This is a genomic window from Bradyrhizobium sp. UFLA01-814 (assembly GCF_046718885.1).
In the GTDB taxonomy this organism is placed as follows: Bacteria; Pseudomonadota; Alphaproteobacteria; order Rhizobiales; family Xanthobacteraceae; genus Bradyrhizobium; species Bradyrhizobium elkanii.
This window is the reverse complement of record NZ_JAQOSR010000057.1, coordinates 1-46,156: the sequence shown is the minus strand read 5'-3', so window position 1 is coordinate 46,156 and position 46,156 is coordinate 1. Positions and strand designations below refer to the sequence as shown.

Below are 46,156 nucleotides of genomic sequence, written 5' to 3'. Positions count from 1 at the left end.
CCTATGGCGGCGCCATTCTCACCGCCCACGCGAACGAGACGACGCTCGAGCAGCGCCTCGCGGTTCAGGGCAAACAGAAGCAGGCGATCGCGCGCGCCGCGATCGATCTGATCGAGGATGGCGACACGCTGATTCTCGATGCCGGCTCGACGGTCGCAGCCTTCGGCCGACTGCTGCAGCATCGGCGGCTGCGCATCATCACCAACAATCTTGCGCTGCTGCCCTGCTTCGCCAAGGCTCCGAGCATAGAGCTTGTGGTGCTGGGCGGCGCGCTGCGCACCACCAGCATGAGCACCATGGGGCCGCTCGCCAATGAGGCGCTGCGGCGCATGACCGCGGACCGCGCCGTCATGAGCGCCGACGGCGTGGTGAATGGCCGTGGCCTGTGCGAAGCGGATCTCGAACAGGTCGCACTGAAGTCGCTGATGATGCAGCAGTCGAAGGAAGTCATCGTTCTCGCCGACGCCAGCAAGCTCGGCCGCGCCGAACAGATGGCCTGGGCGCCGCTGCCGCCGCGCTGGACTCTGGTGACTGATGTCGGCGCATCTGAGGAGCAGTGCAAGCGTCTCGCCGATGCGGGAGCGCGCGTGATCGTTGCCGGCGTTCGCTGAGCCGGCATCGCAATTTTTCGCGTGATCGGAGAAAAATATCGACCGAGGCGGGGTTGCGGTAAGGAATCGCTGAACTGGGGCGCAATGCCGTCAACTTGAATCGCCATATGCTAGGTGGCGATTCACCAGATTTGTGAGTACTCGCCCTAGGCAACGGAGTTCGCGTCGGCAGACAGCAGCTGTAGCTCCTTGGATTTGCACGCGATGAGGCGGCCGAGATCGCCCTGCTTGTAGCTCTCGACGAACTTGATGGCGAAGCCGTTCGGCAGATGCCGGACCACGCGGCCGACGCAGGCGCCGATCGCCAGCGGCATGCCGACCGGCGGCTGCGCCTCGGAGGAGACCGCCGCGCCGGACAGCGACATGTCGATGATGAAGCAGCTCTGCATGGTGCCATCCGCCAGCGTCAACATGGCATGCGGCGCGACCGGAACGAAACGCGGGTTGTTGCGCGCCTCGCGAATGCTCGGATCCTTTTTCTTCTTCTCGATCCAGGTCAGCTTGTCGGCGAACTTCTCACGCATGGCATGCGTCATCTCGAGCTCGAGCAGGAAGCTGCCGCTCATGGTTTCGGTGATGCAGCCGTCGAACTTGCCGAACTCCTCGAAATACGAAGTCAGCCGGTCGCCGACCTTGCCGACGACGGGCACGTCCACGATCATCCGGAACGGCGAGACGCGCGTGGTGCGGCAAGCGAAGGTGCGCAATTTACCCTGCGCATCGTACCAGTTCGGCAACGTGTAGCTGCCGTTGACGGTGATCCTGACCGCGCGTTGCTTGAGAAACTTTTCGACGGACACGACTGAACCTCGCCCGAGGCGATGTGAGTGCACGGAGGGCTGGATTGACTGGCTTCACTGCCGGTCTGGTGGTGGGGACGTTCGCTACCGACGCGGTGGCAGCGGGGAGCTGCGGCACGTATCCCAGCGCGTGGCGGATTGGTCCTGGCGCGCAGGTGCGTACAGCCATACCGTCGAAAAACTAGGAAAAAGTTAAACCGGGACGGAGCGCGGCGGCGCACTCTATAGCGCAACCGTTTCGCGGCGGTTTATTTTGCGAGCCGTACAACTACCGGGAGAGTTGTCGCCCGGCAATGCAATCGCGCCGTGCTCCAAACCGCCTGCCTCGGCTGTCGGCCGGGTGCTAGCCTTCGCCCGAAATCAGACCGGACCCCTCATATGCCAAACATGTCGAACAAATCGCTTGCCGACGGCAAGATCCTGCAAGACGTCGTTGACGGCGTCGGCGTCGTCACCTTCAACAATCCCGACAAGCGCAATGCGATGTCGCTGGAGATGTGGGAGGGGCTCGGCGAGGCGCTGACGGCGTTGCGCGACGATCCGGCCGTCCGCGTCGTGATCCTGGTCGGCGCCGGCGACAAGGCGTTCGTATCGGGCGCAGATATCAGCCAGTTCGAGAAGACCAGGCACAACGCCGAGGCCTCCGAGGAATATTCACGGCGCAGCGCCGCCCAGCGCGCCCTGCTCGCCGACTATCCGAAGCCGACCATCGCCTGCATCCGCGGCTTCTGTCTCGGCGGCGGCATGCAGGTCGCAATGCTGACCGATATCCGCATCTCCGGCTCGAGCGGCCAGTTCGGTATTCCCGCCGCCAAGCTCGGCATCGCCTATGGCTATGACGGGCTGCGCCACCTGGTGTCGCTGGTCGGCCCGTCCTGGGCGCGGCTGATCATGTATACGGGCATGCGGATCGACTCCACCGAGGCGCTGCGGATCGGCCTCGTCGATCGCGTGCTGCCGGACGCCGAGCTCTGGGACGCGACCATGGAGATCGCGCGCACCATTTCGGGCAACGCGCCGCTGGCGATCAAGGCCGCCAAGATCACCATCGCGCAGGTGCTGAAGGATCCCGCCGATCGCGACATGGCCGCGATCAAGCAGATCGGCATCGAATGCATGGACAGCGCGGACTTCCGCGAAGGCCGCAGCGCCTTCATGGAAAAACGCAAGCCGCAGTTCAAGGGCCGTTAGCGGCGTCCTCACCCGCACCTGTCATCGCCCGGTTCAACCGGGCGATCCAGTACGCCGCGGCCCATCGGCTCAAGCACGACCGCCTCTGGAATACTGGATCACCCGCATGCGCGGGTGACGACACCGGGTGGCTATTGCCATATTTCTGTATAATCGAATAATATCGCCGATTTGCCCGACCTGTCAAGGTGCCCGGTCGAACGCCGGCCGCCGCCGGCTACTTTGCATGGGGTTGTTTTCGATATTTTGGCAGTGTGCCCGCGATTGAACCCCTACTTCTTGTCGCTGACCGGCACCGTGTAGTTCAGGATCAACCGACCGCCGTCGGGATAGATGGTCTGGCCGGTGATGTAGGAGGCATCGTCGCTGGCCAGGAATGCCACGACGGCGGCGACCTCGCTCGGCTCGCCGCAGCGGCCGGCCGGCGTGCGCGACAGCACGCTGCGCCGCGCATCCTCGGACGAGAAGATCGCCGTCGCCACCATCTCGGTCAGGATCGTGCCGGGCCCGACCGCCACGACCCGAATGCCGTGCGGCGCCAGCGCCACGGCGGCGACCGATGTGAGCTGCTTCATCGCGCCCTTCGACATCGCGTAGGTCGCGAGCGAGGGGATCGCGAGCAGCGCGTTGACCGAGGACATGTTGACGACGACGCCGCCACCGCCCTGCGCGATCATCTGGCGCGCGGCAGCCTGAACCCCGAAGAACGCGCCCTTGAGGTTGATTCCCATGACGTCGTCGAATTCGGCCTCGCTGATGTCGAGCAAGTCGCGATTGCGCGCGACGCCGGCATTGTTGACCATGACGTCGAGCCGGCCGAACTCCTTCACCGCGGTCGCGACGATGCGGTCGACATCGGCGCGCTTGCTGACGTCGGCCTCGACCGCCCGCAACTGATCGATATGTCCGAGTTCCTGGGCGGTGTGGACAAGCCCCGCAGCGTCGACATCCGAGATGACAACCCTGGCGCCGTCGGACAGGAAGCGCGCCGCGCAGGCCTTGCCGATGCCGCGTGCCGCGCCGGTGATGGCGACGACCTTGCCGGAATTCTTCATGGGAGTGCCTCCAGAACAAACTGTTCATGGAGCAATAGCGCATTGCGCGTCGGCAGGGAACGCGGCGGATTCTCCGGGCGAGACCTCAGGACTTGATGCGCGCGAGAATCCGGTCGGCCTCGGTACGCCAGTCGGCGCTGCGGGCGAAATCCGGCGTTCCCCTGGGGCCGAACACGCCCTCATCGGCAAGATCGGCGATCCAGCCCTGCCGCTCGGCGGTGCCGGAGGCGGACCATGGCGCGAGCCCGGCCTCGCGCACGGTCTCCGCCACCTCGCGCACCTCCTCGGCACGGCGCCGGCCGTGCTCGATCACCCGCTGAAAGAAATAGGCGCCCTGCTTCTCCCAATCGATGCTTGGGAAGGTCTCCTTGAGCGAGGCGAGCACCGCATCCTCGACGCCATAGGCGCGTGCGGTGGTGAAGCTCTCGATCACCATGGCCTCCAGCCCCTTGATCATGATGCTGCGGCACATCTTGACTGCCGAGGAGACGCCAAGCTCGTCGCTTGCGACCTTCGCCGCAAAACCGAGCGCGACCAGCTGCGGCGCGAGCTCCCGCGCGCCCTGCCCGCCGAGCAGCAGCGGCACCTTGATCCGGTACGGCGGCAGCGAGGTCATCACCGCGCCCTCAACATAGCGGCCGCCGGCGTCGTCGATATGCGCCGCCGCACGCTGCTTGGCCCCGGGCGAGGCCGAGTTGAAATCGAGAAACCAGACGTCCTTCCGGATTGCGGGTGCGCAGGCCGCGGCCACCGGCACCGCCTGGCTCGCCGTCACCGCCGAGATGATGAAATCGGCCCGCGCCGCGAGATCGGCATGGGATTGCGCGAGCTCGACGCCAATCTCCGCCGCGTGTGCGCGCAGTGGCACGCCCTGCTCGCGGTCAAGCTTGATATCGTAGGCCGAAACCCTCACGCCCTGCTGGCGCAGATCCTCGGCAAGGATGCGACCGACCTCGCCATAGCCGAGCATGCCGACCTGCCAATGCCGCGGATCGCCGGAGATTGTCATCAGTTCAGGTCCCGTGTTGTGTCGTCGAACAGCTCATCGACCGTGACGCGCCGGGGGATCAACGCCTGCTGCACGCAATAGTCGATCATCAGTTCGAGCGGCTTGCGGTTTGCCTCGACGCCGAACGGCACCAGGTCCGGCATGCCGGGCGGGCCAGCCTCTGCCTTGCCGCGTTTGAGCAATTCATACAGGCTCCGCACCACGTCCGGCCGCGACGTCGCAAGCTGCGATGTCACCACCACCAGATGATTGACCGGCACGACGCCGTGCCGCTGGTACCAAAGGGACGCCTCTCGGGCTGGATCGGCGAACAATGGCTTGAATGCCGGATCGCTGGAGGTCTCGCCCAGCACGGCATCGAGCTCGCCGTCCCTCAGCATCTGGACGATGGTCCTGCCCTTCGGCGCGCGCTCGGTGCCGTCGACATATTCCGCGACATGCGGATCCTCGAACGTAACCCAGTTGATGCTGTCGAGGTTCACGCCATGGTCATTGGCAAGGATGCCGCGCATCCATGCCCCGGTCGTGGTCGTGAACGAGCGGATGCCGACCCGCTTGCCTTCAAGTTCGGCGGGCACGAGCGTGCCGCGGTCGGCGCGATAGAGCGCGTGGCCGTGCTGGAAGCGACCGACCATCGCCGCCGGCAGCAGCACCAACGGCTTGCCGTGCGCCCTTGCCATCAGATAGGTCACGATCGCCATCTCGCAGACGTCGAATGCCTGCTCGCGCACCATCGGCTTGAACGCGGCGTTGGTCGGCGTGAAATCGGTGAAGTCGAGATCGAACAGGTCGGAGCGAAGCTCACCGTTCTTCACCGCCCGGATGTGCGGATGATTGCCGAGCACGGCGCGCAGCCGAAGTTTCTCCATCGCGACAAACTCCGGACGTTCAGGTCAACGCTCGGCCCGGATTTGTGCCCGGGGCCGTGCGCGGCGCGGGCGCCCCTCCGTCGAGCGGCGCGGCCTGCAACGCGGCGACGGTGGCGCGCACCAGTTGCTCGATGGCGTGGCCGGCATCGGTGCCGTCGGCGCTGCCGCGCGACAGGCGCGAGACGCGCTCCGGCGTCACCAGCGTGTAGTAGAGCGCGCCGAGCAGGAAGTGGCTGCGCCAGACCAGATCGGTACGCGGAATATGCGGCAGGCTTTCATGAATCGCGTCGATGAAGGCATGACTGGTGTCGTCGAAGGTCTGCGCGATGATCTTGCGCACGACCTCATTGCCCTCGGCCGACATGATCGCACGCAATCGCGTGAACCGCGTTCCGCCGCCGGCAAGATCGCTGCCGGACGTAAAGGCCGGCAACACATAGGCGCGCACGATCGCCTCCAACCGGTCCTGCAGATCGCGCACCCGCCGCGCCGCCGCCAAGAGCTCGGAGCGCCGCCGGTTCATCGGGCCGCAATGGCGCCGATAGATTTCCAGCAGCAGGCCGTCCTTGGTCCTGAAATGATAGGTCACACTGCCCGGATTGGCGCCGGCGGCCTGCGCGATGTCGCGCACCGAGACGGCGTTGAAGCCGTAGGTCGAGAACAATTCCTCCGCCGCGGCGAGGATCGCCTCGCGCATGTTCGGCTTGCGGGTGCCGGCGGCGGCCTTCACGTCAGACCTGGCGGGTTTGCGGACCATATTTGTACTATCGTCCAAATAATCCGGTCGCGTCAACGACGCCGCGCGGCACCCAACCGTCAGGATAACTTGACGTCAGGCTCGGCCCGACCGCGCGCGGCGGCCTCGAGCAGGAACGTCCTGCCATGCTCGGGATCGGCCGAACGCTGCGCCTCATCCATGTCCTGCCAGGCCGAGGTGACCAGCACGCGAGAGAAGTCGCGGCCGACGAATGCCGGGCAGCTCGATTGCCTCGCCGGTACGCGCAGCGAACGCAGATGCCGGCCGGTCGGATCGTAAACGTCGACGCAACCGCCGCCCCAGCGCGCGTTCCAGATCATCCCGTCGGCATCGACGATCGCGCCGTCGAGCCCGCCGCTGCCTCGATGCCTGATCAATTCGGTGGCTTCGCCGACCGGCAGTCCTGTTGATGGATCGAGCGGCACGCGATGCAGCACGTTGGTCGCGGTATCGGCGAAATAGCCGATGTCGCCCGCGGGCGAAAAGCAGATCGCATTCGGGATGGTAATCCCGGGATACAGCCGCACGATGCGGCCCCGGTGCAGCGCATAGATCGCGCCGGCACCCTGCTCGGCATGGCGTCCCATGGTGCCGAGCCAGAACGTGCCCGACGGATGCACACGCGCATCGTTGGAGCGCGTCAGCGGATTGTCGGCCTCCAGCGCGGCGAACAGCTGCAGGCGGCCGTCGGCAACGTGCCGTACATAAAGTCCATCTTCGGCAAGGATCAGCTGCCGCTCGCCGTCGATCCGCGCCAATGCACTCGCCATTTTCGGCAGTTCGTGAATGACGGTGCGGCCACCTGCAAATCGATGCTCGAACAGCCGGCGCTCGCGGATATCGAACCACCAGGCGGTGTCGGTCGCCGCATCATAGGTCGGACCTTCGCCGAGATGGCAACGCTCTGCCGACAGCACCGATGTCGGCACCTCTTCCATCAGCGGCTCGGCGGCACGGTCGGTCATGGTGTCACTCACACGGTTGAGAAGCGGTAGACGATGCTGCGCCGATAGAGCTGCCCCGGATCGAGCCGCGCCGACGGAAAGTCGGGCCGGTTCGGCGTATCCGGCCAGGCATGCGGCTCGAGACAGAGCGCGTCGGATTGCCGGTACAGACGACCGCCCTTGCCGGCGGTCGAGCCGTCGAGGAAATTGCCGGAATAGAACTGCAGTCCCGGCTGATCGGTGAACAGCTCCATCACGCGGCCGCCGTGCGGCGCCTCGAGGCGCGCAGCCAGACGAAGACCCGTCCCCTTGGCCAGGCAGAAATTGTGGTCATAGCCGCGCCCGAGCCGCAGCTGCTCGTCATTCATCCTGATCCGCGCGCCGATCGCCGTGGGCTTGCGGAAGTCGAACGGCGTGCCGTCGACCGGCCGCGGCGGGCCCTGTAACGGGATCGCGGTGGCGTCCACAGCGAGGAAATGGTCGGAGGCGATCGTCAGCCGGTGATCGAGGATCTGCATGCCCGAGCGCGCGCCCTCGAGATTGAAGAAACTGTGATTGGTGAGGTTGAGGCAGGTCGGCCGGTCGGTCGTCGCCTCGTAGGTGACCGAGAGCTCCATCGGACTGCACACGCTGTAGGTCACCCGCGTCTGAAGGTTGCCGGGATAGCCCTCCTCGCCATGCGAGCTCTCGCGCGCCAGCACCAGCGTCGGCTCCGGATCATCCGATAGTTCGGCGATCCGCCACAGCTTGCGATCAAAGCCCTGCAGGCCGCCATGCAGCGCGTTGGGGCAATTGTTGGCCTCAAGCTGCATGGTCTCCCCGTCGAGCACGAAGCGCGCGCCGGCGATCCGGTTGGCGTAACGGCCGATCGTCGCACCGAAGAATTTGCGCTGTGCGAGATAGCCGTCGAGTTCGTCGTGGCCGAGCACGATGTCGTCGCAATGCCCGTCACGATCCGGCGCGAGCAGCGCCTGCAGCGTGGCGCCGAAGGGAAGGATGGCGGCCTCAAAGCCGTGTTCGCCGCGCAGCGTCACGCGCTCGACCACGGTACCGTCGGGCAATTTGCCGAAGGGCGCGCAACCGATTTTGGCTGATGTCATTGTCAGTCCTCGAACGCCTCGACGAGGCGCCGTCGCCCCAGCATGAAGCTATCGGCAACAAGCCGCAAGGGCGCGAGGTCGACATCGGATTTTCCTTCCGAGGTCAGCGCGACGAAACGGCGGTACAGCGCGGGATATTCCTCATCTGGCGCATCGACCACCAGCCTGCTGCCATCGCGCAGCTGCCTTCCACCTTTCGACAGCGTCACAGGCCCGGCCTCGGTCTCGCACAGGATGTCCCAGCTCGGCGATCCGGTCTGGCGGAAATCGAATTCGGCGTGGATCGGCAAGCCGCTCGCGTCGGAGAGTTCGATCTCTGCCGCAATCGGCGCCTCCCGATTGGAGGGAAAGTCCAACGTCGCGCTCCTGACAAAGACCGCACGCGGCAGGATCTCGGTCAGGATCGACAGCGCGTTGATGCCGGGATCGAACACGCCGAAGCCACCCGCCTCGAAGATCCAGGCCTGGCCCGGGTGCCAGACGCGCACGTCTTCCTTCCAGATGATGGTCACCTTGTTGATGGTGCGTCTCGCGAGCAATTGCCGCGCAGGACCGACCGCGGCCGCATAGCGTGAATGCCATGCGGCAAACAATGTCCGGCCCGCCTCCTGCGCGGCCGCGATCAGCGGCGTGAGTTCGCTCAACGTCGCGCCCGGCGGCTTCTCCAGCAGCACATGCTTGCCCGACGCGAGCGCGGCGGCGGCCTGCGCATGGCGCAGCTGCGGTGGCGTACACAGCGCGACCGCGTCGATCTCCGGCCCGTCGCGCAACAACTCCTGCAAATCGCGGAAATGCGGCAGGCCGGGCGGGGTCTTGACGGGATCGGCCACCGCAACGAGAGCCACGCCTGACGTCTTCGCGATCGCAGGCACGTGCTGCCGGCACGCGATCTCGCCAAAGCCGACGATGGCGATGCGAAGCAGGTCACTCATGGCCGTCCTCGCGTTGCTGTCCACCTGGCCGGCTGACGCCGCCAGGCAGAATCATAAGCCAGCGCAGAATACCAACGGCATGATGTGATTTTGGTTGCGGACACGCAAGTCCACGACGCTCTGTTGCGCGCCTCGCGGCCGAGGCATCGGCTTTGATCAATCAAGGTCGATGCTCCAGATTCCTGTTTTGACGGGCTTTGTTCGCGCGGACCGGTCACCGCCTCGCCCGAAATTGCGCTACCGTGCGGCCTCAAACCCGCCGAGCACCGCCGTCAGATTGGCGCCGAGGATGTCGGAGAGATAGCCGCCCTCCTGCACCAGCACCGTCGGCAACCCGAATCGGGCCAGCCCCTCGCCGATGCGGCGGAAGCCGTCGGTGGTGACGGCGAGGCCGGCAAGCGGGTCCTTCTCGGAGGCGTCGAGACCGAGCGCGACCACGAGCGCGGTCGGGGCGAAGGAGCGGATCGCCTTCTCCGCCGCTGCAAGCGCCTTCATGTAGTCGTCGTCACCGGTGCCCTTGGCGAGGGGAATGTTGAGATTGGTGCCGAGGCCGCCTCCGGCGCCGCGCTCATGCGCATAGCCCCAGACGAAGGGATAGAAGAACGACGGATCGGCGTGGATCGAGACGGTGAAGACATCCGGCCGCTCATAGAAGATGCCCTGCGTGCCGTTGCCGTGATGCACGTCGACGTCGAGGATCGCGACGCGCTCATGCTTCTGGCGCAGATGCTCGGCCGCAATCGCGCTGTTGTTGAGGAAGCAGAAGCCGCCGGCGAGGTCGCGATAGGCGTGATGGCCGGGCGGGCGGCACAGCGCGTAGACGGCATCCTCGCCGTCGAGCACCATCTGCGCGGCGGTGACCGCGACGTCGCTCGAGGCGCAGGCGCCGGCCCAGGTGCCGGGACCGATCGGGGCCGCGGTGTCCATCGTGTGCCAGCCGAGCTTGCCGACGATATGAGCGGGGTACGTGCCGGCATTGCGCACCGGGTGGATGTTCGCGATCATCTCCGGTCCGGCATTGCCGAGCGCCGACCATTCGTCCCACGCGTCCGCGAGAAAGCTCAGATATTCCGGACTGTGCACGCGCGCCCGCGGCCCCTGCCCGAACCTGGTCGGCTCGATCAGCGTGTGCTTGCCGGCCTTCAGGCCAGCCAGCAGGCGGTCGGCGCGCTCGGGCTGTTCGGTGGTACGCTGGACCACACCGCGGACCAGGAAGAATTGCGGATCATGGCTGCGGTGCAGATCACTGTAGACGGCCTTCACGGGGACACTCCTGTTCGATCGGCGGCTGAGCTGGACAGAGCGAGGGCAATGTGCCGCACGTAAGCTTTGGCTTGCGCGTTGTACACTATCAGCGACGGCGACGATCTGAAACCGAGCGCGATTTCATGCTATGCCCGCATGTAACGCAATGATTGAAAGACGCAGGACGCGAAGTCCGGCCATGGCCAGCGGCAAGACGGAGACGGAGGAAGCGGCAACGGGGCGGCGCGGGCGGCCGCGCTCCGCCGCGACCACGGCCGCGATCCTGGAAGGCGCCTATCAGCTGATGGCGACGACCGGCCTCGCCGCGACCACCATCGACGCGATCGCCAGACATTCCAACGTCTCGAAGATGACGATCTACAAATGGTGGCCGTCGCGCGAAGCCTTGCTAATCGATGCCTTCCTCGACCAGGCCTCGCGGGCCGTGCCGCTGCCTGAGGCGGGCAATCCGGTGGCCCGCATCCGTCGCCACGTTGCGACCTATGTCGAGGCGTTGCAGGGCGAGTTCGGCCGTGTACAACTCGCCGTGATCTCGGAATGCATCTCGAAGACCGGCACGGCGGAACTGTTCTACGAGCGTTACCTCGGCCTGCGCCGCAGCAGGATGCTGGAGATCATCGCCGCCGGCCAGAAGGACGGCAGCATCGGCGCGCCGGGCGTCCCCGGCGATATCTATGACGCGATCTATGGCAGCCTGTTCTACCGCTACGTCTTCGGCATCAGGCCGCTGACGCCGGCCTACGCCCGCAATCTCGTCAATCTGGTGCTGCGGCCCCGCGCGGACGCTTGACTATCAAGCAGAGCGCTGGCGCTGACGGCGGAACCAGGCCCAGGTCTCGCGCGTGACGGCCCTGTAGTTGCTGCCGCGATACACGATGTGGCCATCGACGATGGCGTTCAGCTTCGGCAGCGCATGGAACGGCACCGTGGGATAGGCGTGGTGCTCGACATGGTAAGGCATGTTCCAGGCGAACCATTTCATGATCCTGCCGGTCATCGTCGTGCGCGTGTTCTCGAACGCGCTCCGCGTCCGCTCGCAACCGGTGTGCTCGGCATAGAGATAGGGGCGCAAGATGAGCTGACCGGCCAGGAGCGGCACGATCCACACCCAGAGCAGGATCGCACTGTGCAGCGCGAACGACGCCGCGAGCAACAGCAGATAGCCCGCGAGATAGAGCCTCGCCTCCAGGACGATCGAGGCGCGCTTGTGCTCCGGAATCCACGGCACAACCACCTTTCCGGTGAATGCATGCCAAAACATCAGGCGGATGCGAACCAACACCTGCAGCAGTCCCGAATAGGCGATCGCCAGCTGGGTGTCCGACGCAGGCTTGGGGCCGACGATCAGCTCCGGGTCTTTCTCCGGATCCTGCGTGTAGCGGTGATGATCCCAGTGAAACAGGCAGTAGTACTGGTAGGGCAGTCCGATCATGAAGGCGGACAGATTGCCGACGACAAGATTGAGCGCCGGACTGCGGAACGCGGTCTTGTGCGCGGTCTCATGCACCACCATGAACAGGAACGCGACGAAGTAGCCCTGCACGGCAATCAGCGGCAGCGCCCATGGCAGGCCATGGCGCGACGAGACCAGGAAGATCAGCGCGCCGACGGTGACGATCATCCCGTAATGGCTTGCCGCGCGCACCGCGCCGGCAAGGTTCGACTTGGTCGACAAATCGCGCAAGGTCAGCGGGCTGAGCGGCTTCAGGCGGGGTCCGGCGTCACTGGTCTCGGCGGTGCTCATGGTCGTCTCACCTGTCAGCGTTGCAGCAGCGCCGAGATTTCGGCGTTGATGAAGGCGCGGTCTTTGGCGTTGTTGGCGGGATTGCCGGCCCGGTGCCCGTGGATCGACGGAATCGCGTGCAGCGCGGCCGAGCGCGCGTTGACCAGGCGGCCGAGTTCATCCTCGTTGTCGCGCGGATCGAAATAGCGATCGGTACGACCCGGCATCAGCAGGATATGCGCCTTGATCGCGGCCAGCGCCCGGTCGAAGTCGCCGCCGAATTGATCGCAGCGGCTGATATCGCCGGCCTGCCAGATCGCGATCTGCGCCAGCAGATCATTCGCATCGCGCCGCGCGAAGGCACCGTCCCACGATCCCGCCAGATAGTCTTCCAACGAGTTGAAGCCAGCCTCGCGCCAGACTTCCTCGCGATAGAACTCATGCGACATCGCCCAGCCGGCGTAGACGCGCCCCATCGCGCGCAGGCCCGCCGCGGGCTTGGTGACGAAGCGGCCGTCCCGGTAGGCCGGGTCGGCGGTCAGCGCGGCCTTCACACCTTCGAGGAACACATGATTATACGGCGAGCACCGCGCGCTGCCGCAAACCACGGCTGCGCGCTCGACCATGTCGGGATACCGCGCGGCCCAGTGATAGGCCTGCATGCCGCCCATCGACCAGCCATAGACCAGCGCGAGCCTGGTCACGCCGAACCGCTCGACCAGCAGCCGCCTCTGGATCGCGACCGCGTCATGATAGGTGAAGGCAGGAAACGGCGCGCCACCGAGCACCTCGGCCGAATTCGACGGCGAGGAGGACAGGCCATTGCCGAACAGATTCGCGATGACGATGAAGTAGCGCCCGGGATCGAGCGCGCCGCCCGGCTGCACCAGCCATTCGATGTCGGCGTGCTGTGCGGCAAACGACGTCGGATAGAGGATGACGTTGTCCCGCGCCGCGCTCGGCGTGCCATAGGTCTTGTAGGCGAGCCTCAGTTGCGGAAACACGGCACCGCCCTGCAGCGTCACATCACCTGCCTCGAACACCTCATAGTCGCGCGGCGTGGTCATCAGCATTCGACCTCGAGCAGCCGGGCGCAACGCTGCGCCCTCAATAACTGTACAAAACGTACATTAATTTGTCGATCTTGGCAAGGCGTCATCGTGCGAGGATGTGACGCACTTGCATTGTCGTCATTGCGAGGAGCGATAGCGACGAAGCAATCCATATCTCCGCTTGCGGCAGGCTGGATTGCTTCGCTTCGCTCGCAATGACGTGGATGGAGCGGTGCGCATTGTCTCCGTCATCCCGCGCGCAACGGTGGCATCGCACCGGGCCGATCCATTCAAAATCGGTATGGATCAATACCCGTTTCGGCTTGGACCCATTGTCGTCATCTCTCTAGGACAGACCCCGAGGAAATTTTCGAGGAGGCGCTAATGAGCGCAATTGTGTCCGCCGCAGACACGCGGCGATCCCGCGTCCGGCTCTTGATCGTGACGATGCTGTTTCTCGTCACCACCGTGAACTATGCCGATCGCGCCACGCTCTCGATCGCCGGCCCCGCACTTTCCAAGGAACTGCATCTCGATCCCGTCGCGATGGGCTACGTGTTCTCGGCGTTCGGCTGGTCCTATGTGGTCGCCCAGGTGCCGTGCGGCTGGCTGCTCGACCGCTTCGGCTCCAAATGGGTCTATGCGATCAGCATCATCGTCTGGTCGATCTTCACCGCGATGCAGGGCCTGGTCGGGTTCCTGTCCGCGGGCACGGCCGTGGTCCTGCTGTTCGGCCTGCGCTTCCTGGTCGGCATCGCCGAGGCGCCGTCATTCCCGGCCAATGCCCGCATCGTCGCCTCCTGGTTCCCCGGCAATGAACGCGGCACCGCGTCGGCCTTTTTCAATTCGGGGCAGTATTTCGCCACCGTGATCTTCGCGCCGCTGATGGGCTGGATCGCCCATGAGCATGGCTGGCGCCATGTGTTCTACGTGATGGGTGCGCTCGGCATCGTCATCGGCATTGCCTGGATCAAGACCATCTACGAGCCCAAGGAACACCCGGCGATCAACGAGGCCGAGTTCGACTACATCAAGCAGGGCGGCGCGCTGGTCGACATGGATGCGGCGAAGGCCGGCAAGACGCAGGACAGCGGCCCCAGCTGGGACCACATCCGTCAGTTGCTCGCCAACCGCATGATGCTCGGCGTCTATATCGGCCAATACTGCATCAACACCCTGACCTATTTCTTCCTGACCTGGTTCCCGGTCTATCTGGTGAAGGAGCGCGGGCTATCGATCCTGCAGGCCGGCTTCGTCGCGACCTTGCCGGCGCTGTGCGGCTTCATCGGCGGCGTGCTCGGCGGCGTGATCTCGGACTACATCCTGCGCCGCACCGGCTCGCTGACCATGGCGCGCAAGATCCCGATCGTCGGCGGCATGCTGCTGTCGATGTCGATCATCGCCTGCAACTACGTCGACGGCCAGGCGCTGGTGGTCGGCTTCATGGCGCTCGCCTTCTTCGGCAAGGGCATCGGCGCGCTCGGCTGGGCGGTCGTCTCCGACACCTCGCCGAAGGAAGCCGGCGGCGTCTCCGGCGGCTTGTTCAACACCTTCGGCAATTTGTCCTCGATCACGACGCCGATCATCATCGGCTACATCCTGGCCGCCACCGGTTCGTTCAACGGCGCGCTGGTGTTCGTCGGCGCCAACGCGCTGGTCGCGGCGATCGCCTATCTGTTCATCGTCGGCGAGATCAAGCGGGTGCAGCTGAAGGCGGCCTGAGGGCGATGCGCTTTGCTCCGTCATATCACCTCATCCCCGCGCAAAGGCTTCGCCTTTGTCGCTGGAGGAGCCCGCGCAGCGGGCGTCTCGAAGGATGCAGGCCACAGGTGGGGCCTCATGGTTCGAGACGCGCGGAGCCTGTCATCGGGCCGCACTTCGCGCGGACCCGTTGGCGCTCCTCACCATGAGGGACTGACAGTTCGAAACTGAAACGGCGGCTTCGGCCGCCGTCTTTGTCTGCTTTTTGTCTTCTTGGCCAGTGGGAGGCATCGATGCTAGAACGCACAAATCCCCGTTCGATCCATTCCGGGTTAGCATCGATGTTCGACCTGAGCCAGCTCCGCTGCTTTGTCACGGTGGCCGAGGAATTGCACTTCGGCCGCGCCGCGGCGCGGCTCAACATGACCCAGCCGCCGCTGAGCCGGCAGATCCAGGTGCTCGAGCACATCATCGACGCGCCGCTGTTGGAACGCACCAGCCGCTCGGTGCGGTTGACGCCGGCCGGACGCAGCTTCCTGCCCGAGGCGCGGCGCATCCTCAAGCTCGCGGAATCCGCCTCGCAGGTTGCCCGCCGCATCGCGCTCGGCAAGACCGGCTCGCTCAAGATCGGTTTCACGGCGGCGGCCGCCTACGGCTTCCTGCCCGACCTGATCGCGGCCTGTCGCTCGCGCCTGCCCGAGGTCGATTTTTCGCTGAAAGAGATGGTCTCCGGCGATCAGTTCGAGGCGCTCACCACCGGGCAGATCGATGCCGGCCTGCTGCGCCCGCCGATCGCGCGGCCGGAATTCGCCAGCCGGCGCGTCGTGGCCGAACCGTTGCTCGCCGCGATCCCGAAGAAGCATCCGCTGGCCGCGGCCGAGACCGTCAGCATCAAGGATTTCGACGACCAGCCCTTCGTGATGTATTCGCCCTATGAGGCGCGCTACTTCCATGATCTCTTGGTGTCGATGTTCACGCGCGCCGACGTGCTGCCGCGCTATGTGCAGCATCTCAGCCAGATCCATTCGATCCTCGCCATGGTGCGCGCCGGGCTCGGCGTCGCGATCGTGCCGGAAGCGGCCGCCAGCCTGAAGATCGCGGAGGTCAAGCTGAAGCCGCTGAAGCTGCGATCACCCGTGCCGGTCGAGCTGTTCATGGTGTGGCGGCGCGATCATGAGAACCAGTTGCTGCCTTCATTGATCGAGATCGCAACCGAAATCGCAGGGCCGCACCTGCGCGGCGATTGATGCAGATTGTGCATCGCTCGATACCGCGTTTGGCTTGGACGCGCATCGAAGCATTCCCTAGAAATTCCGCCATGGACGCGCGCTGCTCGCGCATCCCGTTCCCAGAAACATTCAAGGAGTGGCGCCATGAGCAAGATGACCCCTCAGGAAATGGCCGCTAGAATCGGTGGCGGCCTCCTGTCGTTTCCCGTGACTCCGTTCAACGCGGACTATTCGTTCGACGAGGCGACCTATCGCGCCAACATGGACTGGCTGTGCGGCTATGACGTTGCCGGCCTGTTCGCCGCCGGCGGCACCGGCGAGTTCTTCTCGCTGACGCCGAGTGAAGTTCCGCACGTCGTGAAGATCGCGGTCGACGAGACCAAGGGTCGCGTTCCCGTGCTGGCCGGCACCGGCTACGGCACCGCGATCGCGCGCGAGATCGCGGTTGGCGCCGAGAAAGCCGGCGCCGATGGTCTGCTGCTGCTGCCGCCCTATCTCACGCATGCCGAGCAGGACGGCCTCGCCGCGCATGTCGAGGCGGTGTGCGCATCGGTCAAGATCGGCGTCATCGTCTACAACCGCGACAATGCGATCCTGCAGCCCGATACGCTGGCGCGCCTCTGCGAGCGCTGCCCGAACCTCGTCGGCTACAAGGACGGCATCGGCGACATCGAGCTGATGACCCGCGTCTACACCCGGCTCGGCGATCGCCTGACCTATATCGGCGGCCTGCCGACCGCGGAGACCTTTGCCCTTCCCTATCTCGACATGGGCGTGACCACCTATTCGTCGGCGGTGTTCAACTTCGTGCCGGAATTCGCCACCAAATTCTACGCCGCGGTGCGCCGGCGCGATCATCAAACCATCCATGCAGGGTTGAAGGATTTCATCCTGCCGCTGATCGCGATACGCAACCGCAAGAAGGGTTATGCGGTGTCGATCATCAAGGCCGGCATGAAGGTGATCGGTCGCGATTCCGGCCCGGTGCGGCCGCCGCTCACCGATCTCACCGCGCAGGAGACCGCCGAGCTCGCCGCGCTGGTGGCCAAGCTGCCGCAGGCCGCCGCGCAGCAGGCGGCAGAATAAGCCGAACGGCCAACAACGAAGGGAGGAGCAGATGATCCAGGACACGATCCGCACCGGCTTTGCCGGCGCACCTGTTGTCACGGCGATGGAGGTGATCCCGGTCGCCGGCCGCGACGGCATGCTCCTCAATCTGAGCGGCGCGCATGCGCCGTTCTTCACCCGCAACCTCGTCATCCTCACCGACAACTCCGGCCACACCGGCGTCGGCGAGGTGCCGGGCGGCGAGAAGATCAAGAAGACGCTCGAGGACGCCCGCGACCTCGTCGTCGGCCAGAGCATCGGCGCCTGCAACAACATCCTGGCCTCGATGCGCCAGGCCTTCGCCGATCGCGACGCCGGCGGCCGCGGCAAGCAGACCTTTGACCTCCGCGTCACCATCCATGCGGTCACCGCGGTCGAATCCGCCCTGCTCGATCTGCTCGGCCAGCATCTCAATCTCCCGGTCGCCGCGCTGCTCGGCGAAGGCCAGCAGCGCGCCAGCGTCGAGACGCTCGGCTATCTGTTCTTTGTCGGCGATCGCAAGAAGACCAGTTTGCCGTATGTCGAGGGCGAGACCGGCAAGCCCGACTGGTTCGATCTGCGCCATCAGGCGGCAATGACGCCGGAGGCGATCGTACGCCTCGCCGAAGCGACGCAAGCGCATTACGGCTTTGCCGATTTCAAGCTCAAGGGCGGTGTGCTCGCGGGCGAAGCGGAGATCGAGGCCGTCACCGCAATTGCAAAACGCTTTCCGAAGGCGCGCGTCACGCTCGACCCGAACGGCGCCTGGTCGCTCGACGAGGCGATCCGCCTGTGCAGCAACATGCATGGCGTGCTGGCCTATGCCGAGGATCCCTGCGGCGCCGAAGCCGGCTTCTCCGGCCGCGAGATCATGGCCGAGTTCCGCCGCGCCACCGGGCTGCCGACCGCAACCAACATGATCGCGACCGACTGGCGCCAGCTCTCGCACGCATTGCGGCTTGGCGCAGTCGACATTCCGCTCGCCGATCCGCATTTCTGGACTATGCAGGGCTCGGTGCGGGTGGCGCAGACCTGCCGCGACAACGGCCTGACCTGGGGCTCGCACTCCAACAACCATTTCGACATTTCGCTGGCGATGTTCACCCATGTCGGCGCCGCCGCGCCCGGCAAGGTGACCGCGATCGACACCCACTGGATCTGGCAGGACGGCCAGGCGTTGACGCGCCAGCCGCTGCAGATCAAGGGCGGCAAGATCGCGATCCCGGATCGGCCGGGCCTCGGCATCGAGCTCGATCGCGGTGCCATCGAGGCCGCGAACGCGCTATACAAGCAGCATGGTCTCGGCGCCCGCGACGACGCGCTGGCCATGCAGTTCCTGATCCAGGGGTGGACCTTCGACGACAAGCGTCCCTGCCTCGTGCGCTAAACAAGAAAGGTTGGAAACATGGCCGCTCACCAGAAGAACTTCATCGCCGGCGAATGGGTCGACGGAACAGGCATCACGCGGGACATCAACCCCTCCAACACCGGCGATGTCGTCGGCGAATACGCCAAGGCCGACAAGGCGCAGACCGAAAAGGCGATCGCTGCCGCGAAGGCCGCATTCCCGGCCTGGGCGCGCTCGACCCCGCAGGAGCGCTTCGACGCGCTGACCAAGATCTCGGTGGAAATCCTCTCCCGCAAGGAAGAGCTCGGCCGCCTGCTCGCCCGCGAGGAGGGCAAGACGCTGCCGGAAGGCATCGGCGAGGTGGCGCGCGCCGGACAGATCTTTGCGTTCTTCGCCGGCGAAGCGCTGCGGCTGATGGGCGAGAAGGGCGCATCGGTGCGCCCCGGCCTCGACGTCGAGATCACCCGTGAGCCGGTCGGCGTCGTCGGCATGATCACGCCGTGGAATTTCCCGATCGCGATCCCGGCCTGGAAGATCGCGCCGGCGCTCTGCTACGGCAATTCAGTGGTGTTCAAGCCGGCCGAGCTGGTGCCGGGCTCCGCCCATGCGCTCTCCGAGATCATCGCGCGCTCCGGGATTCCGGCGGGCGTCTTCAACCTCGTGGTCGGCTCGGGCTCGGTGGTCGGCCAGACCTTGCTCGATCATCCCGATGTCGCCGCGATCTCCTTCACCGGCTCGGTTCAGACCGGCCGCAAGATCGCGCAGGCCTGCGTGCTCTCCAATCCGATGAAGAAGTTCCAGCTCGAGATGGGCGGCAAGAACCCGCTGGTCGTGCTCGACGACGCCGACGTGAAGGTCGCGGTCGAGGTTGCGGTCAACGGCGCCTATTTCTCGACCGGCCAGCGCTGCACGGCGTCCTCGCGCCTGATCGTCACCGCCGGAATTCACGATCGCTTCGTCGCCGCGATGACCGAGCGCATGAAGGGGCTCTCGGTGGATGACGCGCTGAAGAGCGGCGTACATGTCGGCCCGGTCGTCGACCAGAGCCAGCTCGACCAGGACCTGCGCTACATCAAGATCGGCCAGGATGAAGGCGCCCGCTTGCACTGGGGCGGCGAGCTGTTGAACCGCGAGACGCCCGGCTTCTATCTGCAGCCGGCGCTGTTCACCGAGGCGACCAACCAGATGCGCATCGCGCGCGAGGAGATCTTCGGCCCGGTGGCCTGCGTGATCCGCGCCAAGGATTATGAAGAGGCGCTGGCGATCTCTAACGACACCGAGTTCGGCCTCGCCTCGGGCATCTGCACGTCAAGCCTGAAATACGCCTCGCACTACAAGCGCAACAGCGAGGCCGGCATGGTGATGGTCAACCTGCCGACCGCCGGCGTCGACTACCATGTCCCGTTCGGCGGCCGCAAAGGCTCGAGCTACGGCGCACGCGAACAAGGCGCCTATGCCCGCGAGTTCTACACCACGGTGAAGACGGCTTACACGTTCCCGGGTTGACCTCGTGAGATGAGATCGCGCGGCACCGTCGCTGCGCCCCCTCTCCCGCTTGCGGGGAGGGTCGGGGTGGGAGCTCTCTCCACGAGTCATACTGTGGAGAGAGCCCCCACCCGGATCGCATTATTCGATGCGATCCGATCTCCCCCGCAAGCGGGAGAGGTGAAGCAACGTCAGGAGGAGTCCACGATGGACCAGTCGATCGGCGCGCAGGAGCAGCCCCGCTACATCAAGCTCAACGAGCGCGACAATGTCGCGATCGTCGTGAATGATTTCGGGCTGCCCGCCGGCTCCCGCTTCGCCTGCGGCCTGACCTTGCGCGCCTTCGTGCCGCAGGGCCACAAGACCGCGCTGGTAGACATCGCCGAGGGCGCACCCATCATCCGCTACGGCGAGGTGATCGGCACGGCGCTGTCGCCGATCCTGGCCGGCGAATGGGTCGACGAGGCACGCATCCGCATGCCTGAGGCCCCGCCGCTCGATCAGCTCGAGATCGCGACCGCGGTGCCGCCGGCGCTGCCGCCGCTCGAGGGCTTCACTTTCGAGGGCTACCGCAACCCCGACGGCTCGGTCGGCACCAAGAATATCCTCGGCATCTCCTCCTCCGTGCAATGCGTCAAGGGCACGATGGAATACGCGGTGAAGCGCATCCGCGCCGAGCTCTTGCCGAAATATCCCAATGTCGACGACGTCGTGCCGCTGACCCACGCCTATGGCTGCGGCGTCGCGATCACGGCGCCCGACGCCGTGGTGCCGATCCGCACCCTGCAGAATCTCGCGCTCAATCCGAATTTCGGCGGCGAGATCCTCGTCGTCGGCCTCGGCTGCGAGAAGCTCGCGCCGGAACGGCTGGTGCCGGAGGGCGTCGGCGATGCCATCGTGCGGATGCAGGACGAGGCCTTTGACGGCTTCGGCGCCATCGTCGACGCCATCATGACCCAGGCCGAGGCCCGGCTGAAGGTGCTCAACGCCCGCAAGCGCGAGACCTGCCCGGCCGCCGACCTTGTGATCGGCCTGCAATGCGGCGGCAGCGACGCGTTCTCCGGCGTGACCGCGAACCCCGCGGTGGGCTTTGCCGCCGACTTGCTGGTTCGCGCCGGCGCGACCGTGATGTTCTCGGAAGTGACCGAGGTGCGCGACGCGATCCAGCTGCTGACCCGCCGCGCGGTCAACGAGGATGTCGGCCGCGCGCTGATCCGCGAGATGGAATGGTACGACGCCTATCTCGCCCGCGGCGGCGCCGACCGCAGCGCCAACACCACGCCGGGCAACAAGAAGGGCGGTCTCGCCAACATCGTCGAAAAGTCGCTCGGCTCGATCGTCAAGTCCGGCTCCGGCCCGATCGCGGGCGTGCTGTCGCCGGGCGAGAAGGCGCGGCAGAAGGGCATGCTGTTTGCGGCGACGCCCGCCAGCGACTTCATCTGCGGCACGCTGCAGCTCGCCTCCGGCATGACCTTGCAGGTGTTCACCACCGGCCGCGGCACGCCCTATGGCCTGGCCGCAGCCCCGGTCATCAAGGTCGCGACCCGCAGCGAGCTGGCACGGCGCTGGAAGGACCTGATCGATTTCGACGCCGGCTGCATCGCCACCGGCGAGAAGACAATCGAGGAAACCGGCTGGGACCTGTTCCGCCTGATCCTTGACGTCGCGAGCGGGCGCACCAAGCCGTGGTCGGACCGCTGGGGCATCCACAACGATCTGACGCTTTTCAACCCGGCGCCGGTGACCTGAGCATCGCGGCTCCTTAACCACCCGTTAGCCACGTCCTGATCGGCCGGGGAACGTGGCAATTCGATTCAAATTGTCTGGGCATGGAGGCGCACATGACCCGGACCATCAATGATCTCAGAGATCAGGCCGACCGCGCCGAACGGCTGGCACGCACCGGCATGGACTCGTTGACGGTCGAGTGCCTGCGTGCCTACGCGGAGGAATGTCGCAGCCAGATCGCAGCCGCCGAGCGGGAAAGGCAATCGGGGGCATCACCAGCGGCATAGATGTCCGGGGGTTCGCCGCCACACGCTTGTCAGAATTTCTCGAGTCCTCGCACTTCCCTGGCCGCAACCTTGATCAGCGGCTTGACCGCCTGTTCCTCTCGGCCGAGCACAACGCCCGAAGCGAAGGCGCTGGCGCGCTCCTTCCGATGCGGGGCCTTCAGCGCCGCATCGACCGCCAGCTTGCGGTGCGCGACAAAATCGTTCAGCGAGCCGAGCGCATCCTGGACCCGCTTCAGGTGCCTGGAGAGCCGCGCGAGTTGCCTGTGCTCACCCTTGCGCGAAAACAGGCTTTCGAAGAAATCGATCGCGTATCTGAGCGTCTTGGCCTTGATGCGCACCTTGTGCCGCTCCCGGGCCGACAGCTCGTCGAGACGCCGGCCATCCTTGCGCAGCTTCCTGACGCGGCGATGCAGCAGCGCGGCGGCGAATTTCTCGATCGGACCGCCCTCGTCCTCCGCGGATATGGTCCTCTTTGTCTCGATCCATTGCAACGTGTCGATCAGCATGGACCGATAGCGCCGCGAATTGACCGCCTGCCGAGCGCCGGCAAATGCGCGGTCGCGGCGGTCGGAGAAATCCTGCCGGATCGCTTTGCCGCCTCGCCGCAGCAGCGCGTCATGCGATGCAGGCTCGATATCTTCCTTGACGAATACATCAAGCTCGCGCGCCGGTGCGAGCGCGCTGGTGAGCCACTTCAGCTGCGTCTTGATGTCTTCCGTCGGGGCTACGAGGAGGATCTTCGAGAACAGCGAGATCGCGGCGCGCAGCCGCCGCAACCCGACCCGCATCTGGTGACTGCCTTCCGCCTCGCCCTCGCGGACGGCGTCGGCATTCGACGAGAAGTGACGAAGCGCGGCGCGCGCGATCACCCGAAACGCCGCGCCGGCGGTAAGCCCGGCGTCGAGCACGATGGCCCCGGCGGAGACGACGACATGCTCCTCGCCATCGGCAAGTTCATAGCCATGTTCGGCTTTCGAGCGCAGATCGAGCTCCGCCGCCGCCTTCCGCTCCAGCGCCCTGGCGACCCGGAACAGGTCGAGCGGGCGGCCGCTCTTGAGTTCGAGTTCGACCTCGTCGATTCGGCGCGAACGATGCCCGGCCGTGGTGTAGCCGCGGTCGATCGCGAGCTCGATCGCGCTGCGTTTCGTCCGCAGCGGCACGGTAATACGCCGGACCGACGTCGCGAACATCGGCTTCAGCTTCTGACGCAGTCTGTCGGACGCGAGCTTTTCGAGCGGTGTACCTTCGGCCTTGTCGAGGTCGAGGTGTCCATCCGCAAGGTCGGTCTCCCATTCGCCCCGTTCAAACTGTGGACCCGCGCCGGACTTGATCGTCTGAACATAGCTGCCGCCATCCCGCCGCGCGCGCAATGTCAGTCCATGCCGCTTCAGCTTGTGCTTCGCGGTGTCGAAATAGGTCGAGACGAGATCGCTCTCGGATGGTGCGCCGCTTTTGCTGCCGGCGATCCGCGGTTTCTTCAGTCCCTTGAGCTTGCGCGCAGGAACGCGGAATTTGAGCTCCGTCTCGGCCGCCATCGTCGCTCCGTGGCCTGAGCACCAAGCAAACGTCCGCCGTGACGAGGTCAGCGACGGACGTTCATGCTCACACAAGATCGCCTGAAGTTGGCGTCAATCGTCGTCGTTGTGGATGACGGTTTTGCTGCGATTGCCGAATTCGTCCCGCTTCTTTATGACCGTGGTCCGGTCACGGCGCGGCTCACGCTCCCTGATCACGGTGGTGCGATCACGATCGCGGTCGCGATACTCGGGTGCCCGACCAACCGTTACACCCGCGCCGACGGGACCTGCGCGGACACCGATATCATCGGCGAACACAGGCGATGCGATCGCGGTCACTATGGCCGCGGCTAGCAGATACGTCCTCATGCCGTCTCTCCTCCTCCAGTTGCGATGAGAAGGAGGAACGTCGAGTGCGACGGACCGTTCCTGTATCGAACGTGCTGCAGTTGCTCACGCACCGGTGCGAAACATCGCGCGGGGAACTCGCTGAACAAGCATTCATCTGTGTGGCGAAATACCCGTGTTCCACGCGTTGAATAGCCTGAATTGATGTCCCACGTCCTTAACTAACAGGAGGACGTTCCATGAAACAGTCACAGCACTTCCTCGACAATGCGGAGAACTGCGCGCAGCTTGCCGAGCGTGCCGACGACGAGCCGACCCACAAGCGCTTCAAGCGAATGGAAGCGGCCTGGCGCGCGCTGGCAAAGGAACAGGATTGGCTCGACGGCGAGACTTCGCCAGCGGAAAATGCAGCCTAGATCCAGCCCGGCCGTGGCGGCAAATGCGACGTCGCCACGGCCCGCGGCCTAATCGGCGCTGCGCTGCCGCTGCCAGCGCAACAGATAGGCCTGCAGCCGCCAGATGATCGCCGACAGCACCACGCCGACCAGCATCAGCACCACGACAGCAACCATCATGCCCGAGGCCTCGCCGCGCGCCTCCGATTCGATGATGAGGCGGCCGATGCCGCGCTCGGCGCCGATGAACTCGCCGACGATCACGCCGATCAGCGCGAAGGAGATCGCAGGCGTCAGCGAGGCGAACACCCAGGCCATCGTCGAGGGGATCACCACCGTTCGGGTGATCTGCCATTCGCTGGCGCCGAGTAGCCGCGCGGCATTGGTGAAGCCCTCGTCGATCGAGCGCGCGCCCTCGAAGGTGTTGAAGAACACCAGAAACACGACGACGATCCAGGACGTCACGATCTTCGACATGTCGCCGATCCCGAATGCCAGCACGATGATCGGCGCCAGCGCGATTCGCGGGATCGAATTCACCGCGGTGATGAAGGGCTGAAAGATCGCGCTCAGCCGGTCGGATCGTCCCAGGATCAGCCCGGCGACGAAGCCGCTGACCACGCCGGTGACGAAGCCGAAGAAAGTATTCTTCAGGGTGATGGCGGTCGCGGCCCAGAGATTGTTCTCGTTGCGCGCCAGACACTTTCCGAAGTCGCCGTTGAACCAGCTGTTGAAGACGCCGAGCTTCGAGGTCAGGCAGCTCTGGATCAGGAAGTTGTCGAAGATCATCGACGGCTTCGAGATGAAGTAGGGATCGAGCAGGTCGGGCACCAGCCAAGGCAGTCTGGTGCGGAGGTCGTAGCCCCATTGCCAGACCGACAGCACGACGGCGCAGATCAGGACCTGCCAGCCGACCGTGCCGAGCGTGCCGTACCTCTTCATGCGCTGCGGCCCTTGACGAATTCCTCGCCCAGCGAATGCCAGATGTGCTGGAACAACTCGGCATAATGCGGGGTCTCACGCACCTTCACTGCATCGCGCGGACGCACGAAGTCGACCTCGAACATGTCCTTGATGCGGCCCGGCCGCGCCGAGAACAGGATGATGCGGTCGGCCAATGTCAGAGCTTCGCCGAGGTCGTGGGTCACGAACAGCACGGTCTGCTGCTCGCGCTCCCAGATTCGAAGCAGCACCTCGTGCATGTCGATCTTGGTGTGGGTGTCGAGCGCGCCGAACGGCTCGTCCATCAGGAGAATCTGCGGCTCGACGATCAAAGTGCGCATCAACGCCGCGCGCTGTCGCATGCCGCCCGACAGCGCCGACGGATAGGCGTTCTCAAATCCCTTCAGGCCCGCTTGCGCAACGCATTCAGCGATGCGCTCCTTCCGTTCGTGAGCCGGCACGCCTGACAGCTCCAGCCCGTAGCCGATATTGTCGCCGACGGTCCGCCATGGAAACAGCGTGTCGCGCTGGAAGACATAGCCGACATTGGGCGTCGCCTTGCCGGCGACAACGCGCTTGCCGTCGATCAGGATCTCGCCGCCGGTGGGGCGGATCAGCGAGGCGATCATGTTGAGCACCGTGCTCTTGCCGGAGCCCGACGGCCCAAGCAGCGCGACGAACTCGCCGCGGCGGACGTCGAAGGTGACGTCGCGGACCGCCTCGATCGTGGTCCTGGCAAGCTGGAACGACTTGCTCAAACCCTTGACCTCGACGCGACGATCGGCCGAGGCGCGCGGCGACACGGTTGCGCTTGTCTCGAGCGCGCTCAACCCGGATAGGCCTTTCGCGCCGCTTCGATCAGGTTGGAATTGACCACGTCGGCGATCTTGAGCGGCTTGATACCGGTCATCTCGCGGAACCAGACTTTCTCGCCGCGCGCGAAGCTCGCGGCGTCGATCGAGCCCTCATAATCCGCGACCTTCTGGATCGACGTGATCTCCAGCAGATTGGCCTCGCGCGAGGTGCTGCCGACATAGGGCTCGATGGCGTCGTAGACCTCGGTCGGCTTGTGGGTCTTGATCCATTGCGACGCCCGCCACAGCGCGGTGACATAGGCCTGCATCTTGGCCGGGTCCTTGTCGATGGTGGCTTGCAGCGTGAAATGCGCGGTCACCGGCACCTTGCCGCCGATATGCTTGTTCCAGATCGCCTCATCGGTACCGTCGAACAGCAATTCGCCCCAGCCCTGCTGCTGTGCCTCGTTCAACAGCGACAGCGAACTGACGAGAATGTCGACCTGCTTCGACTTCAGCGATCCCAGCATGGTGTCGACATTGCCGGTGCCGATCCAGGTCACCTTGTCGTCAAGCCCCATGGTTTCCATGTAGTATGACGACCAGACATGGTTGGTGCCGCCGAGCGAGGAAACCGAGACGATCGGCTTGCGGCCGTCGGGCCGCTTCCATTGCGTGAAGGCCTCCAGCGAGTTGATGCCCTGGTCCTTCAGATCCTTGCGGATAATGAACATCACCGAGTTCGACCGTGTGTCGACCGGCAACAGCACGCGCGCGGCGCGACCGTGATTGGTCAGCTGCATCGGATGGGTGACGTCGCCGATGCCGATGTCACCCTGCGACGAGGCGATGATCTCGCGGGTCTTCACACCGCTGCCGCCCTGCACCAGCTTGCAGTCGAGCCCGGCCTCCTTGAAGTAGCCGATACGGTCGGCGACGAACTGCGTCTGATAGACCGGCACCGCGACCGGATAGATCGCGCGGCCCGTGGCCGCCTGCGCCCATGCACGGCCACCCGCCAGCGCGGCGCCGCCGGCGGCGATGACCGTCAGCGCCGATCGCCTCGAAATGTGGGGCATGGCGAGGCGCGCCATCACGCGTGCTCCTTCGCCGAGATCTTGTCGAGCGCGCCGAGCACCGCATCACCCATCTGCACGGTCGACAGCGTTTTCGCCCCGGCCTCGGCGATATCGGCCGTACGCGCGCCGGAAGCGAGCGCGGTCTGCACCGCCTTCTCGAGCAGGTCAGCGTCCTCAGGCCGATTCAGCGTCAGGCGCAGCAGCATCGCGACGCTGAGGATCGAGCCGAGCGGATTGGCGATGCCCTTGCCCGCGATGTCGGGCGCGCTGCCATGCACCGGCTCATAGAGCGCCTTGCGCCGGCCGAAGCGATCGACCGGGCCGAGCGAGGCCGACGGCAGCATGCCGAGCGAACCCGAAGCCATCGCCGCGCAGTCGGACAGGATGTCGCCGAAGATGTTGCCGGTCACCATCACGTCGAACTGCCGCGGCTCGCGCACGATCTGCATCGCGGCGTTGTCGACATAGAGATGGGTCAGCTCGACATCGGAGAACTCCTCCTTGTGCAGCTTGATCACCTCCTCGCGCCACACCACGCTGGTCTCCAGCACATTGGCCTTGTCGACCGAGCAGACCTTGTTGCGCCGGGTCCGCGCCAGTTCGAAGGCCGAGCGCGCCACGCGGCGGATCTGGTTCGTGGTGTATTGCTCGGTGTTGAAGCCGCGGCGCTGGCCGTCGGGCAGCGTCTCGATGCCGCGCGGCTCGCCGAAATAGATGCCGCTGGTCAGTTCGCGGATGATGACGAAATCGACGCCGTCGAGCACCTCGGGCTTCAGCGGCGCGGACGCCGACAGCGCCGGGCTCGCCATGATAGGCCTTAGGTTGGCATAGAGATCGTACTTGCTGCGCAGGCCCAGCAGGCTGCCGGCCTTGCGCGCCGCGGCCGGCACTTCGGTGGTCTCCGGTCCGCCGGTCGCGCCCCACAGGATGGCGTCAGCCTCGTCCATCGCCTCGGCGGTATCCTCGGGCAGCACCTTGCCGGTCGCCAAATACGGGATCAGACCGTATTGGGCCTCGCGCAAGGTCATCGGCACGTTACGTTTCGCCGCGAACCAGTCGAGCACGCGGCGCGACTGCGCGGTGACCTCGGGGCCGATGCCCTCGCCGCCGACGACGGCGACCTTGACCATGTTGGATTGCGTGCTCATGCGGATGTCCTTGAAGCGGGTGTCCTAGTCGAATGAATCCATGGCCGCGCCGCGCGGTCGGAAGCCTGGAAAGCGAGGATCTCGTCGTCGCGCCGCAGCGTCAGCGCCACCTCGTCGAGCCCCTTCAGCAGCCCCTCGCGTCGCCGCGGATCGATCTCGAACGAATGCCGCGCGCCTGACGGCGAGACGATGGTCTGGGCCTCGAGGTCGATCGAGACCTTGCCCGCGCCTTGCGTCGCCTCGATGTCGGCGGCAAGCTGATCGACCACCGCCTTGTCGACGATGACGGGCAGGATTCCGTTCTGGAAGCAGTTGGCGAAGAAGATGTCGCCGAAGCCGGAGCCGATGATGGCGCGGATGCCGCGCTCCTGCAGCGACCACACCGCGCCCTCACGCGAGGAGCCGCAGCCGAAATTCGGCCCGGTCACCAAAATCTCCGCTTCCCGATACGGCTCGCGGTTCAGGATGAATTCCGGATTCTCCGAGCCGTCGGGCAGATAACGCAGCGAGCCGAACGCCCATTTGCCGAGCGTGCCGCGGATCGAGTTGCCGACCAGGCGCTCGATCCGGATGATGACATCGGTATCGATATTGCCGCGCATGATCGGCGCGGCGGTTGCGGTGAGCTTGTCGAACGGTTTTGGCATGCTCTAGCGTCCCATCATCCTGACATCGGCGATCGCGCCGGCAATGGCGGATGCCGCGGCACTCGCAGGGCTCGCCAGATGTGTCCGCGCGCGCGGCCCTTGCCGGCCGACGAAATTGCGGTTCGAGGTCGAGACCGAGCGCTGCCCGGGCGCCACCACCTCACCATTGGCGGCAAGGCACATCGAGCAGCCCGGCTCGCGCCACTCGAAGCCGGCGTCGATGAAGATCTTGTCGAGCCCTTCGGCGACCGCCTCGCGCTTGACGTTCTCGGAGCCCGGCACCACCCAGGCGCGGACCCCGGCCGCGACCTTGCGGCCGCGCGCAATCTCGGCCGCAGCGCGCAGGTCGCTGATCCGGCTATTGGTGCAGGAGCCGATGAACACCCAGTCGACCGGCGTGCCCGCGATCGGCGCCCCGCCTTGCAGGCCCATATACTCCAGCGCGGTCTCGATCGCGGCGCGCCGCAACGGATCGTCGACCGCCTTCGGATCGGGAATGACGCCGTCGACGCCGACGACGTGCTCGGGGCTGATGCCCCAGGTCACTTGCGGAATGATCTTTTCGACGTCGATCACGACCTCGCGGTCGAACACCGCGTCGGGATCGCTCGGCAGTTCGCGCCACGCTTTCACCGCGAGATCCCACATCTCGCCTTGCGGCGCATAGGGACGGCCACGCAGGAATTCGAACGTCTTTTCGTCCGGCGCCACCATGCCCATCTTGGCACCGAGCTCGATCGAGAGGTTGCAGATCGTGAGCCTTCCCTCGATCGGCAGCGCGCGGATCGCACTGCCGGCATATTCGACCGCATAGCCGGTGCCGCCGGCCGCGCCGATATGGCCGATCAGCGCCAGGATCATGTCCTTGGCGGTGACGCCGAGCGGCAGCTTGCCCTCGAAGCGCGCGCGCAGCGTCTTCGGACGGCGCTGGATCAGCGCCTGCGTCGCCAGCACATGGGTGAGCTCGCTCGATCCGATGCCGAAGGCGAGCGCCCCCAAGCCGCCATGGGTGCAGGTGTGGCTGTCGCCGCAAACGATGGTCGCGCCCGGCAGGCTCAAGCCGAGTTCCGGACCGATGACGTGGACGATACCCTGGCCGGGCTGATCGACATCGAACAGCGTGATGCCGCTCGCCGAGGTCTCGACCCGCAGCGCGGCCAGCAATTCCAGTCCGATCTTGCTGGTTCCGGCGCGGCCCGGCGCCGTCGAGAGCGCGTGATCCGGCGTCGCGAATGTCAGTTCGGGATTGTGGACCTTGAGGCCCCGGCTCTTCAGATCGAGCAGGCCGCGCGAACCGCCGAGATCGTGCAGCAGATGGCGGTCGATATGAAGGAGGTCCGTATCCTCGCTGAGGCGAGCAATGACATGCTGGTCCCAGATCTTCTCGAGCAAACTTCGGCCGGGCATCCGCCTTCCCCTGCTCTGTGCGTTTCCATGCGACTTGATCTTATTGACGCCCAATCTGGGCCAAAGTTGTCGTCAAGTGAAGCGGTTTTGCCCTAACATCACATATGTGATGAAGGTGCGGTACTTGACCCGCCGAGGAGCCAGCCATGCCGAATCCGAATAAGACGGCCATCGTCAAATCGGCCATGCGGACGTTTGCAGTTCTGGAGTTCTTCCGGAAAACAAAGCGGGCTGCCTCCGTGACTGAAATATCGTCCGCGTTGGAGATGCCGCAATCGAGCACGTCGGTGTTGCTTCGATGTCTCGTCGAATTGAACTACCTGGAATACGAGCGAAAGACCCGGCTTTTCATCCCGAGCTACCGGGTCAATCTGCTGGGTGACTGGATTCGTCGTTCCCCGTTCCGTGATACCAAGCTCACCGATCTGATGGAGGAACTCTGGACCGCGACGGGCGGCGAAACCGTCATGCTCGGACAACAGGCCGGCGCCGCCGGGATGCAGTATCTGCACGTTGTCCCCGGCGGCTCTCAGCTTCAGTACACGGCACAAGCCGGTCAAATACGACCGATGGTGCGGACCGCGCTCGGACATGTGCTGCTGAGCCAAATGCCGAACAACAAAATTCGCGGCATTATCCGGCGCAACAATGCCGAGGAGCCGAGTCAATCGGCGCGCGTTCGCGAATCCGCCTTTCTCGAAGAGGTCGAGCGCATTCGCCGCCGCGGCTTTTCCGAGACAGGCGGCCGCACGACGCCGGGCGCAAACACAATAGGCATGCTCGTTCCCCTGCCGAAGCGACGCGCTCCGCTCGCCATCGGCATTGGCGGCCCGATCGAACGCATCGCGGCAAAGCGCGCGCAGATCATTGAAGTCATGCAGAACCGGCTGAAGGAACTGAAAGATGCAGCGCCGTAGCCCGGATGAAGCGAAGCGTAATCCGGGCTACGGATACTGAATGTCTGTCTTCTCCTTCCCCCTGGAAGGGGGAAGGTCGGGATGGGGGTCCGCCACAGGCGGCGCTCTATGTGGAGAGAGCAGATCCCCACCCGCTTTGCTCTGGCGAGCAAAGCGACCTCCCCTTTTCAAGGGGAAGATCTTTCGGATTTCGCCTCACGACGCCAGCGCTTCCTCCGGCATCACGGATGACAGATGCTGGCTCTCGGCGACGGCGCGGTTGGTGATGCGGCCGCGATGCACGTTGAGGCCGGCGCGCAGATGCGGATCCTCGACCAGCGCGCGCAGTCCCTTCGCGGCCAGCGCCAGGCCGAACGGCAAGGTGGCATGATTGAGCGCGTGGCTCGAGGTGACCGGCACCGCGCCCGGCATATTGGCGACGCAATAATGCACGATGTCGTCGACCAGATAGGTCGGCGCCTGATGCGTGGTCGGCTTCGAGGTCTCGAAGCAGCCGCCCTGGTCGATCGCGACGTCGACCAGCACCGCGCGGCGTTTCATGCCTGCAAGCTGCGCGCGCGAGACAAGTTTCGGCGCGCTGGCGCCGGGCACCAGCACCGCGCCGATCACGACGTCGGCTGCGAAAACTTCCTGCTCGATCGCTTCCAGCGTGGCGTAACGGGTGCGGACGCGGCCGAGGAAGAGATCGTCGAGTGCGCGCAGCCGCGGCAATGAGCGGTCGAGAATGGTGACGTCGCTGCCGAGGCCTGCGGCCATCCGCGCCGCATGAGTGCCGACCACGCCGCCGCCGATGATCGCAACCCGCGCCGGCGGAACGCCCGGCACGCCGCCGAGCAACTTGCCCATGCCGTCGGCGGATTTGCGCAGCGCCGCGCCCGCGGCCTCGATCGCGAGCCGGCCGGCGACTTCGCTCATCGGCGCCAGCAGCGGCAGCCCGCCATGCGCATCCGTGACGGTCTCATAGGCCACCGCCGTGCAGCCGGAAGCGATCAGCCCCGCGGTCTGCGGCACATCGGGCGCGAGATGCAGATAGGTGAACAGGATCTGTCCCTCGCGCAGCCTGATCCATTCGGACGGCTGCGGCTCCTTCACTTTCACGATCATCTCGGCGACGGAGAACACCTCTTCGGCGGTGTCGGCGATCCGCGCGCCGGCCTGCGTGTAGACGTCGTCGCCCGCGCCGATGCCGTCACCGGCGCCGCGCTGGACCACGACCTCGTGGCCGTGCGCCGCATATTCCCGCACCGAGGCAGGCGTCAGCCCGACCCGATATTCCTCGACCTTGATTTCCTTGGGCACGCCGATGCGCATGGTCCGCTCCTTGCTGGATTCGTTTCCGCCAGTATCAAGGCTATGCCCCGTCACATGGCGTTTCTCAGCGATTTCCGGCTTGCTCACAGCCAAATACGCCCATATCCTTCGCTTTCAGCTCAGCTCTTGAAGGAAATCTGCGTGGACGGTCTCGATCGCATCGACCTCAGAATCCTCGCCGAGCTGGTCAGTGATGCCCGCGCGAGCCAGATCGAGCTTGCCGAGAAGGTCGGGTTGTCGCCGACCGCCTGCGCGCGGCGCATTCGCCATCTCGAGGAGATCGGCGTGATCCGCGGCTACCGCGTCGACCTCGAACCATCAGCGCTCGGCCTCGTGACGACCGTCGTCGTCACCATCACGCTGGAGAAGCAGAGCGAGGATTATCTCGCAGCCTTCGAAGCCGCGATCGCGCGCTGCCCCGACGTCGTGTCCTGCCATCTGATGTCGGGCAGCGACGATTATCATCTGCAGGTGATCGCCCGCGACATCGCCGACTTCGAGCGCATCCACAAGCAGCATCTGTCGCGGATGCCGGGCGTCGCCCGCATCCATTCCAGCTTCGCGATGCGCGAGGTGGTTCGCCGCACCATTCCCGAGACCGCGCTGCGCGGCTGACGGTCACGCACCACCGCGCACCGTCACAATCGCGCACTGTCACAATCGAGCACTGTCACAATCGAGCACTGTCACAATCGCGCACTGTCATAATCGGATCTGCCCGGCTCGCTCCCACACGCAATTTTTAGTTCGTGATTCGCTGCCTTCTATGACAGAATTGCTACAGTTCAATATCAATTCGGTTACACGCGGAGCGGTGAATGAGCATGGAGTGGCGGGCGCGGCCGGTTTCGCTGGCTTGGTCAAATCCAGTGGTCCGGTGGTGGGGCTTCCTGAGCCTCGTCAGTGCCGCCAACATCGCGATCTGGTTCGCGCTCTACCGCCAGTTCAATGAACAGGCCAATGGCAGCTTCAGCAACACCTCGGGCATCGGCCTGATGATGCTGCTGTGCGCGGCCTATGTGTTCGGCTGCGCCTTCCGCTCGGTCCTGCCGCGCGCCGACGTGCAGCGCATCTGCCTGTTCGACACCTGGCTGTCGAGCGTCGTGGTCGGCCGCACGGTTGCCACCGTCGCCGAGGTCTGCTTCGCCGCGCAATGGGCGATCATCCTGCATCAGCTCGGCACCATGACCGGCGCCGAGACCACCGTGACCATCGCCTGGATCATCGTGCCGCTGATCGTGATCGCGGAATGCTTCTCCTGGTATGCGGTGCTGACCACCCATTATCTCTGCAACGCGATCGAGAACTCGATCTGGGCGGTGGTGTTCTTCCTGGTCGGGATTGCGCTGTGCCGGCTGCTGCCGGAGTTTCATGGCCCGGTGCGCTGGGCCTTCATCGTCGCGATCCTCGGCATCGCCGCCTTCCTTGCCTTCCTGATGACCGTCGACGTCCCGATGTATCTGAACCGCTGGCGCGCCAACCTCGCCGCCGGCGGCACGCTGCTGCATCCGCTGGAAGGCCTGCGCGACGTCAGCCGGCGCTGGGTCGTGACCCATGACATCGCGGAATGGCGCGAGGAGATCGCCTGGATGTCGCTGTATTTCAGCATGGCGGTCTGGTCGAGCCTCGCGCTCTGCGTCGGCTATTCGCTCGAGGATCAGCTGCCGCGCTACCGCACCGAGCCTGCGATCGTGACGGCGACACCGGCGAGCGAGAGCACGGCGCCGACAGCACAGCACACCGCCACGATCGACGCGGCGGCGCCGTCGCGGAATTGATCGGCGACCGCCGCGCGCGGCTTGTCGCCGCCGGTGCTTTCGGAGTAAAGGCTGAGGCATCCCCGCTCATCTGTCAGCGCGTTCCATGCCCCGCATCACCATCATCGAAACCGGGCTCGTCAGTCCGCAATTCCGCGAGCGCCACGGCAGCTATCCGCAGATGTTTCAGCGAATGGTAGCCACCGCCGATTCCTCTGTTACCTGCGACGTCGTCAGCCTCGCCAATGGCGAGACGCTGCCGGATCCGGTCGCATTGGATGCGATCCTGATCACGGGATCGGCCGCCGGAGTCTACGACGACGTCGCGTGGATCGCGCCGCTCGAAGCCTTCGTGCGCGCGGCCCATGACAAGCGCATTCCAACCGTCGGCGTCTGCTTCGGCCATCAGCTGATCGCGCAGGCGCTCGGCGGCACGGTGCGCAAATCCGAGAAAGGCTGGGGCATCGGACGCCATGTCTATCGGATCGCGCCGGACAACGGGCTGATCGACGGCGAGACGATCGCCGTCGCCTGCTCGCATCAGGACCAGGTGATCACCCCGCCCGCCTCCGCGCGCACCATCCTGTCGTCCGGGTTCACGCCGCATGCCGGCCTGCTCTATGCCAACGGCACGACGCTGTCGGTGCAGCCGCATCCGGAATTCACCGCCGACTATGCCGGCGCGCTGTGCGACCTGCGCCGCGGCCTCGCGCCCGATACCGTGGTCGAGACCGCCAAGACCTCGCTGGCAGAGCCGCTCGACCACGCCACGCTTGGCGGCGTGGTCACGCGCTTCCTCACGCACGGGCGCAGCTAGCCCTTGCGCCACTGCGCGGCGGCGTCGCGGGCGAAATCGCGATAGGCGCGCGGCGCGCGGCCGAGCAGCTTCGTCAGGCGTGCCAGCTCGTCGGCCGTCGCGACCGCGCCGTCGCTCTGGTACCGGCCAAACATGAGGCGCATGTCGAGCGCGAGCCATGCCGGCATCGCCGCCTTGAAACGCTGCTCCATCACCGCGAGATCGTCGCCGCCATAGCTGACCGCGCGGCCAAGCTCATCGCGCCAGATCGCAGCCGCACCCGCACCGGTCACGACGTCGGGGCCGACCAGCGCGTAAGTCTCGCGGCCCAGCGGGGCAGACGCGCGCTCGCGGCGCAGCAGCTCGATCGCAGCCGCCTCGCCGATGTCGCGGATGTCGACCATCGAGATGCCCTTGGCGCCGATCGGCATGCCGTAGGCGCCGAAGTTCAGCAGCGGCTCCTTCAGCCGAAGATCGTTCTGGATGAAATAGGCCGGACGCAGGATGGTCGCGGGAAGATCGAGCGCCTCAATCATCCGCTCGACCGTGTGCTTGCCGGCGAAATGCGGTACGTCCGCATAGGCCTCGCCCTTGAACACCGAGAGATAGACGATGCCCTTGACGCCGGCCTCGCGTGCGGCGGTCAGCGTCAGCATCGCCTGGGTCAGTTCGTCGGCGGCGTTCGGCACCAGCAGGAACAGCGTGCTGACGCCAATGAGCGCGGCGCGGGCCGAATCCACGTCAGCAAGATCGCCGCGAACCGCCGTCACGTGCCGCGGAAATTGCGCCTTGCCGGGCGAGCGCGTCAGGGCGCGAACCTCGACGCCATGACCGGCGAGATGGTTCAGAACCTGGGTCCCGATGGTGCCTGTGCTGCCTGTCACCAGAATAGCCATGTCGAATACTCCTTCTCTTCGGCAGACCGCCTGCCGTTGGGCGAGAAGCTATCCGTTCCAATTTTCCTTTGAAGATGCCACTATTTGGACAGATCGTCTCGAATATGGAACAGAACCGATGGACCTTCAGGCGCTCACTGATTTCAACCTGGTGGCCGCGCATGGCGGGTTCGGGCGCGCCAGCCGCGCTTCCGGACGAGCCAAGGCGACGCTGTCCCGCCGTGTCGCCGAACTCGAACAGAGTCTCGGCGTCCGCTTGATCGAGCGCGGCTCGCAGAGTCTGCGATTGACCGATGAGGGCCGCGCGCTGCACGAGCGCACCAGCGGTCCATTGTCCGACATCGCGGAGGCCGGCGAAGCCGTGGTGCTCGGCGCGTCGACGCCGCGCGGCCGCTTGCGGGTCAGTGCGCCGGTCTTGCTCGCCCATGTCGCGTTCGGCCGGATCGGTGCACGCTTTGCACACGCCTATCCCGACGTCCAGCTCGAGATCGTCGCCGAGGATCGCCTGGTCGATCCGGTGGAAGACGGCTATGACCTTGTCATCCGCATCAACCCGTCACCGGATGAACGTCTCGTCGGCCGCCGCTTCCTGCATGACGAGCTGCTGGTCGTGGCGCATCCCGACCAGCAACGACCGGCGACCTCCGCGCGCGATCCGGATGGCGTCTCCGTCGATGCCGTTGTGATGTCGCCGACGCCACCGGACACGGTCTGGCGCATCCGACATGAACACGATGAGCTGATGCTCAAGCCGCGACCAATGCTGCGTCTCTCATCGATGCTGATGATGCGCGATGCGGTGCTCGCAGGCGCCGGCGCGGCCCTGCTGCCCAAGCTGCTGGTCGACGACGACATTGCCGCGGGGCGGCTTGCCTATTGGGGAACGGATGCCCGACCTCCGGTCGAGATCTGGGCGCTGCAGAGCTCGCGACGGCTGGTCGGCGCAAAGGTTCGCGCGTTTCTCGACGTCGTCGAGCAGGCGTTCCCGAACCGGGTGTTCGTTCCGCCGGCCTGAGTTGCAGCCCGGACGATGCGCCTCAGGTCATGCTGCCCGGCATGAAGCAGCGCACGCGCGGGTGGCCGTCGATATAGTGCTTCCACACCATGGTGCGCCCGACCTTGTTCGGCTCCGTGATCACGGCCTCGTTCGGCACCACAACCCATTCATTGTCGATGAGCACGCGATAGTGGCCGTGATCCGACTCCCAGTCGGGATCGGCGACCACATAGCCGTCGGCATCCGAGCAGCATTGCCCGTAGCCGCTGCGCAGGCTCTCGAACCAGGGCTTTAGCGGTGAATTGGCGTAGCGGCCGTCGTCGCGCGCCAAGGCCGGTGATGCGAGGCAAATCGTCCCAAGCAGCAGTGCCGCACGTGTGATGACGTGCATGTCGTCTCGTCTCCGCAGATTTTGATCCAGCTGCGGGCGCGCGTCACGCATTGTTCGCCCGCGACATGACCGTCGCGGGCGAGAACACGGCACAACCGCGCCCCAGCACCTGACGCTGAACGATGCAAGAGCAAGGCCAGACTGGATGCCGGAAGACTACGGTCAACGAAAGTATAGGGCGTGCAGCACGATCAACGACTCACTGCTGCGACCTCGGGAACGAGCGGCGGTGCGCTGCGCGACGCCGCCTGCAGCGCGCATTCGACGAACCGGCGCGGCAGCAGCGAGGCGTTGGAGCGCATCGCCACCAGCATGCGGCTCTCCGCATCCGGCGTGTCGAGCGCCTTCGCGACGACGTTCATGACGCCGGCCTGCTGGTAGCAGGACGGAAGGATCGAAAGGCCGATCCCGGCCGCGACCAGGCTGAGCACGGTGCGCAGTTCATGCGCCTCCTGCGCGATCCGCGGCGCAAAGCCGGCGCGCCGGCACAGCATTGCGGCCTGGTCGCCGACGCCGCAGCCGCTCTCCGCCATGCCGACGAATTCGTGCTCGGCAAGGTCGGCGACGCTGAGCTTGTCCGGAGCGGCGAGCGGATGATCGATCGGCAGGAACACCATCAAGCGGTCGCGCCAGACGACATGAACCTGCAAGTCCGCCGCGGGCCGGAAATCCAGCGGCGGCCGCATGATCGCGACGTCGAGCTCGGCGTCAGCCAGCGCCTGCAACTGCTTTGCCGTCGACATGTGCCTGAGCTCGATCTTCACCCGCGGATAGCTGCCGCGGAAACTGCGGAACAGTTCGGCGAACATGTCGAGCATCGGAACCGAGTCGGTGAAGCCGACACGGACCGCGCCGGCTTCACCGCGCGCGGCGCGGCGCACCGTCTCCGACGCAAGGTCGAGCTCGCTGACGGCACGCCGTGCGTGTTCCAGCAGCAACTGGCCGGCCTGGGTGAGTTCGACCGCACGCCGTGTCCGCGACAGCAGCTTCGTGCCGAGCTCCTCCTCCATCGCCTTGATCTGCGTGCTCAGCGGCGGCTGGCTGACATGCAGCCGCTTGGCGGCGCGGCTGAAGCTGAGCTCCTCGGCCACCGCGATGAAGTAGCGAAGCTGCCTGTAATCCATCGCTTATTCCGTTTCCCTATAAGTGACGGGTCAAAGCGGTATTTGACCTCCCAGGACCGTTTCTCGATCTTGGCGCCAAAACGCGGATGCTCCAAGGGGCAACACGCGCAGCCGGTCAGCCATGCGAAATCGCCGCGAATAACAGGCGCTCCGCCCGGTTCGGATCACAGGCGCGACAACAAGAAGCAAGGGAGGAATCCAATGGGCCAAGCGTCCGTCACTGAGCTCGAACAGCAGACCATCCGCCGCGTCTATTGGCGGCTGATCCCGATCCTGTTCGTGATGATGTTCTTCAACTATCTCGACCGCATCAATCTCGGCTATGCCGGGCTGACGATGAACAAGGACCTCGGCCTCAGCCCCGCGATCTTCGGCTTCGCGGCCAGCATCTTCTTCCTCGGCTACATGGTGCTCGAGGTGCCGAGCAACCTGATGCTGCACTTGCTCGGGGCGCGGATCTGGCTGGCGCGAATCCTGATCACCTGGGGCCTCGTCGCCGCGCTGACAGCCTTTGTCTGGAATCCGCTCAGCCTCTACGTCATGCGGTTCGGCCTCGGCGTGGCGGAAGCCGGCTTCATGCCTGGCGTGGTGCTTTACCTCACCTACTGGTTCCCGGCGCGCTATCGCGCCCGCGCGGTGGCGGGATACATCATCGCCGGCTCGTTCTCGGCGGTTTTGGGCGGGCCGATCTCGACCAGCATCATGACCTGGTTCGATGGCGCTGCCGGTCTCCAAGGCTGGCAATGGATGTTCCTCGCCGAGGGCGTGCCGACCATTCTGCTCGGCCTGTTCACGCTCTATTATCTCACCGACCGCCCGGCCAAGGCGAGCTGGCTCAGCAAAGAACAGGCGGCCTGGCTGGAAGGCGAACTCGCCGCCGAGCGGGCCGAGATCGAAGCACAGGGGCAGCACAGGTTGATCGAATGCGTGCTCGATATCCGGGTCTGGCTGCTGGCGGCGCTGTTCGGCTGCGCATTGGTCGGGATCTACGGCCTCTTGCTGTGGCTGCCGCAGATCATCAAGGGCATGGGCAATCTCAGCAACATCCAGGTCGGCTTCCTCTCGGCGATCCCGCCGCTGCTCGGCGTCATCGGCACCATCGTGGTCAGCCGCAGTTCGGACAAGACCGGCGATCGCAAGTTTCATCTCGCGGCGGTCTATCTGCTGGCCGCCGTTGCGATGCTCGGCAGCGCCTATGTGGCGAGCCCGGTGCTGGCCTTCGTGTTCCTCTGCATCGTCGGCTTCAGCCTCAATGCCGGCAATCCGCTGTTCTGGAGCATCAACGCCTCGCTGCTGACCGGCGCGGCCGGTGCCGCCTCGATCGCGCTGGTCAACACGCTGGCGCAGTTCGGCGGCCTGATCGGGCCGTGGTGCATCGGCCTGATCAAGGACTCCACCGGAAGCTTCTCCTGGGCATTGGTCGGGATCGCCGGCTTCCTGCTCGTCGCCTCCGCCATCGCCGCCACCATGCGCGTCAAGCCGCGCGAAACGGAATTGACGGGCGCGATCCCGTCATCCGTCGCACACTGACACCCTTACCAAGGAAGCAACCATGATCATCGATTGTCACGGCCACTACACCACCGAGCCGGCCAAGCTGCAGATCTTTCGCGACAAGCAGCTCGCGGGCCTTGCCGACAAGTCGCGCCGGCCGCTCACCACCAATCTCGGCATCACCGACGACGAGATCCGCTCGAGCGTCGAGGGCGCGCAGCTTCGCCTGCAAAGGGAGCGCGGCACCGACGTCACCATCTTCTCGCCGCGCGCCGCCGGCATGGCGCATCACGTCGGCAAGGAAGCAACCAGCCGCGAATGGACCACGATCTGCAACGACCTCGTGCACCGGGTCTGCACGCTGTTCCCGCAGAACTTCGTCCCCGTCTGCCAGCTGCCGCAGAGCCCGGGCGTCAAGCCTGCGAACTGCATCGAGGAGCTGGAGCGCTGCGTGACGCAGCTCGGCTTCGTCGGCTGCAACCTCAACCCCGATCCCGCCGGCGGCTATTGGTGCGATCCGCCGCTGACCGACGAATGGTGGTATCCGCTGTATGAGAAGATGGTCGAGCTCGACGTGCCCGCGATGGTCCATGTCTCCTCGTCGTGCAATCCCTGCTTCCACGGCACCGGCGCGCATTACCTCAACGGCGACACCACCGCCTTCATGCAGTTCCTGACCTCGGACCTGTTCAAGCGCTTCCCAACCCTGCGGTTCATCATCCCGCATGGCGGCGGCGCGGTGCCCTATCACTGGGGCCGCTACCGCGGCCTGGCGCAGGACATGAAGCTGCCGCCGCTGTCGGAGCATCTCTTGAGGAACGTGTTCTTCGACACCTGCGTGTATCACCTGCCCGGCATCGAGCTGTTGACCAGGGTGATCCCGGTCGAGAACATCCTGTTTGCGTCTGAAATGGTCGGCGCGGTGCGCGGCATCGACCCGGAGACCGGGCATCACTTCGACGACACCCGCCGCTATATCGACGCGCTGCCGCTGAGCGCGGCGGACAAGGGCAAGATCTTTGAAGGCAATGCCCGCCGCGTCTATCCTCGCCTCAACGCCCATCTCGACCGCCGCGCGCATTGAACGTTGCCGAGACAACCACTCCAACTCCTCATCCTGAGGAGCCCGCGAAGCGGGCGTCTCGAAGGATGCAGGCCCAACCGGGCCACATGGTTCGAGACGCGCGTTCCGCGCTCCTCACCATGAGGGTCCAACCAAGCAGCAAGACCGACAATCGACTTCAACCAATCAATCTCGGAGAAAACCGATGGCCATAGGATTTGCAATTCACAAGGCGAAGCGGAAAGTGTCGCCTGACCTCGTCGCGCGCTACCGCACGCTGCCGGTCGCCAATATCAGCGATTCGATGTCGCGGATCGCGGGCACCAACCGGCTGCGGCCGATGCATAAGGGCGGCTGGCTCGGCGGCCCGGCGCTGACGGTGAAAACCCGGCCCGGCGACAATCTGATGGTCCACAAGGCGATCGATCTCGCCCAGCCCGGCGACGTCATCGTGGTCGATGCCGGCGGCGTCCTGGTCAACGCCATCATCGGCGAGATCATGTCGACGCTGGCCGAGAAGAAGGGCGTGGCGGGCTTCGTGATCGACGGTTCAATCCGCGATGCCGGCGCGATCCGCGCCGGATCATTCCCGGTGTTCGCTGCCGGCGTCGCCCATCGCGGCCCCTACAAGGACGGCCCGGGCGAGATCAATTGCGCCATCTCGATCGACGGAATGATCGTCGAGCCCGGCGATCTCGTCGTGGCCGACGACGACGGCGTGCTCTGCGTGCCCTATGACGACGCCGAGGCCATCTGCAAGCTGACCGAGGCCAAGAAGGCGACCGAGGAAAAGGCCATCCAGCAAATCCTCGCCGGCACCAGCGACCGCCGCTGGGTCGACGAGGCCCTGCAGCGCCTCGGCTGCGAGTTCAAGGACTGAGATGGATGCTGATGCGGGACGCTGCCCGGCGTCCCGCAATCCGGCCTCGCCGAATGCGACAAGCGCAGTCGAGATCGCGCATCGTGCCATGCTGGTTCCCTGCCGGATCGGTTCCCGGCGAACTGCCAGCCTCCCCTGACAAGCCCCTCACACCGTAATATCCTTCCGGTTTGCGGGAGAATGAGGTGGCTCGATGGAAGATATCGAAGCCTTTCTCGCGGTCATCGAGGCGGGCAGCCAGACGGCGGCCGCGCGTCGGCTGGGCCGCTCGTTGCAATCGGTCAATCGATCGCTGATGACGCTCGAACGCAGCGTCGGCGTCGAGTTGGTGCGACGTACAACCCGGCAGTCGTTCCCGACCGAAGCGGGATTGGCGTTCTATCGGCGCGTCAAGCCTGCCGTTGCGGAGATCAGCGAGGCACGTCTCGAAGCGGCAAGCCAGCGCGCCGAGCCGTCGGGCCTGCTTCGCATCGCCGCGCCGGTGCAGTTCGCGTCGGCATTTGTCGTGCCCGTCATCGCGGACTTCATTGCCCGCTACCCCCTGATCAAGGCTGAACTCAAGGCCTCGGATCGAGCCATCGATGTTGTCGGCGATGGCTTCGACATCGCCATCCGGATCAGGGAGCTGCCGGATTCGTCGCTCAAGGCCCGACGGCTTGGTGAGATTCGTACCGTCGTCTACGGCGCGCCGCGCTACTTCGCGCGTTACGGACGCCCGGATCATCCCGACGATCTCTCGCGGCATCAATGCGTTCTCCGCACCACCAGCGAGGGCGAGCCCGCGATGTGGCGGTTTCAGATCGATGGCGACATCAGGACGGTTCGGGTGAATGGCTGCTTCGAGACCGACAACACCGCGGCGCTCTGCGCAGCGGCACGTGACGGCCTCGGCCTCGGATACGGACCGTTCTGGCAGGTCCGTGATCTCGTCAACGATGGCGCGATCGAAATTGTTCTTGAGGAGTTCGAAACACCGCGAATGCCGATCCATGCGGTGTTCCCGCCAAGCGGCATGCCGGCGGCAAAGACGCGCCTGTTCGCCGATATCCTGGTCGATCGACTGAAGCACGAGCAGCTTTAGACACTGGCGCGCGCCATCGCCATTCTCTCGGCAAACGGGAAGGTGCTTCCCGCCAGGCGCTGATTGTCCGGCAAGCGAGCCGAACCCATTGTGCGGGTGAGCGGCAACGAGGCTTGCCGCATCATGCAGTTGAGGAGGCCCCATGACGAACAGGCGTACCCTGCTCGGCGCAGGACTTTGCGCGGCCGCAGCGTTGTCGTCTCGCGCCACCCACGCGACGGCGCTCGTGCAGGCCCAGGGCTGCGACGGGTCCGCGGCCGACGGCGAGCTCAGCCAAGACGCGGGCGACCTGCTCCCGGCGGCTGTTGCGCTCAGCGACGACAACAACGACCGCGCCGCCGTTTCCCGCGATTTCGGCAACATCGTTCAAGGCCAACCTCGTGCGGTGCTGAAGCCCGGTTCCGCCGCCGATGTCAGCCGCCTGGTTCGTTGGGCCGGCAAGTCAGGGCACAAGATAGCGGCACGCGGGCAGGGCCATTCGACCTATGGCCGCGCGCTGACCGAAGGTGGCATCGTCATCGAGATGACCTCGCTCAACGCGATCCATCACATTGCGGCCGATCGTATCGTCGTCGATGCGGGCACGACGTGGGAACGCGTCCTCGAAGCGACGCTGGCGCAAGGCCTCACGCCCCCGGTGCTCACCAACTATCTCGGCCTTTCCGTCGGCGGCACGATCTCCGTCGGTGGAATCGGCGGGAGCTCGTCGCGCCGTGGCATGCAGACGGACCATGTTCTCGCGCTGGACATGGTTACGGGAACCGGCGAGCAATTGACCTGTTCGCCGCAGTCGCACGCCGATCTGTTCGACGCCGCTCGGGCCGGGCTTGCACAGTGCGGTCTGATCACACGGGCAACCCTGAATCTGGTGCGCGCGCCCGAGCGCGTCCGCCGATACCAGCTTTTCTACCGGGACCTTGCCTCGCTGGCTGCAGATCAGCGCCGCGCGCTTCATGACGATCGCTTCGATCAATTGCAGGGCGCCATTCTCCCGGCCGGCCCCGGCCGCTGGCGCTACCAGCTCGAAGGCGCCGTGTTCTACGACAAGGGTTCGCCGCCAAACGACGGCGCCGTGCTTGGATCGCTGGCCGACGACCGCAATACGGCGGTGATCACCGATCTGGCCTATCACGACGACGCGCTTGCCTTCGCGAAATTGGAAGCTCTGCTCAGGTCGAAGGGGTTGTGGTCGAGCCCGCACCCCTGGTTGTTCACGTTTCTGCCCGACGGCAACGCCGAGCATCAGGCCGACGGGATGATCGGCCGCCTCTCGGTTGAGGAGATCGGGCCGCTCGGGCGAGTGACCTTTTATCCCCTGAACACGCACGCGTCGGGCACGCCGCTGGTTCGGTGGCCCGATGGCAACATCGCCTTCTGCTTCAACATCGTTCACATGCCCGGCGCCGGCAGATGCGACAGGGGTTGGTCAGACGCTGTCGAAAAACCGCCTGTTTTACGAGCAGATCCGCGGCGCGGGCGGCGTCCAATATCCCGTCAGCGCGCTTCCCATGGCGCCGGAGGATTGGGAACGTCACTTCGGCGCGGCCTGGCCGAAGCTGCGCGACGCCAAGCGGCGTTACGATCCGACCAATCTGCTGACCCCCGGCTACAATCTGTTCTGATCCCGACGCCGCGTGAACAGAAGTAGCACGCCGACCGAAACCGGCCGGTAGGCAGCCGGTTGGTCCCGCGAGGGATGGAATCGGGAATTTTTCCCGATTACCGTTGGAAAAGAATCCCGGTCCCCCGGGATTGATGTTGTTTGCCAAAGCCACGCCGCTCCCGCAGTCTCCGAGCCAGGGTTCGTCGGGGATAAAAGCCGAACCGCGGCTTAGGGGTGGGCGTCATGGCTGGTGCGTTGTTGCGTACGGCAACACGTTTTTTGTCTTCTTCGGTCACCACGCGCGGCGCTGCGGCCGTGCTGGCTGTGATTGGCTCTGCACTGCCATCGACTGTCCTGCATGCTCAGACGGCCGATCCGGCCCCCACTGAACTGCCGCCCGTCAACGTGATTGCGCCCACACCTCTGGCCGGCACCCGCAGCGCAAGGCCGGCGGCACGGCCGGTGGTTCGGACCACGCGAACCGCGCGAACCCGAACCGGACCTGTTGCTCCGGCAGCGGGACCCGATGTCGGCACCGCTGCACCCGGCCCCTCCGACCGCGACTCCACCCTGATTGATCGCGACAAGGTCCCGTCCAACACCGCGGTGATGACGACGCAGGATTTCAGCCACAACTACTCGACCAACTTCCTCGATGCTGTGAACCGCAAGCTGCCCGGCGTCACGCTCGGCGACCAGACCGGCAATCCGTTCCAGCGCAATCTCGACTACCGCGGCTTCACCGCCTCGCCGGTCCAGGGCACGCCGCAGGGCATCGCGGTCTATCAGAACGGCGTGCGCATCAACGAATCCTGGGGCGACGTGGTCAACTGGGATTTCATCCCGGAAAAGGCCATCGACAGCGTCGCATTGTTTCCGAACAATCCGGTGTTCGGCCTCAACGCGATCGGCGGCGCGCTGAGCATCCAGATGAAGAACGGCTTCACCTATCAGGGCTCCGAGGCTGAGCTGTTCGGCGGCTCTTACGGGCGCGTGCAGGGCAGCGTGCAGGCCGGCGGCCACAGGGACAACATCTCCGCCTACGCTGCGTTCGAATCCGCGTATGATCGCGGCTGGCGCGACTACGCCAATTCGTCGCACATCAACCGCATGTATGTGGACGTTGGCGCACGCAACGACGACACCGAATTTCACGTCAATTTCACCGGCGCCAGCAACCTGCTCGGCAATGTCGCGGCAACGCCGGTGCAGATGCTCAATCAGCGCTGGTCGAGCGTCTACACCTGGCCGCAGACGACGCTGCTTCAGCTCGCCTTCGTCAACGCCACGCTGAACCACAATTTCTCCGACACCTGGTCGTTCCAGGGCAATGCCTACTTCCGCGGCTTCCGGCAGACCCACGTCGACGGCAACGGCACCGACGTGCATGCCTGCG

At 65.4% G+C, this 46,156-nt stretch carries 45 protein-coding genes and 1 pseudogene; 23 read left to right on the top strand and 23 right to left on the bottom strand.

The genetic code is table 11. The annotated features are described in order from the left end of the window. Window positions 1-611: DeoR/GlpR family DNA-binding transcription regulator (locus PMN64_RS19095; protein WP_411781734.1), on the top strand; the 611-nt coding region annotated here is incomplete at its 5' end. 146 nt (window positions 612-757) lie between these two features. Here PMN64_RS19095 and PMN64_RS19090 read toward each other — a convergent pair. Further along, window positions 758-1,411, bottom strand: coding sequence for a PilZ domain-containing protein (locus PMN64_RS19090; protein WP_411781733.1), 654 nt, complete (start codon window positions 1,409-1,411; stop codon window positions 758-760). Window positions 1,412-1,789: 378 nt separating this feature from the next. Here PMN64_RS19090 and PMN64_RS19085 point away from each other — a divergent pair, with 378 nt between their 5' ends. Continuing rightward, window positions 1,790-2,602: an enoyl-CoA hydratase gene (locus PMN64_RS19085; RefSeq protein WP_411781732.1), complete on the top strand. Its 813-nt coding sequence runs from the start codon at window positions 1,790-1,792 to the stop codon at window positions 2,600-2,602. A gap of 272 nt (window positions 2,603-2,874) precedes the next feature. Here PMN64_RS19085 and PMN64_RS19080 read toward each other — a convergent pair whose 3' ends face one another. The 8 genes from PMN64_RS19080 to PMN64_RS19045 all read right to left on the bottom strand — a co-directional run bounded on the left by PMN64_RS19080 (window position 2,875) and on the right by PMN64_RS19045 (window position 10,531). Beyond that, the gene (locus PMN64_RS19080) at window positions 2,875-3,657 is read right to left on the bottom strand and encodes an SDR family NAD(P)-dependent oxidoreductase (protein ID WP_411781731.1); all 783 of its coding nucleotides are present in this window, start codon (window positions 3,655-3,657) and stop codon (window positions 2,875-2,877) included. An 85-nt stretch (window positions 3,658-3,742) separates the two neighbouring features. Next, entirely contained in the window at window positions 3,743-4,660 is a 918-nt protein-coding gene (locus tag PMN64_RS19075) for a DUF1932 domain-containing protein (protein WP_411781739.1), read from the bottom strand. 5 nt (window positions 4,661-4,665) lie between these two features. Continuing rightward, window positions 4,666-5,535, bottom strand: a complete 870-nt coding sequence (locus PMN64_RS19070) for an ABC transporter substrate-binding protein (protein WP_411781730.1) — start codon at window positions 5,533-5,535, stop codon at window positions 4,666-4,668. A 19-nt stretch (window positions 5,536-5,554) separates the two neighbouring features. Further along, window positions 5,555-6,292, bottom strand: coding sequence for a TetR/AcrR family transcriptional regulator (locus PMN64_RS19065; RefSeq protein WP_411781729.1), 738 nt, complete (start codon window positions 6,290-6,292; stop codon window positions 5,555-5,557). A 59-nt stretch (window positions 6,293-6,351) separates the two neighbouring features. Then, window positions 6,352-7,230 (bottom strand): SMP-30/gluconolactonase/LRE family protein, encoded by an 879-nt coding sequence (locus PMN64_RS19060; protein ID WP_411781738.1) that lies wholly within the window; start codon window positions 7,228-7,230, stop codon window positions 6,352-6,354. Window positions 7,231-7,265: 35 nt separating this feature from the next. Beyond that, complete coding sequence (locus PMN64_RS19055) at window positions 7,266-8,336, bottom strand: aldose epimerase family protein (protein ID WP_411781728.1); 1,071 nt, start codon at window positions 8,334-8,336, stop codon at window positions 7,266-7,268. A 2-nt stretch (window positions 8,337-8,338) separates the two neighbouring features. Next, window positions 8,339-9,268: a Gfo/Idh/MocA family protein gene (locus PMN64_RS19050; protein WP_411781727.1), complete on the bottom strand. Its 930-nt coding sequence runs from the start codon at window positions 9,266-9,268 to the stop codon at window positions 8,339-8,341. A 237-nt stretch (window positions 9,269-9,505) separates the two neighbouring features. Next, a complete protein-coding gene (locus PMN64_RS19045) occupies window positions 9,506-10,531 on the bottom strand; it encodes a histone deacetylase family protein (protein ID WP_092089641.1) in 1,026 nt (341 codons plus the stop codon). A 181-nt stretch (window positions 10,532-10,712) separates the two neighbouring features. Here PMN64_RS19045 and PMN64_RS19040 point away from each other — a divergent pair, with 181 nt between their 5' ends. Further along, complete coding sequence (locus PMN64_RS19040) at window positions 10,713-11,324, top strand: TetR/AcrR family transcriptional regulator (protein WP_304496979.1); 612 nt, start codon at window positions 10,713-10,715, stop codon at window positions 11,322-11,324. A gap of 3 nt (window positions 11,325-11,327) precedes the next feature. On the opposite strand, the gene PMN64_RS19035 is transcribed toward PMN64_RS19040, so the two are convergent. After that, window positions 11,328-12,278, bottom strand: coding sequence for a fatty acid desaturase (locus tag PMN64_RS19035; RefSeq protein WP_411781726.1), 951 nt, complete (start codon window positions 12,276-12,278; stop codon window positions 11,328-11,330). Between the two features lie 14 nt (window positions 12,279-12,292). Then, window positions 12,293-13,324: an alpha/beta fold hydrolase gene (locus tag PMN64_RS19030; protein ID WP_411781737.1), complete on the bottom strand. Its 1,032-nt coding sequence runs from the start codon at window positions 13,322-13,324 to the stop codon at window positions 12,293-12,295. 369 nt (window positions 13,325-13,693) lie between these two features. On the opposite strand from PMN64_RS19030, the gene PMN64_RS19025 reads away from it, so the two are divergent. The 7 genes from PMN64_RS19025 to PMN64_RS18995 all read left to right on the top strand — a co-directional run bounded on the left by PMN64_RS19025 (window position 13,694) and on the right by PMN64_RS18995 (window position 22,173). Then, window positions 13,694-15,031: an MFS transporter gene (locus PMN64_RS19025; protein WP_411781725.1), complete on the top strand. Its 1,338-nt coding sequence runs from the start codon at window positions 13,694-13,696 to the stop codon at window positions 15,029-15,031. A 320-nt stretch (window positions 15,032-15,351) separates the two neighbouring features. Next, window positions 15,352-16,257, top strand: a complete 906-nt coding sequence (locus PMN64_RS19020) for a LysR substrate-binding domain-containing protein (protein ID WP_411781736.1) — start codon at window positions 15,352-15,354, stop codon at window positions 16,255-16,257. Between the two features lie 126 nt (window positions 16,258-16,383). After that, window positions 16,384-17,325: a 5-dehydro-4-deoxyglucarate dehydratase gene (kdgD, locus tag PMN64_RS19015; protein WP_212060499.1), complete on the top strand. Its 942-nt coding sequence runs from the start codon at window positions 16,384-16,386 to the stop codon at window positions 17,323-17,325. Window positions 17,326-17,356: 31 nt separating this feature from the next. After that, window positions 17,357-18,712 (top strand): glucarate dehydratase, encoded by a 1,356-nt coding sequence (gudD, locus tag PMN64_RS19010; protein ID WP_411781724.1) that lies wholly within the window; start codon window positions 17,357-17,359, stop codon window positions 18,710-18,712. Window positions 18,713-18,730: 18 nt separating this feature from the next. Further along, window positions 18,731-20,179, top strand: a complete 1,449-nt coding sequence (locus tag PMN64_RS19005) for an aldehyde dehydrogenase family protein (RefSeq protein WP_411781723.1) — start codon at window positions 18,731-18,733, stop codon at window positions 20,177-20,179. A gap of 186 nt (window positions 20,180-20,365) precedes the next feature. Then, the gene (gene garD / locus PMN64_RS19000) at window positions 20,366-21,907 is read left to right on the top strand and encodes a galactarate dehydratase (protein WP_411781722.1); all 1,542 of its coding nucleotides are present in this window, start codon (window positions 20,366-20,368) and stop codon (window positions 21,905-21,907) included. Between the two features lie 92 nt (window positions 21,908-21,999). Continuing rightward, the gene (locus PMN64_RS18995; RefSeq protein ID WP_411781721.1) at window positions 22,000-22,173 is read left to right on the top strand and encodes a hypothetical protein; all 174 of its coding nucleotides are present in this window, start codon (window positions 22,000-22,002) and stop codon (window positions 22,171-22,173) included. A gap of 29 nt (window positions 22,174-22,202) precedes the next feature. Here PMN64_RS18995 and PMN64_RS18990 read toward each other — a convergent pair whose 3' ends face one another. After that, a complete protein-coding gene (locus tag PMN64_RS18990) occupies window positions 22,203-23,708 on the bottom strand; it encodes a CHAD domain-containing protein (protein WP_411781720.1) in 1,506 nt (501 codons plus the stop codon). A gap of 93 nt (window positions 23,709-23,801) precedes the next feature. Beyond that, window positions 23,802-24,059, bottom strand: a complete 258-nt coding sequence (locus PMN64_RS18985) for a hypothetical protein (RefSeq protein ID WP_028338520.1) — start codon at window positions 24,057-24,059, stop codon at window positions 23,802-23,804. A gap of 218 nt (window positions 24,060-24,277) precedes the next feature. On the opposite strand from PMN64_RS18985, the gene PMN64_RS18980 reads away from it, so the two are divergent. After that, window positions 24,278-24,454 carry a hypothetical protein gene (locus tag PMN64_RS18980; protein ID WP_162832403.1) on the top strand — a complete coding sequence of 59 codons (177 nt, stop codon included), beginning with the start codon at window positions 24,278-24,280 and terminating at the stop codon, window positions 24,452-24,454. A gap of 48 nt (window positions 24,455-24,502) precedes the next feature. Here PMN64_RS18980 and PMN64_RS18975 read toward each other — a convergent pair whose 3' ends face one another. From PMN64_RS18975 to leuC, 6 genes are read right to left on the bottom strand one after another with little or no spacing between them, the layout of a single operon-like run. Then, window positions 24,503-25,375, bottom strand: coding sequence for an ABC transporter permease (locus tag PMN64_RS18975; RefSeq protein ID WP_411781719.1), 873 nt, complete (start codon window positions 25,373-25,375; stop codon window positions 24,503-24,505). Continuing rightward, entirely contained in the window at window positions 25,372-26,205 is an 834-nt protein-coding gene (locus tag PMN64_RS18970) for an ABC transporter ATP-binding protein (RefSeq protein WP_411781718.1), read from the bottom strand. The genes PMN64_RS18975 and PMN64_RS18970 overlap by 4 nt, the downstream gene beginning before the upstream one ends. Next, a complete protein-coding gene (locus PMN64_RS18965) occupies window positions 26,202-27,263 on the bottom strand; it encodes an ABC transporter substrate-binding protein (RefSeq protein WP_028338517.1) in 1,062 nt (353 codons plus the stop codon). Before PMN64_RS18965 ends, PMN64_RS18970 begins: the two co-directional genes overlap by 4 nt. Next, window positions 27,263-28,396, bottom strand: coding sequence for a 3-isopropylmalate dehydrogenase (leuB, locus tag PMN64_RS18960; RefSeq protein ID WP_028338516.1), 1,134 nt, complete (start codon window positions 28,394-28,396; stop codon window positions 27,263-27,265). The genes PMN64_RS18965 and leuB overlap by 1 nt, the downstream gene beginning before the upstream one ends. After that, on the bottom strand, window positions 28,393-29,043 hold the full coding sequence (leuD, locus tag PMN64_RS18955; protein WP_028338515.1) for a 3-isopropylmalate dehydratase small subunit: 651 nt from the start codon (window positions 29,041-29,043) through the stop codon (window positions 28,393-28,395). The genes leuB and leuD overlap by 4 nt, the downstream gene beginning before the upstream one ends. A gap of 3 nt (window positions 29,044-29,046) precedes the next feature. After that, on the bottom strand, window positions 29,047-30,450 hold the full coding sequence (gene leuC, locus PMN64_RS18950; protein ID WP_028338514.1) for a 3-isopropylmalate dehydratase large subunit: 1,404 nt from the start codon (window positions 30,448-30,450) through the stop codon (window positions 29,047-29,049). 146 nt (window positions 30,451-30,596) lie between these two features. Here leuC and PMN64_RS18945 point away from each other — a divergent pair, with 146 nt between their 5' ends. Next, window positions 30,597-31,367 (top strand): IclR family transcriptional regulator, encoded by a 771-nt coding sequence (locus PMN64_RS18945; protein WP_028338513.1) that lies wholly within the window; start codon window positions 30,597-30,599, stop codon window positions 31,365-31,367. Window positions 31,368-31,562: 195 nt separating this feature from the next. Here PMN64_RS18945 and ald read toward each other — a convergent pair whose 3' ends face one another. Continuing rightward, a complete protein-coding gene (gene ald, locus PMN64_RS18940; RefSeq protein ID WP_028338512.1) occupies window positions 31,563-32,678 on the bottom strand; it encodes an alanine dehydrogenase in 1,116 nt (371 codons plus the stop codon). Between the two features lie 126 nt (window positions 32,679-32,804). Here ald and PMN64_RS18935 point away from each other — a divergent pair, with 126 nt between their 5' ends. The 3 genes from PMN64_RS18935 (at window position 32,805) to PMN64_RS18925 (ending at window position 35,252) form a co-directional block, all read left to right on the top strand. Continuing rightward, the gene (locus PMN64_RS18935; protein ID WP_028333294.1) at window positions 32,805-33,293 is read left to right on the top strand and encodes an Lrp/AsnC family transcriptional regulator; all 489 of its coding nucleotides are present in this window, start codon (window positions 32,805-32,807) and stop codon (window positions 33,291-33,293) included. 209 nt (window positions 33,294-33,502) lie between these two features. Next, window positions 33,503-34,456 carry a hypothetical protein gene (locus PMN64_RS18930; protein WP_245288622.1) on the top strand — a complete coding sequence of 318 codons (954 nt, stop codon included), beginning with the start codon at window positions 33,503-33,505 and terminating at the stop codon, window positions 34,454-34,456. Window positions 34,457-34,541: 85 nt separating this feature from the next. Further along, window positions 34,542-35,252: a type 1 glutamine amidotransferase gene (locus PMN64_RS18925; RefSeq protein WP_411781717.1), complete on the top strand. Its 711-nt coding sequence runs from the start codon at window positions 34,542-34,544 to the stop codon at window positions 35,250-35,252. Here PMN64_RS18925 and PMN64_RS18920 read toward each other — a convergent pair. Beyond that, complete coding sequence (locus PMN64_RS18920) at window positions 35,249-36,127, bottom strand: NmrA family NAD(P)-binding protein (protein WP_411781716.1); 879 nt, start codon at window positions 36,125-36,127, stop codon at window positions 35,249-35,251. The genes PMN64_RS18925 and PMN64_RS18920 overlap by 4 nt on opposite strands. Before the next feature lie 118 nt (window positions 36,128-36,245). Between PMN64_RS18920 and PMN64_RS18915 the strand changes: the two genes are divergently transcribed. Continuing rightward, window positions 36,246-37,142 carry a LysR family transcriptional regulator gene (locus PMN64_RS18915; protein WP_411781715.1) on the top strand — a complete coding sequence of 299 codons (897 nt, stop codon included), beginning with the start codon at window positions 36,246-36,248 and terminating at the stop codon, window positions 37,140-37,142. Window positions 37,143-37,164: 22 nt separating this feature from the next. Here PMN64_RS18915 and PMN64_RS18910 read toward each other — a convergent pair whose 3' ends face one another. Further along, a complete protein-coding gene (locus PMN64_RS18910) occupies window positions 37,165-37,515 on the bottom strand; it encodes a hypothetical protein (RefSeq protein ID WP_026193281.1) in 351 nt (116 codons plus the stop codon). Between the two features lie 191 nt (window positions 37,516-37,706). Further along, window positions 37,707-38,639: a LysR substrate-binding domain-containing protein gene (locus PMN64_RS18905; protein ID WP_028338507.1), complete on the bottom strand. Its 933-nt coding sequence runs from the start codon at window positions 38,637-38,639 to the stop codon at window positions 37,707-37,709. 201 nt (window positions 38,640-38,840) lie between these two features. Here PMN64_RS18905 and PMN64_RS18900 point away from each other — a divergent pair, with 201 nt between their 5' ends. The 7 genes and pseudogenes from PMN64_RS18900 to PMN64_RS18870 form a co-directional block, all read left to right on the top strand. After that, entirely contained in the window at window positions 38,841-40,169 is a 1,329-nt protein-coding gene (locus PMN64_RS18900) for an MFS transporter (protein WP_411781714.1), read from the top strand. A gap of 22 nt (window positions 40,170-40,191) precedes the next feature. Continuing rightward, entirely contained in the window at window positions 40,192-41,217 is a 1,026-nt protein-coding gene (locus tag PMN64_RS18895) for an amidohydrolase family protein (protein ID WP_028338505.1), read from the top strand. A 184-nt stretch (window positions 41,218-41,401) separates the two neighbouring features. After that, complete coding sequence (locus tag PMN64_RS18890) at window positions 41,402-42,076, top strand: RraA family protein (protein ID WP_028338504.1); 675 nt, start codon at window positions 41,402-41,404, stop codon at window positions 42,074-42,076. 193 nt (window positions 42,077-42,269) lie between these two features. Further along, window positions 42,270-43,157, top strand: coding sequence for a LysR family transcriptional regulator (locus PMN64_RS18885; protein WP_411781713.1), 888 nt, complete (start codon window positions 42,270-42,272; stop codon window positions 43,155-43,157). Window positions 43,158-43,299: 142 nt separating this feature from the next. Beyond that, a pseudogene (locus tag PMN64_RS18880) lies at window positions 43,300-44,475 on the top strand (FAD-binding protein); the annotation flags it as partial. Between the two features lie 40 nt (window positions 44,476-44,515). Then, the gene (locus PMN64_RS18875) at window positions 44,516-44,779 is read left to right on the top strand and encodes a hypothetical protein (RefSeq protein ID WP_411781735.1); all 264 of its coding nucleotides are present in this window, start codon (window positions 44,516-44,518) and stop codon (window positions 44,777-44,779) included. A 296-nt stretch (window positions 44,780-45,075) separates the two neighbouring features. Beyond that, on the top strand, window positions 45,076-46,156 hold a 1,081-nt coding region (locus tag PMN64_RS18870; protein WP_411781712.1), incomplete at its 3' end, for a TonB-dependent receptor plug domain-containing protein.

What these genes read in the sequence shown, in the direction of transcription:
- PMN64_RS19085 (WP_411781732.1), top strand. Translation starts at nt 1,790, where the DNA reads ATGCCAAACATGTCGAACAAATCGCTTGCCGACGGCAAGATCCTGCAA.
- PMN64_RS19080 (WP_411781731.1), bottom strand. Translation starts at nt 3,657, where the DNA reads ATGAAGAATTCCGGCAAGGTCGTCGCCATCACCGGCGCGGCACGCGGC.
- PMN64_RS19070 (WP_411781730.1), bottom strand. Translation starts at nt 5,535, where the DNA reads ATGGAGAAACTTCGGCTGCGCGCCGTGCTCGGCAATCATCCGCACATC.
- PMN64_RS19065 (WP_411781729.1), bottom strand. Translation starts at nt 6,292, where the DNA reads ATGGTCCGCAAACCCGCCAGGTCTGACGTGAAGGCCGCCGCCGGCACC.
- PMN64_RS19060 (WP_411781738.1), bottom strand. Translation starts at nt 7,230, where the DNA reads ATGGAAGAGGTGCCGACATCGGTGCTGTCGGCAGAGCGTTGCCATCTC.
- PMN64_RS19055 (WP_411781728.1), bottom strand. Translation starts at nt 8,336, where the DNA reads ATGACATCAGCCAAAATCGGTTGCGCGCCCTTCGGCAAATTGCCCGAC.
- PMN64_RS19050 (WP_411781727.1), bottom strand. Translation starts at nt 9,268, where the DNA reads ATGAGTGACCTGCTTCGCATCGCCATCGTCGGCTTTGGCGAGATCGCG.
- PMN64_RS19040 (WP_304496979.1), top strand. Translation starts at nt 10,713, where the DNA reads ATGGCCAGCGGCAAGACGGAGACGGAGGAAGCGGCAACGGGGCGGCGC.
- PMN64_RS19035 (WP_411781726.1), bottom strand. Translation starts at nt 12,278, where the DNA reads ATGAGCACCGCCGAGACCAGTGACGCCGGACCCCGCCTGAAGCCGCTC.
- PMN64_RS19030 (WP_411781737.1), bottom strand. Translation starts at nt 13,324, where the DNA reads ATGACCACGCCGCGCGACTATGAGGTGTTCGAGGCAGGTGATGTGACG.
- PMN64_RS19025 (WP_411781725.1), top strand. Translation starts at nt 13,694, where the DNA reads ATGAGCGCAATTGTGTCCGCCGCAGACACGCGGCGATCCCGCGTCCGG.
- PMN64_RS19020 (WP_411781736.1), top strand. Translation starts at nt 15,352, where the DNA reads ATGTTCGACCTGAGCCAGCTCCGCTGCTTTGTCACGGTGGCCGAGGAA.
- kdgD (WP_212060499.1), top strand. Translation starts at nt 16,384, where the DNA reads ATGAGCAAGATGACCCCTCAGGAAATGGCCGCTAGAATCGGTGGCGGC.
- gudD (WP_411781724.1), top strand. Translation starts at nt 17,357, where the DNA reads ATGATCCAGGACACGATCCGCACCGGCTTTGCCGGCGCACCTGTTGTC.
- PMN64_RS19005 (WP_411781723.1), top strand. Translation starts at nt 18,731, where the DNA reads ATGGCCGCTCACCAGAAGAACTTCATCGCCGGCGAATGGGTCGACGGA.
- garD (WP_411781722.1), top strand. Translation starts at nt 20,366, where the DNA reads ATGGACCAGTCGATCGGCGCGCAGGAGCAGCCCCGCTACATCAAGCTC.
- PMN64_RS18995 (WP_411781721.1), top strand. Translation starts at nt 22,000, where the DNA reads ATGACCCGGACCATCAATGATCTCAGAGATCAGGCCGACCGCGCCGAA.
- PMN64_RS18990 (WP_411781720.1), bottom strand. Translation starts at nt 23,708, where the DNA reads ATGGCGGCCGAGACGGAGCTCAAATTCCGCGTTCCTGCGCGCAAGCTC.
- PMN64_RS18985 (WP_028338520.1), bottom strand. Translation starts at nt 24,059, where the DNA reads ATGAGGACGTATCTGCTAGCCGCGGCCATAGTGACCGCGATCGCATCG.
- PMN64_RS18980 (WP_162832403.1), top strand. Translation starts at nt 24,278, where the DNA reads ATGAAACAGTCACAGCACTTCCTCGACAATGCGGAGAACTGCGCGCAG.
- PMN64_RS18975 (WP_411781719.1), bottom strand. Translation starts at nt 25,375, where the DNA reads ATGAAGAGGTACGGCACGCTCGGCACGGTCGGCTGGCAGGTCCTGATC.
- PMN64_RS18965 (WP_028338517.1), bottom strand. Translation starts at nt 27,263, where the DNA reads ATGGCGCGCCTCGCCATGCCCCACATTTCGAGGCGATCGGCGCTGACG.
- leuB (WP_028338516.1), bottom strand. Translation starts at nt 28,396, where the DNA reads ATGAGCACGCAATCCAACATGGTCAAGGTCGCCGTCGTCGGCGGCGAG.
- leuD (WP_028338515.1), bottom strand. Translation starts at nt 29,043, where the DNA reads ATGCCAAAACCGTTCGACAAGCTCACCGCAACCGCCGCGCCGATCATG.
- leuC (WP_028338514.1), bottom strand. Translation starts at nt 30,450, where the DNA reads ATGCCCGGCCGAAGTTTGCTCGAGAAGATCTGGGACCAGCATGTCATT.
- PMN64_RS18945 (WP_028338513.1), top strand. Translation starts at nt 30,597, where the DNA reads ATGCCGAATCCGAATAAGACGGCCATCGTCAAATCGGCCATGCGGACG.
- ald (WP_028338512.1), bottom strand. Translation starts at nt 32,678, where the DNA reads ATGCGCATCGGCGTGCCCAAGGAAATCAAGGTCGAGGAATATCGGGTC.
- PMN64_RS18930 (WP_245288622.1), top strand. Translation starts at nt 33,503, where the DNA reads ATGGAGTGGCGGGCGCGGCCGGTTTCGCTGGCTTGGTCAAATCCAGTG.
- PMN64_RS18925 (WP_411781717.1), top strand. Translation starts at nt 34,542, where the DNA reads ATGCCCCGCATCACCATCATCGAAACCGGGCTCGTCAGTCCGCAATTC.
- PMN64_RS18920 (WP_411781716.1), bottom strand. Translation starts at nt 36,127, where the DNA reads ATGGCTATTCTGGTGACAGGCAGCACAGGCACCATCGGGACCCAGGTT.
- PMN64_RS18915 (WP_411781715.1), top strand. Translation starts at nt 36,246, where the DNA reads ATGGACCTTCAGGCGCTCACTGATTTCAACCTGGTGGCCGCGCATGGC.
- PMN64_RS18910 (WP_026193281.1), bottom strand. Translation starts at nt 37,515, where the DNA reads ATGCACGTCATCACACGTGCGGCACTGCTGCTTGGGACGATTTGCCTC.
- PMN64_RS18905 (WP_028338507.1), bottom strand. Translation starts at nt 38,639, where the DNA reads ATGGATTACAGGCAGCTTCGCTACTTCATCGCGGTGGCCGAGGAGCTC.
- PMN64_RS18900 (WP_411781714.1), top strand. Translation starts at nt 38,841, where the DNA reads ATGGGCCAAGCGTCCGTCACTGAGCTCGAACAGCAGACCATCCGCCGC.
- PMN64_RS18895 (WP_028338505.1), top strand. Translation starts at nt 40,192, where the DNA reads ATGATCATCGATTGTCACGGCCACTACACCACCGAGCCGGCCAAGCTG.
- PMN64_RS18890 (WP_028338504.1), top strand. Translation starts at nt 41,402, where the DNA reads ATGGCCATAGGATTTGCAATTCACAAGGCGAAGCGGAAAGTGTCGCCT.
- PMN64_RS18885 (WP_411781713.1), top strand. Translation starts at nt 42,270, where the DNA reads ATGGAAGATATCGAAGCCTTTCTCGCGGTCATCGAGGCGGGCAGCCAG.
- PMN64_RS18875 (WP_411781735.1), top strand. Translation starts at nt 44,516, where the DNA reads ATGGCAACATCGCCTTCTGCTTCAACATCGTTCACATGCCCGGCGCCG.